Origin of the sequence: Lentzea sp. NPDC051838 (genome assembly GCF_040681245.1) — a bacterium.
Lineage (GTDB): Bacteria > Actinomycetota > Actinomycetes > Mycobacteriales > Pseudonocardiaceae > Lentzea.
The window spans coordinates 1191111-1248781 of record NZ_JBFAYI010000001.1 but is presented as its reverse complement, the minus strand read 5'-3'; the positions used below and the strand labels follow the sequence as shown (position 1 = coordinate 1248781).

Annotated in this window: 41 protein-coding genes (2 of these 41 cut by a window edge); 30 read left to right on the top strand and 11 right to left on the bottom strand. The window is 68.4% G+C overall.

Going from position 1 to position 57671, the window contains the following annotated elements; genetic code table 11:
• The 11 genes from AB0M24_RS05655 to AB0M24_RS05605 all read left to right on the top strand — a co-directional run.
• Positions 1-27 carry the 3' portion of a tetratricopeptide repeat protein gene (locus AB0M24_RS05655; RefSeq protein ID WP_363761413.1) on the top strand. It extends 2523 nt beyond the left edge of the window, so 27 of the gene's 2550 nt are visible here — the last part of the coding sequence; its start codon lies beyond the left edge, outside the window; it ends in the stop codon at positions 25-27.
• Positions 28-69: 42 nt separating this feature from the next.
• Positions 70-498 carry a hypothetical protein gene (locus AB0M24_RS05650; protein WP_363761411.1) on the top strand — a complete coding sequence of 143 codons (429 nt, stop codon included), beginning with the start codon at positions 70-72 and terminating at the stop codon, positions 496-498.
• Positions 499-509: 11 nt separating this feature from the next.
• A complete protein-coding gene (locus AB0M24_RS05645) occupies positions 510-929 on the top strand; it encodes a hypothetical protein (RefSeq protein ID WP_363761409.1) in 420 nt (139 codons plus the stop codon).
• 280 nt (positions 930-1209) lie between these two features.
• Complete coding sequence (locus tag AB0M24_RS05640; protein WP_363761407.1) at positions 1210-1515, top strand: nuclear transport factor 2 family protein; 306 nt, start codon at positions 1210-1212, stop codon at positions 1513-1515.
• Positions 1516-1761: a DUF2630 family protein gene (locus AB0M24_RS05635; RefSeq protein WP_363761405.1), complete on the top strand. Its 246-nt coding sequence runs from the start codon at positions 1516-1518 to the stop codon at positions 1759-1761.
• Between the two features lie 216 nt (positions 1762-1977).
• Positions 1978-16713, top strand: coding sequence for an SDR family NAD(P)-dependent oxidoreductase (locus tag AB0M24_RS05630; RefSeq protein WP_363761403.1), 14736 nt, complete (start codon positions 1978-1980; stop codon positions 16711-16713).
• The gene (locus tag AB0M24_RS05625; protein ID WP_363761401.1) at positions 16706-20683 is read left to right on the top strand and encodes a thioester reductase domain-containing protein; all 3978 of its coding nucleotides are present in this window, start codon (positions 16706-16708) and stop codon (positions 20681-20683) included. The genes AB0M24_RS05630 and AB0M24_RS05625 overlap by 8 nt, the downstream gene beginning before the upstream one ends.
• Positions 20680-21120: a flavin reductase family protein gene (locus tag AB0M24_RS05620; protein WP_363761399.1), complete on the top strand. Its 441-nt coding sequence runs from the start codon at positions 20680-20682 to the stop codon at positions 21118-21120. Before AB0M24_RS05625 ends, AB0M24_RS05620 begins: the two co-directional genes overlap by 4 nt.
• A gap of 2 nt (positions 21121-21122) precedes the next feature.
• Positions 21123-22613 carry a 4-hydroxyphenylacetate 3-hydroxylase N-terminal domain-containing protein gene (locus AB0M24_RS05615; RefSeq protein ID WP_363761589.1) on the top strand — a complete coding sequence of 497 codons (1491 nt, stop codon included), beginning with the start codon at positions 21123-21125 and terminating at the stop codon, positions 22611-22613.
• 10 nt (positions 22614-22623) lie between these two features.
• Positions 22624-23394 (top strand): bifunctional 2-polyprenyl-6-hydroxyphenol methylase/3-demethylubiquinol 3-O-methyltransferase UbiG, encoded by a 771-nt coding sequence (ubiG, locus tag AB0M24_RS05610; RefSeq protein ID WP_363761397.1) that lies wholly within the window; start codon positions 22624-22626, stop codon positions 23392-23394.
• A gap of 11 nt (positions 23395-23405) precedes the next feature.
• A complete protein-coding gene (locus tag AB0M24_RS05605; RefSeq protein WP_363761395.1) occupies positions 23406-23747 on the top strand; it encodes an EthD family reductase in 342 nt (113 codons plus the stop codon).
• Here AB0M24_RS05605 and AB0M24_RS05600 read toward each other — a convergent pair.
• From AB0M24_RS05600 to AB0M24_RS05590, 3 genes are all read right to left on the bottom strand, one after another.
• Complete coding sequence (locus AB0M24_RS05600; RefSeq protein ID WP_363761393.1) at positions 23695-26076, bottom strand: LuxR family transcriptional regulator; 2382 nt, start codon at positions 26074-26076, stop codon at positions 23695-23697. The two genes, AB0M24_RS05605 and AB0M24_RS05600, sit on opposite strands and share 53 nt — an antisense overlap.
• 148 nt (positions 26077-26224) lie before the next feature.
• Positions 26225-26653, bottom strand: a complete 429-nt coding sequence (locus AB0M24_RS05595) for a GtrA family protein (RefSeq protein ID WP_363761587.1) — start codon at positions 26651-26653, stop codon at positions 26225-26227.
• Positions 26654-26854: 201 nt separating this feature from the next.
• Positions 26855-27763, bottom strand: a complete 909-nt coding sequence (locus AB0M24_RS05590) for an AraC family transcriptional regulator (protein ID WP_363761391.1) — start codon at positions 27761-27763, stop codon at positions 26855-26857.
• 70 nt (positions 27764-27833) lie between these two features.
• Between AB0M24_RS05590 and AB0M24_RS05585 the strand changes: the two genes are divergently transcribed.
• The 5 genes from AB0M24_RS05585 (at position 27834) to AB0M24_RS05565 (ending at position 35241) form a co-directional block, all read left to right on the top strand.
• Positions 27834-28490 (top strand): methyltransferase domain-containing protein, encoded by a 657-nt coding sequence (locus AB0M24_RS05585; protein ID WP_363761389.1) that lies wholly within the window; start codon positions 27834-27836, stop codon positions 28488-28490.
• A gap of 123 nt (positions 28491-28613) precedes the next feature.
• Positions 28614-30593: a serine/threonine-protein kinase gene (locus AB0M24_RS05580; RefSeq protein ID WP_363761387.1), complete on the top strand. Its 1980-nt coding sequence runs from the start codon at positions 28614-28616 to the stop codon at positions 30591-30593.
• Positions 30594-30668: 75 nt separating this feature from the next.
• A complete protein-coding gene (locus AB0M24_RS05575) occupies positions 30669-32279 on the top strand; it encodes an allantoin permease (RefSeq protein ID WP_363761385.1) in 1611 nt (536 codons plus the stop codon).
• An 18-nt stretch (positions 32280-32297) separates the two neighbouring features.
• Complete coding sequence (locus AB0M24_RS05570; RefSeq protein ID WP_363761383.1) at positions 32298-33995, top strand: sodium:proton antiporter; 1698 nt, start codon at positions 32298-32300, stop codon at positions 33993-33995.
• A 49-nt stretch (positions 33996-34044) separates the two neighbouring features.
• Positions 34045-35241: an SGNH/GDSL hydrolase family protein gene (locus tag AB0M24_RS05565; protein WP_363761381.1), complete on the top strand. Its 1197-nt coding sequence runs from the start codon at positions 34045-34047 to the stop codon at positions 35239-35241.
• Here AB0M24_RS05565 and AB0M24_RS05560 read toward each other — a convergent pair.
• On the bottom strand, positions 35238-36002 hold the full coding sequence (locus AB0M24_RS05560) for a GntR family transcriptional regulator (protein WP_363761379.1): 765 nt from the start codon (positions 36000-36002) through the stop codon (positions 35238-35240). The two genes, AB0M24_RS05565 and AB0M24_RS05560, sit on opposite strands and share 4 nt — an antisense overlap.
• A gap of 181 nt (positions 36003-36183) precedes the next feature.
• Between AB0M24_RS05560 and AB0M24_RS05555 the strand changes: the two genes are divergently transcribed.
• From AB0M24_RS05555 to AB0M24_RS05535, 5 genes are read left to right on the top strand one after another with little or no spacing between them, the layout of a single operon-like run.
• The gene (locus AB0M24_RS05555) at positions 36184-37416 is read left to right on the top strand and encodes an extracellular solute-binding protein (protein ID WP_363761377.1); all 1233 of its coding nucleotides are present in this window, start codon (positions 36184-36186) and stop codon (positions 37414-37416) included.
• On the top strand, positions 37413-38357 hold the full coding sequence (locus tag AB0M24_RS05550; protein ID WP_363761375.1) for a sugar ABC transporter permease: 945 nt from the start codon (positions 37413-37415) through the stop codon (positions 38355-38357). The genes AB0M24_RS05555 and AB0M24_RS05550 overlap by 4 nt, the downstream gene beginning before the upstream one ends.
• Complete coding sequence (locus tag AB0M24_RS05545; RefSeq protein WP_363761373.1) at positions 38354-39169, top strand: carbohydrate ABC transporter permease; 816 nt, start codon at positions 38354-38356, stop codon at positions 39167-39169. Before AB0M24_RS05550 ends, AB0M24_RS05545 begins: the two co-directional genes overlap by 4 nt.
• On the top strand, positions 39166-40569 hold the full coding sequence (locus tag AB0M24_RS05540) for a beta-N-acetylhexosaminidase (RefSeq protein WP_363761371.1): 1404 nt from the start codon (positions 39166-39168) through the stop codon (positions 40567-40569). Before AB0M24_RS05545 ends, AB0M24_RS05540 begins: the two co-directional genes overlap by 4 nt.
• A complete protein-coding gene (locus AB0M24_RS05535; RefSeq protein WP_363761369.1) occupies positions 40554-41918 on the top strand; it encodes a cellulose binding domain-containing protein in 1365 nt (454 codons plus the stop codon). Before AB0M24_RS05540 ends, AB0M24_RS05535 begins: the two co-directional genes overlap by 16 nt.
• Here the strand turns inward: AB0M24_RS05535 and AB0M24_RS05530 are convergent.
• From AB0M24_RS05530 to AB0M24_RS05520, 3 genes are read right to left on the bottom strand one after another with little or no spacing between them, the layout of a single operon-like run.
• Positions 41915-44047: a xanthine dehydrogenase family protein molybdopterin-binding subunit gene (locus AB0M24_RS05530; protein ID WP_363761367.1), complete on the bottom strand. Its 2133-nt coding sequence runs from the start codon at positions 44045-44047 to the stop codon at positions 41915-41917. The genes AB0M24_RS05535 and AB0M24_RS05530 overlap by 4 nt on opposite strands.
• Positions 44044-45021 (bottom strand): xanthine dehydrogenase family protein subunit M, encoded by a 978-nt coding sequence (locus AB0M24_RS05525; RefSeq protein ID WP_363761365.1) that lies wholly within the window; start codon positions 45019-45021, stop codon positions 44044-44046. Before AB0M24_RS05525 ends, AB0M24_RS05530 begins: the two co-directional genes overlap by 4 nt.
• Positions 45021-45539 (bottom strand): (2Fe-2S)-binding protein, encoded by a 519-nt coding sequence (locus tag AB0M24_RS05520; RefSeq protein WP_363761585.1) that lies wholly within the window; start codon positions 45537-45539, stop codon positions 45021-45023. Before AB0M24_RS05520 ends, AB0M24_RS05525 begins: the two co-directional genes overlap by 1 nt.
• Positions 45540-45779: 240 nt before the next feature.
• Between AB0M24_RS05520 and AB0M24_RS05515 the strand changes: the two genes are divergently transcribed.
• Positions 45780-47369, top strand: coding sequence for a LuxR C-terminal-related transcriptional regulator (locus AB0M24_RS05515; RefSeq protein WP_363761363.1), 1590 nt, complete (start codon positions 45780-45782; stop codon positions 47367-47369).
• A gap of 118 nt (positions 47370-47487) precedes the next feature.
• The gene (locus AB0M24_RS05510; protein ID WP_363761361.1) at positions 47488-47784 is read left to right on the top strand and encodes a hypothetical protein; all 297 of its coding nucleotides are present in this window, start codon (positions 47488-47490) and stop codon (positions 47782-47784) included.
• Positions 47785-47786: 2 nt separating this feature from the next.
• On the opposite strand, the gene AB0M24_RS05505 is transcribed toward AB0M24_RS05510, so the two are convergent.
• Positions 47787-48191 carry a hypothetical protein gene (locus AB0M24_RS05505; RefSeq protein ID WP_363761359.1) on the bottom strand — a complete coding sequence of 135 codons (405 nt, stop codon included), beginning with the start codon at positions 48189-48191 and terminating at the stop codon, positions 47787-47789.
• A gap of 76 nt (positions 48192-48267) precedes the next feature.
• Entirely contained in the window at positions 48268-48843 is a 576-nt protein-coding gene (gene kstR, locus AB0M24_RS05500) for a cholesterol catabolism transcriptional regulator KstR (protein WP_363761584.1), read from the bottom strand.
• Positions 48844-49001: 158 nt separating this feature from the next.
• On the opposite strand from kstR, the gene AB0M24_RS05495 reads away from it, so the two are divergent.
• The 6 genes from AB0M24_RS05495 to AB0M24_RS05470 are packed head-to-tail and all read left to right on the top strand — an operon-like array spanning position 49002 to position 55486.
• Entirely contained in the window at positions 49002-50897 is a 1896-nt protein-coding gene (locus tag AB0M24_RS05495; RefSeq protein WP_363761357.1) for an acyl-CoA dehydrogenase family protein, read from the top strand.
• Complete coding sequence (locus AB0M24_RS05490; protein ID WP_363761354.1) at positions 50897-51928, top strand: acyl-CoA dehydrogenase family protein; 1032 nt, start codon at positions 50897-50899, stop codon at positions 51926-51928. The genes AB0M24_RS05495 and AB0M24_RS05490 overlap by 1 nt, the downstream gene beginning before the upstream one ends.
• Positions 51918-53045 carry an acyl-CoA dehydrogenase family protein gene (locus tag AB0M24_RS05485; RefSeq protein WP_363761352.1) on the top strand — a complete coding sequence of 376 codons (1128 nt, stop codon included), beginning with the start codon at positions 51918-51920 and terminating at the stop codon, positions 53043-53045. Before AB0M24_RS05490 ends, AB0M24_RS05485 begins: the two co-directional genes overlap by 11 nt.
• On the top strand, positions 53045-53968 hold the full coding sequence (locus tag AB0M24_RS05480) for a bifunctional MaoC family dehydratase N-terminal/OB-fold nucleic acid binding domain-containing protein (RefSeq protein WP_363761582.1): 924 nt from the start codon (positions 53045-53047) through the stop codon (positions 53966-53968). Before AB0M24_RS05485 ends, AB0M24_RS05480 begins: the two co-directional genes overlap by 1 nt.
• On the top strand, positions 53955-54338 hold the full coding sequence (locus AB0M24_RS05475; protein WP_363761350.1) for a MaoC family dehydratase: 384 nt from the start codon (positions 53955-53957) through the stop codon (positions 54336-54338). Before AB0M24_RS05480 ends, AB0M24_RS05475 begins: the two co-directional genes overlap by 14 nt.
• Complete coding sequence (locus AB0M24_RS05470) at positions 54335-55486, top strand: lipid-transfer protein (RefSeq protein WP_363761348.1); 1152 nt, start codon at positions 54335-54337, stop codon at positions 55484-55486. The genes AB0M24_RS05475 and AB0M24_RS05470 overlap by 4 nt, the downstream gene beginning before the upstream one ends.
• On the opposite strand, the gene AB0M24_RS05465 is transcribed toward AB0M24_RS05470, so the two are convergent.
• Positions 55470-56261 carry a helix-turn-helix transcriptional regulator gene (locus AB0M24_RS05465; RefSeq protein WP_363761346.1) on the bottom strand — a complete coding sequence of 264 codons (792 nt, stop codon included), beginning with the start codon at positions 56259-56261 and terminating at the stop codon, positions 55470-55472. The genes AB0M24_RS05470 and AB0M24_RS05465 overlap by 17 nt on opposite strands.
• Positions 56262-56326: 65 nt before the next feature.
• On the opposite strand from AB0M24_RS05465, the gene AB0M24_RS05460 reads away from it, so the two are divergent.
• Complete coding sequence (locus AB0M24_RS05460; RefSeq protein ID WP_363761344.1) at positions 56327-57130, top strand: SDR family oxidoreductase; 804 nt, start codon at positions 56327-56329, stop codon at positions 57128-57130.
• Here AB0M24_RS05460 and AB0M24_RS05455 read toward each other — a convergent pair.
• Positions 57117-57671 carry the 3' portion of a MaoC/PaaZ C-terminal domain-containing protein gene (locus AB0M24_RS05455; protein WP_363761342.1) on the bottom strand. Its footprint extends 273 nt past the window's final position, so 555 of the gene's 828 nt are visible here — the last part of the coding sequence; its start codon lies beyond the right edge, outside the window; its stop codon occupies positions 57117-57119. The genes AB0M24_RS05460 and AB0M24_RS05455 overlap by 14 nt on opposite strands.

Genomic DNA, 57671 nt, shown 5'->3' with positions numbered 1-57671 from the left:
GTCCGGGATCGTCCGAACAGCTTGTGAGCGGCCACGGGGATTGATAAATCCGTGGTCGAAGGGGGAATCATGAGAAAACTGATGACGTCGGCCGCTGCCTTCCTGGCCCTGGGCGCGCTCGTGACGCCGGCCGCTCACGCCAGCGAGATACCTGTGTACGACCCTGGCTCGACGACCGGCAGCAAGTTCGTCTTCGTGCCGTCGACGGCCGGTGGCGAAGGGGTGTCTTCCGGCAAGTTCGTCGAGTACACCGTGTCTCTCGACGGCACCCGTACGCGCGTCAAGGACCTCGCGGACGACGGCCTCGACGTGCACTTGTGGGTGCAGTACGGCAAGACGAACGAATACACGCACAAGGAGATGATCGCGACCGCGTCGGGCCTGAACGCGACCACGTTCACCGCTTGGTACTCGCCCGCCGACATGTACGTGAACTTCTTCGCGGCGCGCGTGTGTGTCGGCCCCGGTGAGGACCGCTGCTCCCACTGGATCGGCTGATCATGAGGAAAATGGCCCTGTCGGTGGCCGCGGCCCTGCTTCTCGGGCTGTGCGCCGAGTCGACCGCCCACGCGCGCCGGTGCAGCGGTGACCCTGTGTACGACCCCGGTTCGAACGGTCCGTGCTACTTCGCGGTCACGCCTTTCCTGCCCGGTGGCGAGGCGACGGTGAAGGGCAAGTGGTTCGAGCGGATGCCGTTCATCGATCCGCAGCTGTCCTATCTCAAGGACACCGCGGACGACGGCCTCGACGCCTACCTGTGGGTTCGCTACACCGATGGCACCGAGACGAACGAGAAGTGGCTCGCCCGTGCCTCTGGCCCCGGTGCGACGGTGGAGGTCCGCTGGCCCTTCGCCCCGATGATCGACTCGTTCTCGACGCGGATCTGCCTCGGACCGAACACGGCGACGTGCTCCGACTGGAGGACGTGACCGCGCTGTCCGGATCTGTCCGGGCTCGTCCGAACGTCTTCCCCGGTCGTCGGCTCCGGACGACGCTCTGTGCATGACTTCAGCACTGTCTCGCACCGTGATGCTGCCTCGCAGCAGCTGACCTTCCGATGAGTTTCGACAGTCCGCCCGGTCCATCCTCTTAGTGGTGTTCGAGAGGAGTGGGCCGGGTGGACCTGCGCTCCGTGCAGCCTGTCGCTGGCCGCGCTTCCCTGACCTCGACCATGTGCGGGTGTGTCCTCTTGCGACAACACTGGGGACCATGACGAGCGACCCAACCGTGGAGGCGTTCATCGCCGCCGTGAACGCGGGCGACAAGGCCGCGTTCTTCGACCTGCTCACGCCGGACGCGACCATGTCCGACGACGGCACCGACCGGGACCTCCGCGCGTGGACGGCCAAGGAGATCTTCGACGACAACGGCCACATGGTGGTCGAATCGTCCTCCGACGGCGGAAAGTCCCTGATCATCCGGTACCGCAACGACACCTGGGGGGAGATGCGCACCTTCTGGCGTTTCGTCGTAGAGTCCGGGAAGGTGAGCCGCTTCGAGACGGGACAGGCGTAGATGACCGACGAATCCGTGCTGGGCCGCATCCACGAGCTGGTCGACGAGGAGCACAAGCTGCGCGAACGCGTGGTGGCGGGCGAGATCTCGTCAGCTGAGGAACACGACAGGCTGCGCGCCCTGGAAGAAGCTCTCGACCAGTGCTGGGACCTGCTGCGCCGGCGTCGCGCCGCACGGTCGCAGGGCGAGTCCGCGGACGACGTGTCCGCGCGCTCCGTCGGCGAGGTCGAGGGCTACCTGCAGTAGACCTGCAGCAGACCGCCCCACCCTTCCACGGCCACGACTGGGAAATCGCCCAGTCGTGGCCGTGTTCTTTTGCCCGCCTGCGGAAACGTCGTCGTTGAGCGGGTTTCGTTGTGAGCCGGACCCCTTGCTCCTAGGGGGCGCTTAGGGGGCTCGAGGGCCGGGTTTCCCGGCCAGGCTTGGACGCGCCGATCGAGTTTCTCTGCGAGGTGTGCGTCCATGCTCAGTGCTGAGCTGATCCGGCCGTTGCCCGACCTGCTCAGGGCGCACGCCGCCCATTTCGGTGCCAAGGTCGCCTTCTCCGACCCTTGGCGCTCGGTTTCGTACTTCGACCTGGAGCTCCGGACCCGTCGCCTGGGCGGGCACCTGAGCGGACTCGTTCCTCGCGGTGGGCGGGTGGCGATCCTGCTCTCGAACCGGGTCGAGGTGATCGAGAGCTACCTGTCCGTGACGCGGGCCAGTGCGGTCGGGGTGCCGCTGAACCCCGGTTGTTCGGATGCCGAGCTCGCGCACTTCCTGTCGGACAGCGGCGCTGCCGTCGTGATCACCGACTCGTCGCACGCGGATCGGTTGCGGCGCTTCGACGTGCGGGTGATCGTCGTCGGCCCCGAGTTCGACGCGCTGGCTGCTTCTGCGCCGGCTGTTCCGGCTCGTGACGACCTGGGCTTGGACGAGGACGCGTGGATGCTCTACACGTCCGGGACGACCGGCAGTCCGAAGGGCGTGATCTCTAGCCAACGCAGCTGCCTGTGGTCGGTGGCTGCTTGTTACGCGCCGATCTTCGGACTGTCCTCTTCGGACGTTGTCCTGTGGCCCGCGCCTTTGTTCCACAGCCTGGCGCACGTCCTGTGCGTGCTGGGTGTGACGGCGGTCGGTGCCACCGCGCGCATCCAGAACGGGTTCTCCGCTGCTGACGTGCTTTCGGCGTTGCGTTCGGAGATCACGTTCCTGGTGGGCGTTCCGGCGATGTACCACCAGCTCGTCCGTGCCTCTTCCGATGTTTCGGCGCCTTCGCTGCGGGTCTGCTTGACCGCTGGGTCGGTCTGCTCGGCTTCTCTGCGTGCTTCTTTCGAGGAGGCGTTCGGTGTTCCGCTGCTGGACGGCTACGGGAGCACCGAGACGTGCGGCTTGATCTCGTGCGGTCTGCCGGTGCCGGGTGTGAGCGTGCGGATCGTGGATCCGGCGGGGGCCGACGTTCCTCCTGGTGCCGAGGGTGAGGTGTGGGTGAGCGGCCCGAACGTCGTCGCCTCGGTGCTGCGTGACGGCTGGTACCACACCGGTGACCTGGGACGCCGCGACCTGGTCGGTCGCCTCACGATCACCGGCCGGGCCAAGGAGCTCATCATCCGCGGTGGCGAGAACATCCACCCCGCCGAGATCGAGCGCGTTCTGCTCGAACTGCCAGGTGTGTCGGATGCCGCGGTGACCGGCAGGCCCGACGACGAGCTGGGTGAGGTGCCGGTCGCGTACTTGGTGGGCGATTCGCTCGATCCCGCTTTGATTCTGGACTCCTGCCGGTCTTTGTTGGCCGCTACTTCGGTTCCCGAGGCGCTGTACTCGGTCGACGCCATTCCGCGCACGTCGTCCGGCAAGATCGCGCGGCACCGGCTCGTGGGTTCCGGCGGTCGGCTGCTGGTGTCCGGAAGGCCGCTCTACGGCGTCGAGTGGGTTCCGGTGGATGCCTCCGGTGCGTCGTTTGATTTGACTGTTGTCCACTGTGGACCTTCGGTTCCCGGGCTGGTGGACGAGTGGCTCGCTTCGGATCCCGCGCCGTCCGAGCGGTTCGTGATCGTGACTCGTCGTGCCCTGGCGGTGAACGACACCGAGGGCGTTCCTGACTTGGAGCACGCCTACGTGTGGGGCCTGGCCCGTCCGCACCGCGTCGTTCTGGTCGACGTTGATGACACGGTCGATGTGGCTGCTGTGGTCGCCTCTGGTGAATGCAGGTTGGCGGTGCGGGACGGTGTGGTTCTCGCGCCCCGCCTGACCCGGTTGCCCGCCCTGACCGCTGCGGATTCGGTCGAGGTTTTCGGTTCTGTCGACGTGCCCGGACACGTTCGCACGGAGTCGTTGTCCGGTCCGGCTCCTCTGGTCCTGTGCTGGCCTCCTGACCGTCCTGATCTCGGCGCCTACTACGACGCGGCCGCGCGCCACCGCCGTTCACAGGGGTTGCCCGCTGTGTCCGTGCCCTGGTCCGAGGGGCTGCTCGTGGAGGTGGTCGCGACCAGCTCTCACGCCTGCGTTCGGCTGGAAGCGCCTGTCGCCGAGCCTTCCTCCTTCGGGTCCTCTGCTCTGCGCGACCGGCTGACCGTGCTGTCCTCGGTGGACCGTGATCTCGCACTGCTGGACGTGGTTCGCGCGGCCGCTGCCCGTGTCTGCGGTGTTGCGGTCGCCGCTGACGTTCCGTTCCGCGAGCTCGGCCTGACCTCGATCACCGCCGTCTCGCTGCGCAACGACCTGGTCGCTGTCACGGGCCTGCCGTTGGCCGTGACGTCGGCTTTCGACCATCCGACCTGCCGCGCTCTCGCCGCTCACCTGCGCGACCTGCTGTTCGGGGCTCGTCCGGTCGTCGTTGCCGCACAGTCCACTTCGGACGAACCGATCGCCTTGGTCGGTATGGCGTGCCGGTATCCAGGCGGTGTGCGTTCGCCGGAAGACTTGTGGCGCCTGGTGATCGACGAGATCGACGCGATCGGTGACTTCCCGTCGGACCGCGGCTGGGATCCCGACCTGTACTCACCGGACCCCGACCGCCCTGGCAAGTCTTCGACGCGTCGTGGCGGCTTCCTGCACGACGCGGGGGAGTTCGACGCGGAGTTCTTCGGCATCTCGCCCCGCGAAGCCCTGGCCATGGACCCGCAGCAACGTCTGCTGCTGGAAGTCTCGTGGGAGGCTTTCGAACGGGCGGGCCTGAACCCGCGAACGTGCCGCGACACCGGCGTCTTCGCGGGCGTCATGTACCACGACTACGCCACCGGAGCCCGAGCTCCTCGGGACGTCGAGGGCCACCTCGGCATCGGCACCGCGGGCAGCGTCGTCTCGGGCCGCGTCGCCTACCTCTTCGGCTTCGAGGGCCCGGCGGTCTCCGTCGACACCGCCTGCTCTTCCTCTTTGGTGGCAATGCATCTGGCTGCACAGTCGCTGCGAGCCGGCGAGTGCTCGTTGGCTTTGGCCGGCGGTGTTGCCGTGATGGCGACTCCGGCGACGTTCATCGAGTTCAGCCGCCAGCGCGGTCTCGCCGCGGATGGCCGCTGCAAGGCCTTTTCGTCTTCGGCTGACGGCACGGGCTGGTCCGAGGGTGTGGGCGTGCTCGTGCTTGAACGCCTCTCTGACGCTCGACGCAACGGCCATTCCGTCTTGGCGGTGTTGCGTGGTTCCGCAGTCAACTCCGACGGCGCTTCCAACGGCCTCACCGCGCCTCACGGGCCTTCGCAGCAACGCGTGATCCGTTCCGCTCTGGCCTCGGCGGGACTGTCTGCCGGCGACGTCGACCTGATCGAGGCGCACGGCACCGGAACCGTCCTGGGCGACCCGATTGAGGCCTCAGCGCTGCTCGCGGCCTACGGCCAGGATCGTGTTTCGCCTGCCTGGCTGGGCTCGTTGAAGTCGAACATCGGGCATTCGCAGGCGGCGGCGGGTGTCGGCGGCGTGATCAAAGCTGTCCAGGCGATGCGGTACGGCCTGATGCCGCGCACTCTGCACGTCTCCACCCCGACCCCGCACGTCGACTGGTCTTCGGGTGCCGTCTCGCTGCTGACGTCGTCCCGTCCGTGGCCTTCTCTCGATCGCCCACGCCGCGCCGCCGTGTCGTCTTTCGGCGTGTCCGGCACGAACGCGCACGTGATCTTGGAGGCCGCGGACGAACCAGAACTGTCAGACCTGCCTGAGATGATTGGGATGGGGGGTGGCTCCCCCCAGGGGGCCTGCCAACCGGTATCGATCCAGGCCGCGCCGTGGCTCGTGTCGGCCAAGTCCGAGCCAGCCCTGCGAGCCCAGATCGAGCGGCTGGAAGCGTCCGCCAAGGAGCACGACCCCGCCGACGTCGCCGCCACCCTCGCGACCCGCGCGGCCTTCCCCCACCGCGCGGTCCTCCGCGACGACACCGAGATCGCGACCGGCACCGCCACCGAAGACCCCCGTGTCGTGTTCGTCTTCCCCGGCCAAGGCTCGCAATGGCCGGGCATGGGCGAGCAGCTCCTCCACCAAGAACCAGCCTTCGCCCACCGCATGCGCGAGTGCGCGGAAGCCCTCGGCGAATTCGTCGACTGGGACCTGTTCGACGTCCTCTCCGACAGCAAGGCGCTGGAACGCGTCGACGTCGTCCAACCCGTCCTCTGGGCGGTGATGGTCTCGCTGGCCCACCTCTGGCAACACCACGGGGTCGAGCCGGCAGCCGTCGTCGGCCACTCCCAAGGCGAGATCGCCGCGGCAGTCGTCGCGAACGCACTCGACCTGAACGACGGCGCGCGCGTGGTCGCGTTGCGCGCCAAGCTGATCGCCACGAAGCTCGCCGGCAAGGGCGGCATGCGAGTCGTCACCGCCCTGCCCGAACACCTGGACCCGCGGCTGTCGGTGGCGGCGATCAACGGCCCCGAGTCGTTCGTCCTCTCCGGCCCTGACGACGCTCTCGCCACCCTCGAGGGCAAGCGGATCCCGGTCGACTACGCCTCCCACTCGGCCCAGGTCGAGGAACTGCGCCAAGATCTGCTCACCGCGCTCGCCGACATCACGCCCCGCACGCCGGCCGTCCCGTTCCACTCGACGTGTGGCGGCGGCCCGCTCGACGCCGAGTACTGGTACCGCAACCTCCGCGAAACCGTGCGCTACGACCCGGTGGTCCGCGACCTGACCGGCATCCTGTTGGAGGTCAGCCCGCACCCGGTGCTCCTGACCGGCTACGGCACGCTCCGCCGCGACGACGGCGCCCAAGACCGCTTCCACACGTCGGCCGGTCAGCTGTGGGTCCGCGGCGTCCCGGTCGACTGGCACTTCGAAGGCAGCCACGTCGATCTCCCCACCTATGCCTTCCAACGCCGGCGTTACTGGCTCGAGTCGACGTCCGAACCTGAAGGCCACCCGCTCCTCGGCAGGCCCGTCGACCTGGCCGACGCGGGCACCGTGTTCACGACCCGGCTTTCTCTCCGCACCCACCCGTGGCTTGCCGACCACGCGGTGAACGGCACAGTCCTGCTGCCCGGCACGGCGTTCGTCGAGATGGCCGTCGCCGCCGGCGACCACGTGGACGAGGTCGTCATCGAAGCGCCGCTGGTTCTCCCGGAACGCGGCGACGTCGAAGTCCAGACCGTCGTCGCCCCGGACGGCACGATCACCGTGCACAGCCGCACCGGTGACCAATGGCGCCGCCACGCGACCGGCAAGCTCACCACGACGACCACGGAATCCTTCGACCTCACCGAATGGCCACCGAACGCCACCGCACTCGACCTGACCGGCGCTTACGACACCCTGGCTGAGCGCGGCTACGAATACGGTCCCGCGTTCCAATGCCTCCAAGCACTGTGGCGCCGCGGCGACGAACTCTTCGCCGAGGTGCACTTGCAGGACCAGTCGGACTTCACCCTGCACCCCGCGCTACTCGACGCCGCTCTGCACCCGATCGCGATCGCGGGCTGGGGAGAAACCGAACCGGGCCAAGCACTTCTACCGTTCTCGTGGAACGGCGTAGAGGTGTTCGCAACGGGCGCGACGACCTTGCGCGTCAGGCTGATCCGCACCACGGACGGCGTCGCGATCCGGCTCGCCGACGGCTCCGGACTACCGGTCGCCGCGGTGAAATCCTTGGCACTGCGCGCAATTCCGCTGACCGACCTCGCCCCGGCCGCCGCGGTCTCGCTGTACCGGGTGGGCTGGACGCCGATCGCGTTGCCTGACAGCACCGAACTCCCGGACGACGTCGTCGTGGTGCAGCCGGAGAACGTCCACCAAGCCCTGAAACAACTCCAGCAATGGAGCGACTCCAAGCTGGTCGTCCACACCCGCGGTGCCGTCGACGGAACCGACCTGGACGGTGCTGCGGTGTGGGGCCTGGTGCGCTCGGCGCAGTCCGAGCATCCCGGTCGCATCATCCTCGTGGACGCCGACGACACGGTGCTCCCGGCGGCGATCGCATCCGGCGAGCCACAGCTGACGGTGCGCGACGGCCAGGCCTACGTCCCCAGGCTGCAGCGCGCACCGTCCACTTCGGACGCTCTGCCACTCGGCGACACAGTGCTGATCACCGGTGGCACCGGCACTCTCGGCGGCCTGCTCGCGAAGCACCTCGTCACCACGCACGGCGTCCGGAACCTCGTGCTGACCAGCAGGCGCGGCGACGCCCCGGCACTGGAAGCCGAACTCAAAGCTCTCGGCGCCGACGTCACCATCGCCGCCTGCGACGCCGCCGACCGCTCGTCGCTCGCAACCCTGCTTCACCAGATCAACGGCTTGTCGGCCGTAGTGCACGCCGCCGGTGTCTTGGACGACGGCGTGATCACCTCGCTGACGCCTGAACGCCTCGACACCGTGCTGCGCCCCAAGGCCACCGGCGCCCTGAACCTGCACGAGCTGGTGCCGTCCGTGCCGCTGATCCTGTTCTCCTCGGTCGCCGGCGTGTTCGGCGCTGCGGGCCAGGCCAACTACGCCGCCGCCAACGCCTTCCTCGACGCCCTCGCCCAGCACCGCCACACCCACGGCCTGCCCACGGTCTCCATCGCGTGGGGCCTGTGGTCCCGCACCAGCGCCCTGACCGCTGGGGTGACTTCCCGCGTCCGCGACAACACCATCGCGATGTCCGACGAAACCGGCCTCGCCCTGTTCGACGCGGCGTTGCGTTCCGGGGAGGCCGCCTCCGTCGCCGCTGTATTGGATCTCCGCGCGACCGGCGCTGTGCCACCGTTGCTGCGCGGCCTGATCCGCACGCGCCGAACCGCCGACGACACCACGAAAGGACTTCCCGAACGCCTGCAAGCACTTCCCGCGGACGAGCAGCACCGCCTCCTGCTGGACCTGGTGCGCACCAACACAGCCGCCGTCCTGGGCCACACCCCGCACTCCATCGAGCCCACGCGCGCGTTCTCCGAGCTCGGCTTCGACTCGCTGACCGCCGTGGAACTCCGCAACCGACTGGCGGCCGCCACCGACGTCCGCCTGCCCGCCACCCTCGTCTTCGACCATCCGACCCCAGATGCCCTGGCCTCACAACTGGGTGTCGAACTCGCTGGCACGCGACCCGTTTCCGTTGCCACTACGCGTGTTTCATCCGACGAGCCGATCGCGTTGATCAGCATGGCCTGCCGCTACCCAGGCGGCGTTCGTTCGCCGGAAGACCTGTGGCAGCTGGTGGCGAACGAGGTCGACGCGATCGGAGACTTCCCGTCGGACCGCGGCTGGTCCGGCGACCTGTACTCGCCGGACCCCGACCACCCTGGAAAGTCGTCAACGCGTCGTGGCGGCTTCCTCTACGACGCCGGTGAGTTCGACGCGGAGTTCTTCGGCCTCTCACCACGCGAGGCGCTCGCGATGGACCCGCAGCAACGCCTGTTGCTCGAAGTCTCCTGGGAGGCGCTGGAACGCGCGCGGCTGGACCCGTCTTCGTTGCGCGGCAGCCAAACCGGCGTGTTCACCGGTGTCATGTACCACGACTACGCCTCCCGTCTGGACGAGATTCCGGAGGACGTGGAGGCCTACCTGGGCCTCGGCACCGCGGGCAGCGTCGCGTCGGGCCGTGTCGCCTACGCGCTGGGCTTCGAAGGCCCCGCCGTCACCGTCGACACCGCCTGCTCCTCCTCTTTGGTCGCGCTCCATTGGGCAGCGCAGTCGTTGCGCTCGGGTGAATGCTCCCTGGCTTTGGCCGGCGGCGTTGCCGTGATGGCGACTCCGGCGACGTTCATCGAGTTCAGCCGCCAGCGCGGACTCTCGCCTGACGGCCGCTGCAAGGCGTTTGCTGCTTCCGCGGACGGCACGGGCTGGTCCGAGGGCGTGGGCGTCCTGCTGCTGGAGCGCCTCTCCGACGCTCGACGCAACGGCCACTCCGTCTTGGCGGTGCTGCGTGGATCCGCAGTCAACTCCGACGGCGCCTCCAACGGCCTGACCGCGCCTCACGGGCCTTCGCAGCAACGAGTGATCTGTTCGGCTCTCGCCTCGGCGGGACTGTCGGCTTCCGACGTCGACCTGATCGAAGCGCACGGCACGGGCACCGTCCTGGGCGACCCGATCGAGGCGCAGGCCCTGCTCGCGGTGTACGGCCAGGATCGCGTCTCGCCGGCCTGGCTGGGCTCGTTGAAGTCGAACATCGGGCATTCGCAGGCGGCGGCGGGTGTCGGCGGCGTGATCAAAGCGGTCCAGGCGATGCGCCACGGCCTGCTGCCGCGCACCCTGCACGTCGACGCCCCGACCCCGCACGTCGACTGGTCGGCGGGAGCCGTCTCGCTACTCACGTCGTCCCGTCCGTGGCCGTCGCTCGACCGCCCGCGCCGCGCCGCCGTCTCGTCGTTCGGGGTCAGCGGCACCAACGCGCACGTGATTCTCGAGGCTCCGGAACTGTCAGACCTGCCTGAGATGATTGGGATGGGGGGTGGCTCCCCCCAGGGGGCCCGCGAACCTGGATCGATTCCGGCTTGTGGCGCAGGGTCGATGGTGCCCTCTGCGGCGGCTGGGGTTCCTGTCGCGGTGCCGCTCGTGGTGTCGGCGAAGAGCGCGGAAGCGTTGCGGGCCCAGGCTGAGCGGCTGCAGCGCGTGGACGTCAGCGCGGTCGACCTCGGGTATTCGCTCGCCACCACGCGAGCCGCGCTTGAGCACCGGGCCGTGGTCATCGGCGACGGACTGGAGGCACTCGCCTGCGGCCACGTCAGCCCGCACGTCGTCCAAGGCGTGGCGAGCGCTGGCCGGCGGGTGGCGTTCCTGCTAAGCGGGCAGGGCAGTCAGCGTCCGGGCATGGGACGTGACCTGTACGAAGCGTTCCCGGCGTATGCGCAGGCATTCGACGAGGTCTGCGCGCACCTTCCCGAGATCGTGCTCAGCGGCGACGAGCTGAACCAGACCGCCAACACTCAGGCCGCGTTGTTCGCGGTCGAGGTAGCGCTGTTCCGCCTCGTCGAGGAGTTCGGCGTGCGCGCGGACTTCCTCGCGGGGCACTCGATCGGCGAGCTGACCGCCGCTCACCTGGCCGGCGTGCTGTCGCTCGAAGACGCCGCCAAGCTCGTGACCGCACGTGGCGCGCTAATGCAGGCGTTGCCGGCAGGCGGTGCGATGGTGGCGATTCAGGCGACAGAGCAGGAGATCTTGCCGTTCCTGACCGAAAGCGTCGACATCGCGGCTGTGAACGGACCGAACAGCATCGTGGTCTCCGGCGCCGAGGACGAGGTGCTCGCGATCGCCGCGCGGTTCACGGACCGCAAGACCAAGCGGCTCGACGTCAGCCACGCCTTCCACTCGCCGCTCGTCGAACCGATGCTGGCCGACTTCCGGCAGGTGGCGGAAAGTCTGACCTACCACGAGCCGAAGATCCCGGTGGTGTCGGCGATGACCGGCCGCATCACGGACCTGACACCGGACTACTGGGCCGAACACGCGCGCCGGGCCGTGCGCTTCGGCGACGTCGTACAGGCCCTCGCGGATGAGGGAGTGTCGGCGTTCCTGGAGCTGAGCCCGAGCGGTGTGCTCACTGCGGCGGCGGCCGACAACCTGTCCTCTGTGGACGGATGTGTGTTCGCTTCCTCGGGCCACGAGCCGGTTGCAGTGCTGAAGGCGTTGGCTGAGCTGCATGTGCGAGGCGTGAAGGTGGAGTGGGCACGGTTCTTCGACGGTATGGATGCACGCTGCGTCGATCTGCCGACCTACGCCTTCCAGCGCAAGCGGTACTGGCTGGACAGCTCGACGGCTGAGCCCGTCGTTGCTGCGGACGTACCGGAGCCCGAGGACCTGCTTGAGCTGATACGTGCGCACGCGGCGGCGGTGCTGGGCCACGAGAGTCCGGATGCTGTGGATCCGGCGCGCGCGTTCAGTGAGTGCGGGTTCGACTCGCTGATGGCTGTGCAGTTGCGCAACCGGCTGTCGGCGGCCATCGGCAGGACGTTGCCCGCGACGTTGCTGTTCGATCACCCGACGCCGCTGGCACTGGCGGCACACCTGCAAGGCTCACAGGAACGGTTTGTTGTCGCGGCGAGGTCGGACGAGCCGATCGCGATCGTCGGCATGGCCTGCCGGTATCCGGGTGGCGTGCGGTCGCCGGAGGACCTGTGGCGGCTGGTGTCGGAGGGCGGCGACGCGATCAGCGACCTGCCGGGCGGCCGCGGCTGGGAATTGGGCGAGAGCTCGTACGTCCACAAGGGAGGGTTCCTGCACGACGCGGGCGAGTTCGACGCGGAGTTCTTCGGCATCAATCCGCGTGAGGCGCTCGCGATGGACCCGCAGCAGCGCCTGTTGCTCGAAGTCTCGTGGGAGGCCGTGGAACGCGCGGGATTGGACCCGTCCTCGTTGCGCGGCAGTCAAACCGGCGTGTTCACCGGCGTGGTCTACCACGACTACGCCTCTCGGGTGTACGACCGGGTGTCTGACGAGGTCACCGGCTACCTCGGTACAGGTGGTGCGGCGAGTGTTGCGTCAGGACGCGTCGCTTACGCGTTCGGATTCGAGGGGCCGGCGATCACGGTCGACACGGCGTGCTCCTCGTCCCTGGTGGCGCTGCACCTGGCGGCCTCGGCCCTGCGTGACGGCGAGTGTTCGCTGGCTCTGGTCGGCGGCGCGACCGTGATGCCGACGCCAATTGCGTTCGTCGAGTTCAGCAAGCAGCGCGCGCTCGCACCGGACGGCCGCTGCAAACCGTTCGCCGCGTCTGCCGATGGCACCGCATGGGCAGAAGGCGTGGGCGTGCTGCTCGTGGAGCGCCTCTCCGACGCACGACGCAACGGCCACTCCGTCTTGGCGGTGTTGCGCGGGTCCGCCGTGAACCAGGACGGTGCCTCCAACGGCCTGACCGCGCCTCATGGGCCCTCGCAGCAGCGGGTGATCCGCGCGGCGTTGGCGGCGGCTGGGTTGTCCGCTGCTGATGTGGACGCTGTCGAGGCGCACGGCACCGGTACTTCTTTGGGGGATCCCATCGAGGCGCAGGCGCTCATCGCGACCTATGGCCAGGACCGGGTTGTCCCGCTGTGGCTGGGTTCGCTGAAGTCGAACATCGGGCATTCGCAGGCGGCGGCGGGTGTCGGCGGCGTGATCAAGATGGTGCAGGCGATGCGGCACGGCGTGTTGCCGCGGACTCTGCACGTCGACGCCCCGACTCCGCACGTGGACTGGTCGGCGGGCGCCGTCTCGCTGCTGACCGAGGCTCAGCCGTGGCCTGATTGCGGGCGGCCGCGGCGGGCGGCGGTGTCGTCGTTCGGGATGAGCGGGACGAACGCGCACGTGATTCTCGAGGCTCCGGAACCGTCAGTGGACGCGGTGGCGGCTGGCAGGGCTGTGGTGCCGTGGCCGGTGTCGGCGAAGTCCGCGGCGGCGCTCAGGGCTCAGGTCGAGCGGCTCGCGGCAGCGGCACAGGGGCTGAACGCGGCGGATGTCGGGGGCACGCTGGCCGCGCGGTCGGAGTTCCACCACCGGGCGGTGTTGTCGTCGCGGAACGGGAACGAAATCGCGGCCGGCGTAGCGGGGGGTGCTGGGCGGGTCGCGTTCGTGTTCCCTGGCCAGGGCTCGCAGTGGGCGGGCATGGCGGTGGAGCTGATCGAGAGCGTGCCGGTGTTCGCCGCGCGCATGAGGGAGTGTGCGGGTGCGCTGAGCAGGTGGGTGGACTGGGATCTGTTCGAGGTCATCCGGGACGCCGGAGCGTTGGAGCAGGTTGACGTGGTGCAGCCGGCGTTGTGGGCGGTGATAGTGTCGCTCGCCGCGCTGTGGCGGGAGTTCGGGGTCGAGCCGCACGCGGTGGTCGGGCATTCACAGGGTGAGATCGCGGCCGCGGTGGTGGCAGGCGCACTGTCTGTTGAGGACGGTGCGCGCGTGGTTTGTCTGCGCAGCAAGGCGATCAAAGCGCTGGCTGGGACGGGCGGCATGGTGTCCGTTGCGGTACAAGCGGATCGGGCAGCTGAGTTGGCTGAGTTGACAGGCGTGCACGTTGCGGCGGTCAACGGGCCCGCGGCAACGGTGCTTGCCGGTGGGGCGGGAGAGCTCGACGAGTTGTTGGCCGCTTGCGAGGCCGAGGGCGTGCACGCGCGCAGGATTCAGGTGGACTACGCGTCGCACACACCGCATGTCGAAGCCATTCGAGACGAGATTCTGGAAGCGCTGCAAGGGATTGAGCCGAAGCAGAGTGAGATCGCGTTCTATTCGACGCTGACCGGGGAGCGGTTCGACACCAGCGGGCTCACGGCCGAGTACTGGTACGAGAACCTGCGCAACACGGTGCGGTTCGAGCAGGCCACGCGGAGGCTCGCCGAGGACGGGTTCGGGGTGTTCGTCGAGGCCAGTGCGCATCCGGTGCTGACGATCGGGGTTCAGGAGACCGCGGAGAACGCGGTGGTGGTCGGGTCGTTGCGGCGGGATGAGGGTGGCTGGGAGCGGTTCTTGCGGTCGCTGGCGGAGGCTTGGGTCGGCGGGGCGGGCGTTGAGTGGGACTCGCTCTTCGAGGGCACGAAGAAGGTCGAGCTGCCGACTTATGCGTTCCAGCGCGAGCACTACTGGCTGGACGTGAGCCCGCGTGCAGGAGATTTGAGCGCGGCCGGGTTGAGTGCGCCGGGGCATCCGTTGCTCGGGGCGGCGACGAGCTTGGCTGGGACGGACGGGTTCCTGTTCACCAGCAGGTTGTCGTTGGCGACGCATCCCTGGTTGGCGGATCACGCGGTGCTGGGGTCGGTGTTGTTGCCGGGGACGGCTTTCCTCGAGCTCGCGCTGCGGGCGGCACGAGAAGTCGGCTGCGGCCAAGTCGAGGAGCTGACGATCTCGGTGCCGCTGGTCTTGCCGGAGGACACGGCGGTCACGGTGCAGGTGTCGGTAGGCGGGCCGGATGCGAGCGGGCGCCGGACGGTCGGGGTGTACTCGCGGGCCACCGGTGGGTGGGTGTGTCATGCCAGCGGGGTGTTGGCGCACGGCGTTGTGCGGCAGGTCGAGTTCGGGGAGTGGCCGCCACGGGCAGAGGAGATCCCGGTCGGTGACCTGTACGAGCGATTGAGCGGGATCGGGTTCGACTACGGGCCGAAGTTCCAAGGGCTGCAACGGGTCTGGCGCACGGAGCAGGAAGTGTTCGCCGAGGTTCGGGTGGAGACGGACAAGGGGTTCGGGCTGCATCCGGCGCTGCTCGACTCGGCGCTGCACGCGATCGTGCTCGGCGGGCTCGGTGGCGACGGCGGGAGGTTGCCGTTCGCGTGGAGCGGGGTGTCGCTGGCGAGCACTGGTGCCTCGGAGTTGCGGGTGCGGCTGACCTCGCGAGGGACCGACGTGGTGTCGCTGGCGGCGGTCGACGAGGCTGGGCGTGCTGTGGTCAACGTGGACTCGCTGGTGATCAGGCCGGTGACCGCTGAACAGCTCGGGGTGGCGCCGGAGTCGTTGTACGCGGTGGCGTGGACCCCGATTCCGGTTGTGGCCGCTGAGCTGCACGGTGAGGTCGTCGAGGTCAACGACCTGCACAGGGCGCTGGAGTTGTTGCAGGAATGGGTTGCGGGTGAACAGGAACAGCTCGTCGTCCTCACGCGCAACGCGACTGGCGTCGACCCCGATCTGGCCGGAGCGGCGGTGTGGGGGCTGGTGCGGTCCGCGCAGTCGGAGAACCCCGGCAAGATCGTCCTGGTCGACGTCGAGGGTGAGGTGACGCGAGAAGCGTTGGGCGCGGCGGTGGCGACGGGCGAGCCGCAGCTCGCGTTGCGCGGCAACGAGGTTCTGGCGCCGCGGCTCGTGAGGGCCTCGGTCGGCGAGCAGGAGTTGACGCTGCGCGGCACGGTGTTGATCACTGGCGGGACCGGCACGTTGGGTGGGCTCGTCGCCAAGCATCTGGTGGCTGAGCACGGTGTGGAGAAGGTGGTGCTCGCCAGCAGGCGTACCGGATGCGACGTCGGTGATCGGGCGGCGTTGGAGCGGCTGCTGGCCGAGACGCCGGTGGATGCCGTGGTGCACCTCGCGGGCACGTTGGACGACGGCGTGATCTCGTCGCTGACCCCCGAGCGGCTGGAAGGTGTGTGGCGGCCCAAGGCTGAGGCGGCGCTGCATCTGCACGAGTTGCTGCCGGACGTGCCGATGGTGTTCTTCTCGTCGGCGGCGGGCACGTTCGGTGGGCCGGGGCAGGCGAACTACGCTGCGGCGAACGCGTTCTTGGACGCACTGGCGGCGCATCGGCGGGCGCGTGGGCTGCCGGCGGTGTCGCTGGCGTGGGGGTTGTGGGCCGACGACAGCGGGATGACCGGGCACCTCGGCGATGCTGATCGGGCACGGATGGCGCGCAGTGGTGTGCGGCCGATCGGTGCGGCGGAGGGCTTGCGGCTGTTCGACGCGGCGTTGCGGAGCCGTGAAGCCGTGGTGGTGCCGATGCCGTTGGACATGGCGGCGTTGCGGGCGCAGGGCGGTGGGCTGCATCCGTTGCTGCGCGGGCTGGTCCGGGTGCGGGCGGAGTCGCGGGCGCCGTTGGGGGAGACGTTGCGGACGGCGGCGGATCCGCGGCAGGTGCTGCTCGACCTGGTCCGCGGAGAGGTCGCCGGGGTGCTGGGGCTGCCGGGGCGGGTGGCGTCGGAGCGGACGTTCAAGGACTTCGGGTTCGACTCGCTCACGGCCGTGGAGCTGCGCAACCGGCTGAGCGCGGCGATCGGGTTGAGGTTGCCGCCGACGTTGGTCTTCGACCATCCGAGTCCGGGAGCGCTGGCCGATCACCTGATGTCGGAGCTGCTGCCGGACGTCGTGGACGAGCCTGACGAGATCGACGACATGGACACCGACGACCTGGTGCGGCTCGTGCTCGGCACCAGCGCGGGAGGATCGGATGACTGAGGATCAGGTCGTCAAGGCGTTGCGGGTCGCGGTGAAGGAGAACCAGCGGCTGCAGCGCGAGAACACCGAACTGCTGGCGCGGCTGAGCGAGCCGATCGCGATCGTCGGGATGGCGTGCCGGTATCCGGGTGGGGTTCGGTCGCCGCTCGACCTGTGGCGGCTGGTGGCCGACGGCGTGGACGCGGTCGGGCCGTTTCCCACGGATCGCGGGTGGGATCTGGAGGCGTTGTACTCGGCGGATCCGTCGGTCAGCGGCACCTGCTACACGCGGTCGGCCGGCTTCTTGTACGACGCGGCGGAGTTCGACGCCGGGTTCTTCGGGATCTCGCCACGGGAGGCGTTGGCGATCGACCCGCAGCAGAGGCTGTTGCTGGAGACGTCGTGGGAGGCGTTCGAGGACGCCGGGATCGACCCGTTGCCGTTGCGGCGCAGCAGGACCGGGGTGTTCGCGGGCGTCATGTACAACGACTACGGCTCGCGGCTGCTCGACCGGATGCCCGCGTCGGTGGAGGGGCATCTCGGGACCGGCAGCGCGGGCAGCGTGGCTTCGGGGCGGGTCGCTTACACGTTCGGGTTCGAGGGGCCGGCGGTCACGGTCGACACGGCGTGTTCGTCGTCGTTGGTGGCGTTGCACTTGGCTTTGCAGTCGTTGCGGGCGGGGGAGTGTTCGCTGGCGTTGGCCGGTGGGGTCGCGCTGATGGCGAGTCCGGCGGTGTTCGTCGAGTTCAGCCGGCAGCGCGGGTTGTCGGCCGATGGGCGGTGCAAGGCGTTCGCGGCCGCGGCCGACGGCACCGGGTGGGCCGAGGGTGCCGGGATGGTGGTGCTGGAACGGCTTTCGGACGCTGAACGGTTGGGGCATCCGGTGCTGGCGGTGGTGCGGGGGTCGGCGGTCAACTCGGACGGGGCTTCGAACGGGTTGACCGCGCCTCATGGGCCTTCGCAGCAGCGGGTGATTCGGGCGGCTCTGTCCGCGGCTGGTCTTCGTCCGTCCGATGTGGACGCTGTCGAGGCGCACGGCACCGGGACTGTGCTGGGTGATCCGATCGAGGCTTCCGCGTTGCTGGCGGTGTACGGCCAGGAACGTGCCGAGCCGTTGTGGCTGGGGTCGCTGAAGTCGAACATCGGGCACGCGCAGGCGGCGGCCGGTGTGGGTGGCGTGATCAAGATGGTGCAGGCGATGCGGTACGGGGTGTTGCCGGCGACTTTGCACGTGGACGCGCCGTCGCCGCACGTGGACTGGTCGGCCGGCGCGGTGTCGTTGCTGACTTCGGCGCGGGCGTGGCCTTCGGTGGATCGGGCGCGGCGGGCGGCGGTGTCGTCGTTCGGGGTGAGTGGGACGAATGCGCACGTGATCTTGGAGGCGGGGAGCGGTCTGGGAAGGACCAAGGACGCGAGCGACACGGAGCGCGAGACCTGGCCGGTGCCGTTTGTGGTGTCAGCGCGCAGTCCGAAAGCGGTGCGGGCACGGATCCAGCAGGTTCGCGAGCTGGTGGCGGGCGAGCAGGAGGACCACGAACGCGACATCGCGTATTCGCTGGTCACCACGAGGGCGATGCTGGAGCACCGGGCCGTCCTCGTAGGCGAACGCGAGGCCGAGGGCGTCGCGGACGTCGAGGGCGAGGTCTGTTTCGTTTTTCCCGGCCAGGGCGCGCAATGGCCAGGCATGGGGGAGGACCTGATCAAGGCTGAGCCCGTGTTCGCCGAGCAGATGCACAAGTGCGCGGAAGCCCTCAAACCACACACAGAGTGGGATCTGCTGGACATCCTGGGCAGCGAGACAGCGCTCCAGCGGGTCGATGTGGTGCAGCCGGCGCTGTGGGCGGTCATGGTGTCGTTGGCGCAGCTGTGGCGGGCCAAGGGGGTTGAGCCGAAGGCTGTTGTCGGGCATTCGCAGGGGGAGATCGCGGCCGCGGTCGTGGCGGGAGCGATCACGAGGGAAGACGGCGCGAAGATCGTGGCGCTGCGCAGCAAGTTGATCGCGAAGAAGCTCGCGGGCAAGGGCGGCATGATCGTCGTCAAATACCTGCCCAAAGACACGCGGCTCGAAGTGGCGGCCAGGAACGGGCCGACTTCGATCGTGCTGTCCGGCGTACCCGAGGCCCTCGAAAAAACCGAGGGCAAGCGGATTCCGGTCGACTACGCGTCCCATTCGCGGCAGGTCGAAGAGCTCAGGAACGACCTGCTGACAGCGCTCCAGGACATCGAGCCGAAGAAGGCCGAGATCCCGTTCTTCTCCACTGTGGACGAGAAGTGGTTGGACACGACGGAGCTCACGGCCGAGTACTGGTACCGGAACCTGAGGCAGACCGTGTTGTTCGAGTCGGCGATCACCGAGCTGGCCACCACGGGGCACCGGAAGTTCATCGAGGTCAGCCCGCATCCGGTGCTGACCACTGCGGTGGAGGAGACGCTCGAGGAACGGGAGCCCTGCGCGGTCGTCGGGACGCTCAAGCGCCAGGACGGCACGCGCGAACGCTTCCTGGAGGCGTTGGCTGAGGCGTTCGTCAGAGGGGTCGAGGTCGACTGGGCTGGCATGTTCGACGGGGCGCGGAAGGTCAAGCTGCCTACGTACCCGTTTCAGCGGAAGCGCTACTGGCTCGACGCGACGATCACCCGGCACACCACGACTACCGATGAACAAGAACCGGAAGACGTTGCCGACATCGAAGAGCTGATCTGCCGGATGACTAAGGTCGTGTTGCGGCTGGAAGATGAGGAGTTCGACGCCGACAAGCCGTTCAAGGACATGGGGTTCGACTCGCTGTTGTCGGTGGAGCTGCGCAACCGGCTGGCGAGGGCGACCGGGAAACGGCTGCCGGCGGGGATCGTGTACGAACGGCCGACGCCCGCGAAGCTGGTTGACTTCCTGAAGAACGGAACCACGACCACGATCGACTTCGCGACAGAAGGCGTTCTACCCCAGGACATCCAGCCTTCCAAAGCGAGAATCCGAGAGCACCGGAACATCTTCCTGACCGGGGCGACGGGGTTCCTCGGCGCGTTCCTGCTGAGCGACCTCCTCAAGACCACCGAAGCGAGAATCCACTGCCTCGTCAGAGGAGACGCCACCAGGCTGCAAAGGAACCTGGAGTGGTACGGGCTCGAAGACGCACCAGAACGGATCGAGGTCGTCGAAGGAGACCTGAGCAAACCCCGGTTTGGCTTGACCGAGGAGAAGTTCGACGAGCTGGCCCGCAGCATCGACGTCATCTACCACGCGGGATCGCAGGTCAACTGGCTGCAGCCGTACCAGGAGCTCAAGGCAGCCAACGTCAGCGGCACGGAAGAAGTGCTGAGACTGGCGGCAAAGCATCACACCAAGCACGTGCACCACGTGTCGACGACCGGCGTGTTCGCGATGCCGGGAAAGCACGCGACAGATGCCGAGACCGGGCCACCGCATGAGCTCCCCACTGGCTATCAGCAGAGCAAGTGGGTGGCCGAGAAGCTCGTCGGCCAAGCGAAAGACAGAGGAATTCCGGTAAGCATCCACAGGCCGGACACCGTGTGCGGCAGTCAGAGAAACGGCGCGTGCCAGACCAACGACTTCATCTGGTTGAGCCTCAAGGGATGCCTGCAAGCCAAGGCGGCTCCGGACGATGCGAAGGCGTTGTTCACGATCGCCCCGGTCGACTACGTGACCAAAGCGATCACCCAGAACCGGCAGAACGGCACGTACCACCTCTACAACAGCAACCCGATCAGCCTGAAAACGATCATCGAGCGGCTGCGGGCACACGGGTACGAAATCGAGGAAATCCCCAGAGAGCAGTGGAACGACAGGGTCAGGCAGGACGAGAACAACGCCGCGAACCCGCTGCTGGACGTCTTCACGCAGATCACCAAGGAAGAACGCCTTCACATCACCTATGAGACCGATGGGCACTGCCCGGAGATCACGGAAGACCTGCTGGACACCTACATCGCGTTCTTCCAGCGCACCGGCTACTTCCCGGAGGTGCCGAAATGAGCCGGGAGCTCAGGGACTGCCTCGGCCACTTCGCCACCGGCGTCACGGTGGTCACGTGCGAGGTCGACGGCGAGAAGCACGGTGCCACGGTGAACTCGTTCACGGCGGTGTCGCTCACACCACCGCTCGTGCTGGTGTCGCTCGACCGGAGAAGCAAAGCGTGCCAGCGCCTCGACAACAGACCGTTCGTCGTCAACGTGCTCAAGGAAGACCAGAGCGACATCGCGCTGCACTTCGCGGGCACACCAGCACAACGACCGATTCCGTGGGACGGCACGAGACTGCGAAACGCGTTGGCGCACATCGTCTGCGAGCCGTGGCGCAGCTACGACGGCGGTGATCACGTGCTGTACCTGGGCGAGGTCAAGGAGATCGAGGTCCACCAAGGCGAGCCGCTGGTGTTCTACCGGGGCGCCTTCCGCGAGGTTGGAGCATGAGAATGGCCCAGCACACCAGGCCGCTGACGGGCGACGAGTACCTGGAGAGCCTCAACGACGGCCGCGAGGTCTGGCTGCACGGCGAGAAGGTCAAGGACGTCACGGAACACAGAGCGTTCCGGAACTCGGCGCGCATGGCCGCGAGGCTGTACGACTCGCTGCACGACCCGGACCAGCAGGCGACGCTCACCGCGGCCACCGACACCGGCGGCATCGGGCTCACCCACCCGTTCTTCAGGACACCGCGCAGCACGGAAGACCTGAAAGCGGACCGGGACGCCATCGCCGGGTGGGCGAGGATGACGTACGGGTGGATGGGCCGCAGCCCCGACTACAAGGCGGCGTTCTTCGGCACGCTCGGCGCCAACGCCGACCTGTACGAACCGTTCGGGGACAACGCGAGGCGCTGGTACGCCGAGTCGCAGGAGAAGGTCCTGTACTGGAACCACGCGCTGGTCAACCCGCCCGTCGACCGTGATCGGCAAGAGGTCGAGGACGTGTTCGTGCACGTCGAGCAGGAACGTGACGACGGTCTGATCGTCAGCGGTGCGAAGGTGGTGGCGACCGGCTCGGCCATCACGCACTTCAACCTGGTGGCGCACTACGGGTTGCCGGTGAAGGACAAGAAGTTCGCACTCGTGGCGGCGGTGCCGATGGACGCGCCGGGGCTCAAGCTCATCTGCCGGCAGTCCTACGAGATGGCGGCGACCAGCCCGTTCGACTACCCGCTGTCGAGCAGGTTCGACGAGAACGACACGATCTTCGTGCTGGACCGGGTGAAGATTCCGTGGGAGAACGTCTTCAGCTACGGCGACCCGGAGAAGGTCAACACGCTCATCCCGAACTCCGGGCTGGTGCAGAGGATGACGTTCCACGGCTGCACGCGGCTCGCGGTCAAGCTCGACTTCCTGGCCGGGCTGCTGCTCAAGGGCGTGGAAGCGACCGGCACGAAGGACTTCCGCGGCATCCAGACCCGTGTCGGCGAGGTTCTGGCCTGGCGCAACATGTTCTGGGCGCTCACCGACGCGATGGTGTCCACGCCAGACCCGTGGCACGGCGACGCCTTGCTGCCGAAACGGGACTACGCGATGTCGTACCGGTGGTTCATGACCCTCGGCTACCCGCGGGTCAAGGAGATCATCATGCAGGACCTCGGCAGCTCGCTGATCTACCTGCCGTCGAGCACCAAGGACTTCGCCGAGCCGGAACTGCGGCCGTACCTGGACAGGTACGTGCGCGGCAGCAACGGGATGGACGTCGTCGAGCGGGTCAAGCTGATGAAACTCATCTGGGACTCGATCGGCACCGAGTTCGGAGGCAGGCACGAGCTCTACGAACGCAACTACTCCGGCAACCACGAGGGTGTGCGCGCAGAGCTGCTCTTCGCCTCGCAGCAGTCAGGAACCACGGACGCCCTCAAGGGCTTCGCGGAGCAATGCATGGCCGAGTACGACCTGAACGGCTGGACCGTGCCCGATCTGATCAACCCGTGAGAGGTGTGCAATGGCAGTCGACAACGAGCTGTACAACGAGCCGGGCACGTGGTGGGACGACGACCGGCCGATGGCCACGCTGCTCGCCCTGACCGTGGCACGGTTCGACTACTTCGAGGAAGCACTCAAGAAGCACGGAATCAGCCTCGAAGGCAAGCGCGTGCTGGACATCGGCTGCGGCGGCGGGCTGCTCGCGGAGGAGTTCGCCAAGGCAGGAGCCCAGGTCACCGGCATCGACCCTTCGCTGGAGTCGCTGGAAGCCGCCCACCTCCACGCCAAGCAGAGCGGGCTCGACATCGACTACCGGCACGGCATCGCGGAAGAGGTGCCGTTCGGCGACGAGGAGTTCGACCTCGTCTACTGCTGCGACGTGCTGGAACACGTGTCCGATGTGGACAGGTCGGTCAGCGAGGCCGCCAGGGTGCTGAAACGGGACGGCTACTACCTGTTCGACACCATCAACCGCACGGCGAAGTCGAAGATCGTCATGATCAAGCTGTTCCAGGAGTGGTCCGCGTTCAGCTGGGCGCCGCGCGATCTGCACGACTGGGACAAGTTCGTCACGCCGGAGGAGCTGGAGCGCTCACTCACCAGGCACGGACTCAAGAACGAAGAGTTCGTCGGCTTCGTGCCCGGCCGCGGCCCGCTGAAGGTGCTGTCCCTGTTGCGCGCCAGGGCCAAGGGCCGGCTCAGCTACGGCGAGATGGGCCGGCGGATGCGGATCACGATGTCCCGCACCGACATTTCCGGCGGCTACGGCGGCCACGCCCGAAAGAGCTGAAAGGACCCGACATGTACGTCTTCACCTGCCTGTACCACCACCCGGAAGACCCGAAGGCCTTCGACGACCACTTCTTCACCGTGCACGCTCCACTGGCCCGCAAGGTCGTCGAGCTCGGCCTGCGCAGCGCCACCGCCACGAAGCTCGACCCGAACCCCGACGGCACGCCGCCGCCGTTCTACGTCAAGGTCGACATCGCGGCCGACTCCGCGGAAGCGTTGCAGGCCGCGATGAGCACGCAGGAAGGGCAGGCCGCGCAGGCCGACATGGCGAACTTCGCCGGAGCGGGTTTCGTGATGTTCACCGGCGAGGTCGTGGACGAGATCCTGCCGGGATCTCCTCCCGGTAGCTGATGGCCAGCTTGCGGTAGACGCGCGTGAGGTGCTGCTCGACGGTGCTCGTCGTGACGAACAGCTTGCGCGCGATCTCCCGGTTGGTGTGACCGGCGGCGGCCAGCGCGGCGACCCTGCGCTCCGCCCCGGTCAGCCCGGACAGGCTCTCGGAAGCCGGCAGGTCGTCGGGCACGAGCCTGTCGCACAACGGTTCGGCGCCGCACTCGTCGGCGATGAGCCGAGCGCGCCGGGCGGTCATCCGCGCGCGGCCGCGGTGACTGAGGGCCTCGCTCAGGTCGGTCAACGCCTGCGCCAGCCCGTACCTGTCGCCGCAGTCGTCCAGAAGCCCGGCGGCCTCGGTGAGCATCCGCGTGCGTGCGCCGGGTTCACTCGCAGAAGCCAGCACGCGCAACGCATGGCCGCGTGCGCGCCCGGTGGTCAGACGCTCCGACAGCAACCTGCGCGCACGTCCGGTGCGTCCCTGTCGCAGCAACGCTTCGGCGGCTCCCACCCGCCACGGCACCACCCCGGGGTGGTCCTGGCCCCAGGACGCCATCAGATCCCCGCAGGTCACGAAGTCCGCGAGCGCGGCATCGGGCCGGGAAGCAGCGAGGTGGTACTCACCGCACGCGTACAGGTAATGCGGTCCGAACCGGGTCTGGAACGCCACCTCCGGCACCGGCCGCGCGACGTGCTCGGCGGCTTCGTCAAGCCGGCCGGCCCTGGTGCACCCGAGGATCAAGCAGCTCAACGGGCCCACGACGGCCGTGCCCCAGGCGTGCGGCGACAGCAACCGGAACGCGACACCCGCCAGCCGGATGCACGCGCGGAGATCACCTTGGCGCAGCGCGATCTCGGCCCGCACACTCGTGAACATCGCCTGCCACGTCACGTGATCAGCGGCCTGTTCCAGCAGGCGGTCGCACCACGAAGCCGCAGCCGAAAGACGGTCGCTGTAGACCAAGGTGAGCAACGCGAACACCGCCGCCCACGGCAGGTCGCCGGTGAGCCGGACGCCCCGCAGAAACCCCTCGGCACGGTCCGCCGCCGAGGAGTCGTCGCGGTAGAGGAGGCTCGTGAGTGGCGAGTCCGCGGGCCGCCACCGAGCCAACGAGGGATGCGCCGAGGCCAGCCACGACTGAACCTCGGAGTCGTTGTCCTGCAGCAGATCGCGTGCCTCTGCCACTCGCCCGTGCCACAGCAGCTGGCTGACGAGCAAGAGACGAGCTTCACGGTGACCGGTCAACGCCGTCAGGTGCCGCGCGGCCGCCGGCGGGTTCGACCGGAACTCTAGCTGAGCAAGGTCGAAGGAGATCGCCGCCTGCTCGGAAGCATCTACAGTGGACTTCAGGGCGTGCTCCAGGCACCGCAGCGCGAAAGCGGTTCGCTGAGCACGGGAAGCCGCTGTCCTGAGCGCGGCCACCGCCCACGGCTGCCGAAGCGGTGGACCGTCGAGCAGGCGGCAGGCGATGGCTTCGGCGGACTCGCCCTGGTCGTGCAGCAGACGTGCCGCGCGGGTGTGCAGGACCGGTGGGACGTCGTCCAGCACGGTGTCCCGCGTGCCGGGGAGCCGGAACGCGCACCCGTCCAGGAGTCCGCTCGCCGTCAGCACTCGCAACGCCTGAACGACCGCGTGCCTGCCGATGCCGGTCAGCGCGCTGATCGCGATCGGGGTGGCGAACTCGCCGAGCACCGCGATCGCCTGGGCGGTGTGCCGGGCGGTCGGTCCCGCGCGGTGCAGGCAGCGGACCACGGCACGGGGGAGGTCGGCCGCGGCCAGAGCGTCGACCAGCAGGGGATTCCCGCGGCTGAGTGCGTGCAGCCGACGGGCCCGGCTCGTGCCGTGCAGGGCCGCGACGCCGGGCTCGGTGAGCGGCTCCAGGATCACCGGTGCGCATCGCGGCAGCCGGAGCAACTCCGCCCGGAACGTCGACCGCACCTGGGCGCATTCGGTGAACAGGAACAGCACCCGTGCCGACTGCAACCGCCGGACCAGCGACAGCAGGCCGGTCAACGAAGGCTGGTCGGCGAGGTCCACGTCGTCGACACCGATCACCAGCGGCGTTCGTCCTGCCAGTTGCCGCAGTGCGAAGGAGACGGCGAGGAGATCCGCGCCCGGCACGATCTGGCCCAGCACGCCGAACCGCAGCCCGCGCTCGGCCCACGACCCCGCGGCGCTGACGAAATTCGCGCCGACGTGGGCTGCGCGGTCCGCGAGCTCGTGCAGCAACACGGTCTTGCCGCTCCCGAGCGCACCGCTGACCAGCGCGACCCGGCCACGGCCCAGCAGCACGTCGCCGAGCATCCGGTCAAGCTGAGTCAACTGAAATTCCCGGTCAACCAGCCTCATCAGCCGGTCCTCCTGGCCGCGCACCCCGTCGTCGGGTTTACGCGTTTGACAGCGAATGACTGCATCTCAAACTAAAGATACGGCCTGGCGCTGTCACGCCACGGAGTTCATTTGGTACCAATTGCTCAGTAACTGCCGGGTGACGTAACTACTGACCCTTGGTGTCCCGGAAGATGATCCAGCGCATCACGCTGTACATGAACGCGGCCTCGCAGGCACCGGCGACGATGCGCGACAACACGTACTGCAGGCCGATCTCGGTGAGCGCGCTGCCCACGCCCAGGATGAACGCCAGGTAGTTGATCAGGATCGCCACCGCGTACAGGCCCGCCTGGGGGCCGACGGGAGCGTGCGAGCGGAAGTTCAGCGCGCGGTTGAGCACGAAGCTCAGTCCGAACGCGAGGACGTAGGCGATCGAGAACGCGATGGGCACCGGCAGGCCCAAGCCGCTGCGGAACAGCATGAGCAGCAGCAGGTCGATGCCGAACGTGAACCCGTTGATGATCGCGAAGCCCAGGAAGCTCGGCGCGACGACGCGCGACAGGCCGAACGGCAGCCACCTCACGACAACTTCCATCAGCGCGTGGAACCGCTGTCCGAAGTCTTTTTTGTGGTCGCTCAAGGTGGAGTGCTCCCCGCCGGTCATGGCACGACAGTGCCACGACGGCGAGGGGAGAACCCGACGAATCGCCCACCGCTCGCCAGCCCGTCCACAGGAGTTCAGTCAGCGGGCAGGTGTTGTTCGAGCGATCTTCACCGGAACGGCCGACCGGTAGGATCAGCCGTTCACCCTGCGCCACTGCGTCGGGCTCATCTTGTGCACCTTGCCGAACGTCCGGGCGAAGTACCCGGCATCCGGGAACCCCACCTGCCGTCCGATGTCACTCACCGGCAGCTCCGTGACCGCCAGCAGCCGCCGAGCCTGGACCATCCGGCGTTCGGTGATCCACTCCTGCACCGTCCTGCCCGTGCGCCTGCGCACGGTCGACGTGAGGTGGCCGGGGGAGATGCTGACGGCGGCCGCGACCTCCCGCAACGACAACGGTTCGGGGTAGCGGTGCTCGATCACCTCGAACACCTCGGCGAGCAGCGGTTCGGCGTTCTCGCGCAGATCGCCCACGACGTCCGCGGCCAGTCGTGACACGCCGACCAGCAGCAGGACGAGATGCGCGGACACGGCCTCCCGGTAGCCCTCGCGGCGGTGCGCCAGCTCGTCGCTCAACGCCTCGATGCGGGCGGTCCACTCGTCGCGCTGTTCCGCAGGCACCTTGAGCCGCAACGCACTCGTGGCACCGCCGTGGACGAACGGGAACAGCAGCGGGTGGGTCCGCCAGGCCAGGTGCGCGCCAGGAGTCTCCGGGCCGAGCGCGTCGGCCGTGAAGAACACACCCCAGCCCTGTGCGCCCGCGAGGTCGTCGCAATGGGCTTGGCCCATCACGTCGCCAGGAGCGATCACGAACAGGTCGCCCGCCTCGACGTGCCGGACGTGCTTGCCGGTCCGCACGACGCCTCCGTCGGCCCAGAAGTAGGCGAGGCCGGGAAAGTCGTGCGAGTGCGCCTCGTAGGAGCCGTCGGCGACCGGGTCGTGCCCGAGGCGCATGGCCGCGACGGACAGCTCGCCGGGCACGGGTTGCCACGTGTAGGTGGCGGGCTCGTCGGCGTTCGGCGCCGTTCGTCGGGTCCTCACCGTCAAATCATCCCACTCAAACCACGGATTGGCACAGAAACCTTGCTGGAGGCCGCGCGAGAATGGGCTCATGACCGAAATATCGTCCCAGGAGCGGGACTACCTGCCCGGCATGGGCAAGCACTGGCTGTTGCCGTTCTACGACCTGCTGCACCGGGTGTCGGGTCTCGCCCGCGTGCACGACGAGATGGTCACGCTGGCCGGGTTGCGGGACGGTCAGCGCGTGCTGGACGTCGGTTGTGGTACCGGGAACCTCTTGCGGGCTACGGGAAAGCGACACCGGAACGTCGAGCTGACAGGCATGGATCCGGACCTGAAGATGCTGGCGCGGGCCGAGGGCAAGATCCGGCGAGCGGGGTTGAAGGCACAGCTCGATCGCGGGTTCGCGCAGGAACTGGCGTTCCCGGACGACTCGTTCGACGTGGTGTTCTCGAGCTTGATGCTGCATCACCTGGACTCGGAGTCGAAAGACCAGATGCTCGCGCAGGTGCGGCGGGTGCTGCGGCCGGACGGTGTGCTGGTGCTCGCGGACGCGGTGCTGCACGACCACTCCCACCTGGGCCACCGGAAGGGTGCCAGCGGCAAGATGCAGGAACAGCTCCACGACAACGTGGGCGACGCGGTGGCGAAGCGGATCGCCGCGGCCGGGTTCACAGTTGAACCGACGCGCTTGCGCACACTCCGGATGTTCGGTGAGGTCGGCATCGAGGTCGCGCGAGTCCACTAGGGACAGGTCTATTCCAGACCGATTGAACGCGCACAATGTTGCTTGCCTGCCAACAGTTCCGGTAATTCCCGAACTTGAGGGATATCCGCGAATGGGAGCGCGGCCTCATCTACAGTGCCCGCCGTGACAGATGTTTCGGGAAGTCTGGTGGCGCAGCGCTACCGGCTCGTTCAGGTGATCGGTACCGGCGGCATGGGCCGGGTGTGGCTCGGCCGTGACGAGGTCATCGGCCGTGAGGTGGCCATCAAGGAGCTGCTGCTGCCGGCCGGTCTGGACGAGCAGCAGCGCGCGTTGCTGTGCCAGCGCGCGATGCGTGAGGCGCAGCTCGCCGGTCAGCTGAACCACCCCGGCATCGTCACGGTGCACGACGTCGTCGAGTACAACGGCACGCCGATGATCGTGATGGAGTTCGTGCGCGGCGGCTCGCTCGCCGACGCGATCAAGGCCCGTGGCGCGCTGCCCGCCGACCAGGTCTCCTACATCGCGAACGCGATGCTCGGCGCGTTGCGGGCGGCGCACCAGGCCGGGATCGTGCACCGCGATCTCAAGCCCGCCAACGTGTTGCTGTCCGGCGACCGCGTGGTGATTACGGACTTCGGCATCGCGCGGCTCACCGGCGACGTGCCGCTCACGACCGACGGCTCGATCGTCGGCACGCCCGCCTACATGGCGCCCGAGCAGGGCACCGGCGCGCCGATCACGCCCGCGACGGACATGTGGTCGCTTGGCGCGACCCTGTACGCCGCTGTGGAGGGCCGGCCGCCGTACCAGGGCACGGACTTCATGACGACGCTGTCGATGCTGCTGACCCAGGAGCCGCCGCCGCCGGTACGGGCCGGGCAGCTGTCGTCGTTGCTGGGCGGGTTGCTGCGCAAGAACCCGGCCGAGCGCGCGTCGGTCGACCAGGCGCAGGCCCTGCTCGCGGGCGCGCCTGTGTTGCTGCCCGTCGCGGCGTCGAAAACCGGGCCGAACAGACGCACGGTGCTGCTGGCCGGAGTCGGTGCGGTCGCACTGCTCGGCGGCGGCACCGCGTGGTGGCTGAGCCAGAAGGACGGCAAGGGCGACGGGGCCGCGCTCCCGACCACCGACGACAAGAAGGTGTCCAACAAGGAGGGCGGGTCCGAGCAGACGCAGACCTCCGCGGTCGAGAAGCCGGGAGAGGTGCAGCAGCTCACCGAGCACGTCCAGCTGGCCGGGTCCAAGGACGCCGTCGTGTCGATCGCGTGGAGCCCGGACGGCAAGCTGCTCGCCAGCTGCGACAGCGGTCTCGGCGACGACGGTGCCGTGGCCACGATCTGGGACACCGCGACCGGCAAGGCCGTCGGCACGGTCCAGAACCCGGACGGCCCCGGTGGAGCGTCGGCGGACGCGGTGGCGATCAGCCCCGACGGCAAGATCCTCGCGGTGGGCGGCAACCGCACCGGCGACGCGACCACATACCTGTGGAACCTCGCGGACCGCACGCAGATCGGCCCGCTGGACCAGAGCAGGTCCATCATGAAGTCGCTGGCGTTCCACCCGGACGGCAAGACCATCGCCGGGCTGACCCACACCGGCGCCATCAAGGTGTGGGACGTGGCGACGCGCGGCGTGAAGATCGGCCTGCCCGACGCGGACGGCGGCCACGACCTGACCTTCAGCCCGGACGGCAAGCTCCTCGCCAACGGCGGCACCAAGTACCAGGAGATCCGCCTGTCCGACCCGGCGACCGGCAAGACCGTCAGCACCATCAACGACTCGACCGGCAGCGGAGTGTCGTTCTCGCCGGACGGCAAGACCCTCGCGGTGATCGACGCCGACGGCACGAACTCCATGCAGCTGTGGGACGTAGCTTCCGTGAAGAGCAAGGCCGTCTTCGACCGTGCTGATGACGACGTGCACCTCACCCTGACGCACGCGCTCTTCCACCCGGACGGCAAGACGATCGCCGCGTGGGGCCAGGGCAACTTCATCCAGCTGTGGGACGTGGAGACGAAGCGGATCCGGGCGACCGTGATCGGTGCCGGCGGGAGGATCGAGGCGGTGGCGTTCGACGCCAAGGGCGAGCGGATCGCGGCCGGGTGCGGCGACAAGACGATCCGGATCTGGAAGCTCAAGCCCTAGACCGTGACACTACGTCACACCGCCGTCACCGGAACGATGATCGCCTGAAACGCGGGCTTCTTAGCGTCCCGGTTCATGACAGTTGACGACGAGGTGCGGGCGCTCCCCGAGGTCAAGACAGCCTCCAAGGAGACGCTGGAGGACTACACGCTGCGGTTCGCGCCGCGCACGTACCGGCGCTGGACGCCCGCGGTGGTCGGGGCGTCGGCGCTGGGCGGGATCGCCTACATGGCGGACTTCTCGATCGGCGCCGGCATCGGGCTCACGCACGGGACCGGGAACGCGTTGCTGGCGATCCTGTTCGCGGCCGTCGTCATCTTCGTGACCGGGTTTCCGCTGGCCTACTACGCGGCCCGGTACAACATCGACCTCGACCTGATCACCCGCGGATCCGGGTTCGGGTACTACGGGTCGGTCATCACCAGCGTCATCTTCGCCAGCTTCACGTTCATCTTCTTCGCGCTCGAAGGCTCGATAATGGCGCAGGGCCTGCGGTACGCGCTGGGGCTGCCGTTGTGGCTGGGCTACCTGACGTCGACGCTGGTGATCATTCCGCTGGTGATCTACGGGATGAAGGTGCTGGCGAAGCTGCAGAGCTGGACGAACCCGCTGTGGCTGCTGCTGATGGTCGCGCCGCTGGTCGTCCTGATCGCGCAGCAGCCGGACTCGGTGCGCAAGTTCCTCGCGTACGGCGACAACGGGGTGAGCACGGCTGCCGTGATGCTGGGCGCCGGGGTGTGCCTGTCGTTGATGGGGCAGATCGGCGAGCAGATCGACTACCTGCGGTTCATGCCGCCGCGCACCGCCGAGAACAAGCGCGCCTGGTGGACCGCGACGATCCTGGCCGGACCCGGCTGGGTCGTGTTCGGGGCGTTGAAGCAGGCGATCGGCGTGTTCATGGCCGTGTACGTGCTGGACGCGGTCGGGAAGGTGGCCGCCGTGGAACCGATCGAGCAGTTCACCGGGGTGTTCAAGCAGTTCATGCCGGCGTGGCTGGTGGTGCCGCTGGCGCTGGTGCTCGTGGTGCTGAGCCAGGTGAAGATCAACGTCACCAACGCCTACTCGGGGTCGCTGGCCTGGACGAACTCGTTCACGCGCGTCACCAAGCGGTATCCCGGACGGCTGGTGTTCGTGCTGGTCAACCTCGCGATCGCGCTGGTGCTGATGGAAGCGAACATGTTCAGCTTCCTCAACAACCTGCTGAGCTTCTACTCCAACTGCGCGATGGCGTGGGTCGTCACGGTGGCCGCGGACATCGCGATCAACAAGTACGTGCTGAAGCTGTCGCCGAAGCAGCCCGAGTTCCGGCGCGGCATGCTCTACGCGGTCAACCCCGTCGGTGTCGGGTCGTTCCTGGCGTCGTCGATCCTGTCCATCTCCGTCTACTTCGGACTCTTCGGTGCCGCGATCCAGCCGTACTCGCCGCTGGTCGCCGTGGGCATCCCGATCGTGCTGACGCCGTTGCTGGCCATCGTCACCAAGGGCCGCTTCTACTTGCGGCGCACGGACGACGGCATCGCCGAGCCGTTGCTGGACGAGGACGGCAATCCCAGCGGGACGCTCTACGAGTGCGTGGTGTGCGGGGAGTCGTACGAGCGGCCGGACATGACAGCGAGTGCTGTGGAGGGCACGATCTGTTCACTGTGCCTGAGCACCGACCGGGCGGGTCTGCACGTGCTGCGGTGATCAGGCAAGATCCGCTTCATGCAGGAACTGGCGCTGCTCGCCGTCGCCGGCGTGCTCATCATCGTCGCGGTGTCGTACTTCGCCCCGAAGCTGGGGGTGGCGGCGCCGGTGTTGCTGGTGCTCGTCGGCATGGGGTGCAGCCAGCTGCCCGGCGCGCCGCACGTGTTCGTCGAGCCGACGGTGATCCTCACGGTCGTGCTGCCGCCGATCCTCTACTCGGCGGCGGTGAACGTGCCGGTCGTGGACTTCCGGCGCAACTTCGCGACCATCGGCTCGCTGTCGGTGGTGCTGGTCGTGGTGTCGGCGTTCGGGACGGGGCTGCTGCTCTGGTGGCTGCTGCCGGACATCGGGTTCGCCGCCGCGCTCGCACTGGGCGCGGTGATCAGCCCGCCGGACGCGGTCGCCGCCACGTCCATCGGCAAGAAGCTCGGGCTGCCGCCGCGGCTCGTGACCATCCTCGAGGGTGAAGGGCTGGTCAACGACGCGACGGCGCTCGTGTTGCTGCGGACGGCGACGCTCGCGATCACGGCCAGCGTGACGTTCGGCGACGCGCTCGGCGACTTCGCGTACGCCGTGGCGGTGGGCGTGGTGGTCGGGTTCGCGGTCGGTGTCGTGTCGGTGCTGGCGCGCTCGCGGATCCAGGGGCAACCGGTGCTGACCACCGCGATCTCGTACGTGGTGCCGTTCCTCGCGTTCATCCCGGCCGAGGAGCTGCACGCGTCCGGCGTGATCGCCGTCGTGGTCGCGGGCCTGATCACCGGCCACCTGAGCGCGCGCAAGTTCGCCGCGCACGACCGCATCTCCGAACGCACGAACTGGCGCACGATCCAGTTGCTGCTGGAGAACGGCGTCTTCCTGCTGATGGGCTTCGAGCTCACCTCGGTGGTGAGCGACGTGGCCGACGAGGGGCTGGCGCGAACGCTGGTGATCGGCTTGCTGGTCACTTTGGCGCTGATCGTGCTGCGCGGCGTGTTCGTGATCCCGTTGATCGCGGTGCTGCGTCGTCAGCAACGTCGTGCGGACGCGTTCGCCGACAAGATCGAGTCCTTTCTGGACCGTTTCACCGCTCGCGGGCCGCGCCCTGGTGACGAGAAGCGCTACGACCGGGGAGTTCGCGCGCTGCAACGCAAACAGGCCGACGTGGCGTTCTACGCGAACGAGGGCCTGAGCTGGCGGGGCGGCGCGGTGCTGGCGTGGTCGGGGATGCGCGGTGTTGTGACGCTGGCGGCCGCGCAGACGTTGCCCACCGACCTGCCGCACCGCGAGGAGCTGATCCTGATCGCGTTCACGGTCGCGATCCTCACCCTGGTCGTGCAGGGCGGCTCGCTGCCGTTGGTGATCGGCTGGCTCGGCATCCGGGGCGATGATGACGATCACTCCCGGCGTGAGTACGCGCGGCTGGCCGGTGAGCTGATGACGGCGACGCACAGCTTCCTCGGCAACCCGGATCTGTGTCGGGAGAACGGGCAGCGGTTCGACTCCGAGTTGCTCGAACAGACAAGGGAACGAACGCTGGCGATGAGCGAGGGCGTCGAGAAGATGTTCCTCGAGCAAGATCCGGACAGTTCGATGCATCAACGCCGTGAGCTGCAACGAATGATGTCGGAAGCCCAGCAGAACGCGCTGCTGGACGCCCGTTCGAGCGGCACCTACGCCTCGCACACCCTGGAACGAGCCCAAAGTTTCATCGACAACCAGTCGGCGCGGTTCCTCTGATCCGCTAGCGTGACCTTCGCCGCCGCCACGGCCTTCCGGGGGTGGTGGCATGTCGGCGAAAGTCGCTCTGGCGAGCCTGGTGCTCGCACTCGTCGTTGGTGGCTCGTCGGTTCCTGAGGCTTCTGGGCACGCTCCGGAGTGGATCGGGACGTGGCAGGCGGCGCCCGCGAGCGCGCAGGCCGGGACCGACCTCGGCCATCCGAACAAGACGATCCGCAACGTCGTGCACACGTCGATCGGTGGCAAGGCGGCTCGGGTTCGGCTCTCGAACGCGTTCGGCACCGCGCCGGTGTTGATGGGGCACGTGACGGTCGCGCTGTCGACAGGAACTGCTTCTACGGTTCCTGGCACCGTGCGGGCGGTGACGTTCGGTGGGCTGCCCTCGGTGACGATTCCGGTGGGCGCCGAGGTCGTGAGCGATGCCGTTTCGCTGACCGTGCCCGCGGACGCGGATCTCGCCGTGACCGTGTACACGCCTGCCGAGTCCGGGCCCGCGACTTACCACCCACAGGCGTATCGCGAGACCTACTTCGCTGCGGGTGATCATGCCGCGGACGAGACCGGCACGCCGTTCGCCGTTGGCAGCACGTCGTTCCACTACGTCAGCGGGGTCGAGGTCCAGTCCTCGAAGGCACGTGGGGCCGTGGTGGCGTTCGGCGACTCGATCACCGATGGCGCCTGGTCGACGCGGGGCGCGAACCTTCGTTGGCCGGACCAGCTGTTCGACCGGCTGGTGAAGCGCCCGGCGCCGTTGCGGTTCGGGGTGCTGAACGCGGGTATCAGCGCGAATCGGCTGGCGAGTCAGGGAACCAGCGCGACGGCCGGGCAGAACGCGTTGGCGCGGCTGGATCGCGACGCGTTGACCAGGGCTGGTGTGCGGACGATCGTGCTGATGGAAGGGATCAACGACATCCAGAGCACGGTGCCGGCTGCGCAGCTGATCATGGGGCTGCAGCAGGTGGTCTCGCGCGGTCACGCGGCTGGGGTGCGGGTCGTCGTGGGGACGATCGCGCCGTGGAAGGGGTGGCGGACCTACACGCCGGAGCGCGAGGAGATCCGGTTGGAGGTCAACCGGTACATCAGGTCGGCCGGGATCTTCGACGGCGTGGTGGACTTCGACGCCGCTCTGCGCGACCCGGCCGATGCCGGTCAGTTGCGGCCCGCGTTCGACTCGGGGGATCACTTGCATCCCAACGATGCCGGGTACAAGGCTATGGCGGAGGCGGTCGACCTGCGGAGCCTCTAGAACGGGTCCGAGTTGCCCACCCTGGCCTGCACGTCGACCGTGCTGCGCGGTTCGTCGCCCAAAGTCAGCCGGGAGACGATCCGATACCGGTCACCCCGGTAGATCGAGTGCACGTACTCGACCTGCCGCCCCTCGGAGTCCGTCGTGAGGCGCTCGAACAGCAACGCGGGCGCCAGCACGGGCACCGACAGCAGTGCGGCCTCGGACTCGTTGGTCACGGTGGGCTCGATCGACTGGATCGCGTCCCGGACGTGCACGCCGTGTTCGCGCAGCCGTTCGTAGAAGTCGCCGGACTCCATGTCGTGCAACGTCAACGAAGGCGCGACCAGAGCCGGGACGTGCAGGTACTCCAGCGCCATGGGCTCGCCGTCGACCAGTCTCAGCCGCGCGATGTAGTGGATCTCGGCGGCGGGGGAGAGGCGCAGGCGGCGGCCCACTCGGGCGCCGGCCGGGATGCGGGCGTGTTCGAGGACGCGCGACTCCCAGGTGCCGGACGCCTGGGGCAGCGACATGGAACCGGTGCCGGAGACCATCTCCTGCGTGATCTTGGCGCGGGCCACGAAGGTGCCGCGGCCGTGCTGGCGGATCAGGAGGCCGGTGTTGACCAGTTCCTCCACCGCTGAGCGCACGGTGGGGCGCGAGACCGAGAGTTGCTGGCACAGCACGCGTTCGGCGGGGATCGGGGCGCCCGCCGGGTGGGTCTCGATGAGTTCGAGCAGGTAGTCGCGGACCCGCTCCCGCTTCAGGATCGCTTCGGCCATGCCTCTCCGCTTCGTCGGCGGCCAGTATCGCATACCAGTGGTAAGTAACCAGTCGAACCAAGATCGGGAGCGCTCTCACGCGTTCAAGCTGGGTATTGACGCGAGAAGTGGTCTATGCCACTTTCTACCTCACCTCAGCAGACCTGACCAATTGGTCACATCCCCCGGTGAGAGGTGAGTCGTGTCGCGCTCCGCCGCTCTGCTCGTCCTGGCGCTCACGTTGTCCGCCTGTGGCTCCACTGCTGAAGGGGGTGAGAAGCAGGAGATCACCGTGTGGCTCATGAAGGACACGGCCACGGACGACTTCGTGTCGAAGTTCGAGGCCGAGTTCGAACGCGAGCACGCGGGCCTCGACCTGAAGATCCAGATCCAGGAGTGGAACGGGATCACGCAGAAGGTGACCAGTGCGCTGGCCAGCACCGATCCGCCCGACGTGATCGAGGTCGGCAACACCCAGGTCGCGCAGTACGTGGCCAGCAAGGGCGTCACGGACCTGTCCGCCAAGAAGACCGAGCTTCAGGGTGACGACTGGATCCCAGGACTCGCGGAACCCGGAGCGGTGGACGGCAAGCAGTTCGGCATCCCGTTCTACGCCGCCAACCGGGTCGTGATCTACCGCAAGGACCTGTTCGAGGCCGCGCAGATCACGCCGCCGAAGACCCGCGAGGAATGGCTGGCTGCCACCAAGAAGCTCGACGAGGGCGACCAGCAGGGCATCTACCTGCCCGGCCAGAACTGGTACACGCTCTCGGGCTTCATCTGGGACGAGGGTGGCGACCTGGCCAAGCAGGACGGCACCTGGAAGGGCTCGCTCAACACGCCGGAAGCGTTGGCGGGCATGGACTTCTACAAGCAGCTGCAGGCGTTGGGCGACGGGCCGAAGGACTCCGACGAGGCCAAGCCGCAGCAGACCGACGTCGTGGCGGGCGGCAAGGTCGCGCAGTTCATCGCGGTCCCCGGCGCGGCGAAGCTCGTCACCAAGGCCAACCCGGCGCTCGAAGGCAAGATCGGTTTCTTCCCGACCCCCGGCAAGACCGCGAGCGAACCGGGAGCGGTGTTCACCGGCGGGTCCGACCTGATCGTCCCGCTGAGCTCGCAGCGCCAGGACGGTGCGTACGAGGTCGTGAAGGCGCTCGCCGGGGAGAAGTGGCAGGTCGAGCTGGCGAAGGCGATGAACTACGTGCCGAACCGCAAGGCACTCGCGAAGCAGCTCACCGGCGACCCCGGCACCGCGGCGATGGCGACCGGCGCCGCCAACGGGCACGCGACCCCGAACTCGCCGAACTGGGCGGCGGTCGAGGCGCGCAACCCGATCAAGGAGTTCCAGACCGCCGTCCTGACCGGCGCGGATCCGAGAACCGCCGCCGCGAAGGCCGATGAAGTGATCACCCAAGCGCTCAACTCCGGCAAATGACGCTCCTCGCGGAACGGCCGGTGCAGACACCTGCGCCGGCCCCTCCGAGACGCAGGAAACGACCGGTTCTGCCGTACCTGCTGATCGCGCCGACGCTCATCGCCACCGCGTACCTGCTGCTGTATCCGCTGGTGCGCAACGTGATCATCTCGCTGCAGGAGTTCGGACTGCCGCAGCTCGTCCGCGGCGACGCGAAGTTCATCGGCCTCGCGAACTACGCGCACGTCCTGGCCGATCCTGAGTTCTGGGGCGTGGTCAGGAGAACGCTGTGGTTCACCGCGATCAACGTCGTGCTGATCATGGTGCTGTCCACAGCGGTCGCACTGCTGCTCGTCAGGCTCAACAGGTGGCTCAGGCTGCTCGTGATGGGCGGACTGGTGCTGACGTGGGCGACGCCGATCATCGCCGCAACGACCGTGTTCCAGTGGCTCTTCCAGTCGAGGCTCGGCGTCGTGAACTGGGCACTCGTGTCGCTGGGATACGAGGAGTACCGCGACTACACGTGGTTCGCGGACGGCGAGGCCACGTTCGGGATCCTCGTGACGCTGATCGTCTGGCAGTCCATCCCGTTCGCCGCGTTGTCGCTGTACGCGGCGATGATCACCGTGCCGCAGGAGCTGTACGAGGCCGCGCGCATCGACGGCGCGAGCGCGTGGCGGACCTTCAGCACGATCACGTTTCCGATGCTGCGAGCCATGTTCGGCCTGATCACGTGCCTCGAAGTGATCTGGGTGGTCAAGGCGTTCGTGCAGATCTGGGTGATCAGCCAGGGCGGACCGGGCAGAGCGACGACGACGTTGCCGGTCTACGCGTTCCAGACAGCGCAGTCGTTGCAGCGCTACGACCTGGGCGCGGCCGTCTCGATGCTCATGGTCGTGCTGCTCGTGCTCGCACTGCTGGCGTACTTCCGCCAGCTCTACCGGCAGGAGCGGGAGGCATGAGAATCACCAAGAACACGTCGGCGCTCCTGGTCTTCGTGATCTCCGTGTTCCCGGTCTACTGGATGGTCCTCACGGCGTTCAAGCCCACGCGGGACATCCAGAGCGCCACACCGACGTTCCTCCCGGCGAGCATCACGTTCGAGCACTTCGGCACGGCGGTCGCGGCCAAGGGCTTCTTCTCGTTCTGGCGCAACAGCCTGCTCGTCGCGGGAGGGGCGGTCCTGCTCGCTTTGCTGGTCGCCCTGCTCGCGGCCTACGCGGTGGCACGGCTGCAGTGGAAAGGCCGCAGAGCGTTCGTGCTGATGGTGTTCATCGCGCAGATGACGCCGTGGGAAGCACTGCTGATCCCGATCTACGTGATCGCCAGGGACACCGGCATGCTCGACACCCTCTGGATGCTCACGCTGGTCTACTTCATGATCACGCTGCCGTTCACGATCGTGACGCTGCGCGGGTTCCTCGCCGCCATCCCCGTGGACCTCGAGGAAGCCGCGCAGGTCGACGGCTGCTCGCGCGGCCAGGCGTTCCGGAAGGTCGTGTTCCCGTTGCTGGCGCCGGGTCTGCTGGCGACCTCGCTGTTCGGGTTCATCACCGCGTGGAACGAGTTCGCCTTCGCCAACGTGCTGATCATCAAGGATCAGGACGACCGCACGCTGCCGGTCTGGCTCTCGTCGTTCAACAACACCTTCGGCACCGACTGGGGCGCCACGATGGCCGCCTCGACGCTGTTCATGGTGCCGGTGCTGCTGATCTTCGTCGTGCTCCAGGGCCGGGTGACCACCGGGATCGTCGGAGGGGCGGTGAAGGGATGATCGTCCCGCACCCGACCAGGATCGTCCGCCGCGGCAGGGGCTTCACGTTCGACTGCGGCACGAGCATCCGCGTCACGCCGGGCGCCGAGCAGGCAGCCAGATTGCTCCGCGCTGTCCTCCGGCCGGCCACCGGAATGCCGTTGCCCATCGCCGACTACGGCCAGATCGTGATCGCTCTCGACACCAAGCTCGTCGGACTCGGCCCGGAGGGTTATGCGCTGTCGGTCAACGAACACGGCGTCCTGCTCCGAGCCGGAACGTCGGCAGGCCTCGCGCACGGCGTGCAGACGATCCGCCAACTCCTGCCGGTCGAAGCACTCCGGGCCAGGAAAGTGTCCGATGTGGACTGGGTCTTGCCCGGTGTCGACATCCGGGACGTGCCCAGGCTGCCGTGGCGCGGGTTCATGCTCGACGTCGCCAGGCACTTCCAACCGGTCCACGTCGTACGCCGGTTCATCGACCTGATGGCGTTGCACAAGCTCAACGTCCTGCACCTGCACCTCACGGACGACCAGGGCTGGCGCATCCCGATCCCGAGCCACCCACTGCTGACCTCGGTCGGCAGCTGGCGAACCGAGACCAACGGCGACGGCGTCCCGCACGGTGGCTCCTACACCCGCGGCGAGTTGGAAGGCATGGTGGCGTACGCGGCCGACCGAGGGATCCGGATCATGCCGGAGATCGAGATGCCCGGCCACGCCCGTGCCGCGCTCGCCGCCTACCCGGACCTCGGCGTCGCACCGGAACCGCTGCCGGTCTGGACCCGCTGGGGCATCAGCGACGCGGCGTTCGGACTGCACGCGCTCGGGTTCGTCCGCGAGGTGCTGGCCGAGGTGCTGGAGATCTTCCCCGGCGAGCACGTCCACCTCGGTGGCGACGAGTGCCTGCTGCCCGAGGACGTCCACGGCCGGTTCCTCACGCAGGCAGCCAAGTACCTGCTCGACCGCGGCCGCATCCCCGCCGCCTGGGAACCGACCGGCGACCCGCGTTCGGTCGTCATGCCGTGGAAGGACGAAACCCAAGCCACGAAAGCGTTGGAGCTCGGCCAACCCGTGGTGATGACCCCACACACCAGCACTTATCTCGACTACCCGCAGTCGGACGCCGCGCACGAACCGCCCGGCCAGCCGGGATACGTCGTGACGAGCAAAGACGTCTACCACGTGCCACTGCCGGGCGGTGTGCTCGGAGCCCAGTGCCAGCTGTGGACCGAGCACATCCGCACCAGGGAACACCTGGAGTACATGGCGTTTCCACGTCTCGCCGCGCTGGCCGACACCCTCTGGTCCCCGCGCCCGGAGTGGGAGGGCTTCACCACCAGGATGCGCCTCCACTCCTCAAGGCTCGCCGAACTGTCCATCCCTGCCGAAGTGAGGAGAGAACCTTGCGAGCACTCATAGCTGTTTCCTGCGCGGCGCTCACCGTCGCCGCGCTGGCCGTGGCGCCCGCCGCCTTCGCGGCCGACGCGCTCACCGCCCAGTACCGGACCAGCGCGTCCGGTGCGACCACCGACCAGGTCGAACCGTGGTTCAAGCTGGTCAACTCGGGCACGACAACCGTGCCGCTGGCGGACGTGAAGATCCGCTACTACTTCCGCAGCGAGACCCCGGACGTCGGCTACCGCTTCGCCTGCTCGTGGGCGGTCCGCGGCTGCGCGAACGTCACGGGTCAGTTCGGAACGCTGACCGGCAACCCCGACCGGTACCTGGAGGTCGGCTTCACCTCAGGCGCCGGGAATCTCGCGCCGGGCCAGGACACCGGCGACCTGCAACTCCGGTTCTACCGGACGAACTGGGGCCCGATCACCCAGTCCGACGATTACTCGTTCCGCGCGGACAGCAGCTACTCGGCGTGGAACAAGATCGCCGTCTACCGCGGCAGCACGCTGCTGTGGGGCACGCCGCCCGGTGGCAGTCCGCCCACCACGACGACAACGACGTCGACCCCGCCGAACCCCAACGGCCCCAAGATGTTCGACGACTTCAGCTACACCAGCTCCAGCGACTCGCGGATCAGCCAGCGCGGCTGGACCGTGCGCGGCGGCGGTGGCGGCCCTGGTGTCCCCGGTGCCGAGTGGGATCCGTCGCGCGTGACGTTCCCGACCGTCGACGGCCAGAAGGTCCTGCGCCTCGACTCGTGGAACAACGGATCCGCCGCGAAGCAGACGGAGTTGTTCCACCAGAGGAAGTTCTTCGAGGGCACCTACGCGGCGCGCGTGAAGTTCAGCGACGCACCCGTTTTCGGCCCGGACGGCGACCACGTCGTGCAGACGTTCTTCACCATCACGCCGTTGAACGCGCCGATGGACCCGAACTACGGCGAGATCGACTTCGAGTACCTGCCCAACGGTGGCTGGGGTGAGCCGGCCAACATCATGTACGAGACCACCTGGGAGACCTACCAGAACGAGCCCTGGGTCGCCGACAACATCCACAACGAGCAGCGGCAGAGCTACTCGGGCTGGCACGACCTGGTCTTCCAGGTCGGCGGTGGCCGGGTGAAGTACTACATCGACGGGGCGCTCGTCGCCGACCACGGCGACAAGTACTACCCGGAGACGCCGATGTCGATCAACTTCAACCTGTGGTTCATCTCGGGCGGACTGCAGGGCAGCAGCGCCGAGCGGGCCTACCAGCAGGAGGTCGACTACGTGTACTTCGCCAAGGACCAGGTGCTGAGCCCGGCCCAGGTGAAGACGGCGGTGCAGGACTACCGCACCGCCGGGGTGGAGCACGTCGACAACGTTTAGAGCAGTTTCTCCAGTGTGATCGGCAGATCGCGAACCCGGACACCAGTCGCGTGGTGGACGGCGTTCGCGATCGCGCCGGCCACGCCCACGATGCCGAGCTCACCGATGCCCTTCGCACCGAGCCCGCTGATCACCGTGTCCGGGCGGTCGAGGAAGCGGACGTCGATCTTCGGGATGTCGGCGTGCACCGGCACGAGGTAGCTCGCCAGGTTGGCGTTGGTGAAGCGGGCGCTGGCGTCGACCTCGGTGGCCTCCAGCAACGCCTGGCCGATGCCCATCACGACGGCGCCCTGGATCTGGCTGCGGGCGGCCTTGGCGTTGACGATCGTGCCCGCGTCGCACACGGACAACCACCGCGTCACGCGTGGTTCTCCAGTCAGCCGGTGGACCTTCACCTCGCAGAAGTGCGCGCCGAAACAGCGGAAGCCGTGCTCCGGGTCGACGAGCCGCGGTGACGTGCCGACCGCTTCGACGCCACCGACGTCGCACGTGGTGAGCAGCGTGCCGAAGCTCATCGTCAGGCCGCCGGACGACACGCTGCCGTCGCGGTAGGTGACTTCCTTGCCGTAGAAGGGAGAACGCGGGTTGGTGGTCGCGAGCGTGATCAGTTCGGTCTGCACTGCCTTGGCCGCGACCTGCACGGCCGGGCCGTTGGTGGACGTCGAGCCTGATCCGCCGGCGTTGGCGGCAGCGGGGGAGGTGGAGTCGCCGAGTTCCGCGCGGATCTTCGACACCGGGATGCCGAGCGCGTCCGCCGCCAGGATCGCGAACACCGTGTACTGGCCGGTGCCCAGGTCGGCGGCGGTGCCGGAGACGGACGCGGTGCCGTCCGGGTAGAGCCGGACCTTGATGGACGCCTGACCGCGGGAGGCCTGGTAGGTCGCGGTGGCCATGCCGGTGCCGACGAGCCAGTCGCCGTCGACGGTCGCGCGGGTCTTCGCAGGCCGCTTCGACCAGCCGAACGCTTCGGCGCCGATCCGGTAGCACTCGTCGAGGTGCTTGGCGGACCACGGTTTGCCGGTGTTGGGCACGAAGGTCGCGTAGTTGCGCAGCCGCATCTCGACCGGGTCGATGCCGAGCTGCTCGGCGATCTCGTCCATCGCGCTCTCCAACGCGAACGAGCCGTTGGCCTCGCCGGGCGCGCGCATCACCGTCGCCGCGCCGAGGTTGAGCGGCACGATCGTCTTGGTGACGCGGATGTTCGGGCTCGCGTACGTCGTGAGCGTCCAGTTCGCGACGGACTCGGACCAGTTGCCGCCCAGGCCGCGACTGGTCACGCCGTCGTTGACGATCGACGTCAGCTTGCCGTCGGGCGTGCACGTCATCTGCAGGGTCTGCTTGGTCTTCGGGCGGTGTCCGGCCATCAGGAACACCTGTTCACGGGTCAGCACCGCCTTGACGGGCCTGCCCAACGCTCGCGACGCGGCGCACGCGAGTGGGACCTGCGCCCAGTTGCCCCACTTGCCGCCGAACCCGCCGCCGACGTGCGGGCTGAGCACGTGGATCTTGGCCGCGTCGATGCCCAGCGTCTCGGACAGCCTGCGCTGCACCAGAAGCGCGCCCTGCGACACCGAGTAGACCGTCAGGTGGTCGCCGTTCCACGTAGCGACGGTCGCGTGCGGTTCCATCGCGCAGTGATGCTGGAAAGGGGTCGTGTAGGTCTGGGTGAACGTGATGTCGCCCAAGGTCTGGATGCCCTTGACCTCTTCGACTTCCTCGAACTTCTGCAGCGTCAGGCCGGGGAACTCGGTGACCGGGGGTTGCTGCTGGTAGGTCGCGGTGATCAGGCCGGCCGCGTCCCGGGCCTGTTCGAACGTCTCGGCGACGACGAACCCGACCGCCTGGCCGAAGAACCGCACCTCCTTGTCCTGCAACGGAGGGAAGCGCTCGTCGTTCTGCTCCTGCACGTACGCGAAGAGCTTGAGCGGGTTGAACGGCGTGTACACGGCCAGCACGCCGGGGGAGGCCAGCGCCGCGCTCGTGTCCATCGAGGTGACCTGCCCGCGGCCGATCGTGCTGGTCACGAGGTAGCCGTAGGTGACGCCGGGGATCTTGGTGTCGGCCGCGTACGGTGTCGCGCCGGTGACCTTGATGCGACCGTCGACCCGGTCCACGTCCCGCCCGATCATCGCACACCCGCCGCGTCGAGCAGGGCGCGGACGATCGTGCGCTTGAGCAGGCTGGGCTTGAACGCGTTGTGCGGCAGCGGCCTGGCACCGTCCACAGCAGACTCGGCGGCGTCGGCGAACGTGCGTTCCATCGCCACGCTGCCCTTCAGCGCCTCTTCGACGTTGCGCAGTCGCCACGGTTTCGTGCCCACGCCGCCCGCGGCGAGCCGGACGTCCTGGACAACACCGCGTTTGAGGCTGACCGCCGCCGCGACGGACGTGAGCGCGAACTCGTACGACTGCCGGTCGCGGATCTTCAGGTACGTGCTGTTCCGCGCCCACGGCAGCGTTGGCACGACCACTTCGGCGATCAACTCGCCCGGCCCGAGCACGTTCTCGCGTTCCGGTGTGTTGCCGGGAAGGCGGTAGAAGTCCTCCAGCGGCACCGTCCGGTCGCCGTCCTTGCTCCGCAGCACGACCTGGGCCTCCAGCGCGACGAACGCGACCGCGACGTCGCTGGCGTGGGTCGCGACGCACGAGTCGCTGGTGCCGAGAATCGCGTGGCCGCGGTTGATCCCGGTCAACGCGGAACAGCCGCTGCCCGGCAGGCGCTTGTTGCACGCCGACGTGACGTCGCGGAAGTAGTCGCATCGGGTGCGCTGCATCAGGTTTCCGCCGATGCTCGCCATGTTCCGCAGTTGGCCGGAGGCGCTGAGCAGCAACGTGCGGGAGATCATGGGGTGGGTGGCGGTCACGACCGGGTGCGCGGCCACGTCGCTCATCCGTTCCAGCGCGCCGATCCTCAAGGCACCTGCGTGAAGCCGGATTCCCTTGAGCGGCAGGCCGTTGACGTCGATCACCCGGTCCGGCGTCATGACGTCGAGCTTCATCAGGTCGACCAGCGTGGTGCCACCGGCCAGGAACGCGGAGCCGGGTTTCGCGAGCTTCAACGCGTCGGTGACGGTCGACGGTGAGGCGTAGTCGAAGGCGTGCATCAGCGGTCACCAGCCTTGGCCTGCTTGATCGCGTCCAGGATGTTCGGGTAGGCGCCGCAGCGGCAGATGTTGCCGGACATGGCTTCCCGGATCTGGTCGTCCGTCCTGAGGTCTCTTTCTTCGACCACTTTGACCGCCGACATGATCTGGCCGGACGTGCAGAACCCGCACTGGAAGCCGTCGTGGTCGATGAACGCCCGCTGCACCGGATGCAGGTCGTCGCCGTCCGCGATGCCCTCGATCGTGGTGACTTCCTTGCCCTGCACGGTCGCCGCCAGCGTCAGGCACGACAGCACGCGCCGGTCGTCGACGTGGACCGTGCACGCACCGCACTGGCCGCGGTCGCAGCCCTTCTTGGTGCCGGTGAGCTGCAGCCGTTCCCGCAGCGCGTCGAGCAACGTGACGCGGGGGTCGATGCTGACCTTCTTCAGCTCACCGTTGACCTTGAAAGCGACCTGGACGAGGCCTGGTTCCGTCGCTTCGGCCGCCGCGATCGCCTCCACGGCGGGTGACGCCATCGCCACTCCGGCCGAGACCGCCGCCGCCTGACCGAAGAACTGCCGTCTGCTGGTTGTCATGTGACCCCCTGTGCTCGGGGCCACACAAGCAGTATCGATCCGATGGGTCAATGCGCCAACGTGCCGAACCTGATCGGTAACCGCTTTCCCGGTACAGATAGATCCGATGTATCACGGCGTTTTGTCCGGTTCGCGGTGCCATGTCTTTTCACCCGGCTGAAAGGGGTGACCTGTGCCAGGATGACGCGGCGGTCGGAGGTGGTCGTGACACCGGCGAACTGGCAGGACGCCTACACCGCGTTCAGCGGCCGGGACCTGGACGCGGCGGACCTGGAGCTGTTCGCGCGCACCGCCTACATGCTCGGTCGCGACGACGAGTACGTGAGAGCCCTGGAACAGGCCCATCAGGCCCACCTGCGTGCTGGCGCGCCGATGCGGGCGCTGCGGTGCGCGTTCTGGGTCGGGCACAGCTTGTTGTTCCACGGGCAGATGGCACCCGCCTTGGGCTGGTTCGCCCGTGCGCGGCGGTTGCTCGAACGCGAACGGGGCGACGTGGCCGAACGCGGCTACGTGCTGATCGCGGACATGCTGGACCACCTGATCGGCGGCGAGGCCGAAGCGGCCGGCCTGGTCGCCGCCGAGATCGTCGAGGTGGGGGAGCGCTTCGGCGACGACGACCTCGTCGCCATGGGGATGATGGAACAGGGGCACTCGCTCGTCCGGCTGGGGCGCGCGCGGGACGGCCTGCGGTTGATCGACGAGACCATGGTCGCCGTGACCACGGGCGAGCTCTCGCCGATCGTCGCCGGGATCGTGTACTGCAACACGATCTCCTTCTGCCGCGAGGTCTACCAGCTGCGCAGGGTGAGGGAGTGGACGGCCGCGCTGACGCGGTGGTGCGCGCAGCAGCAGGAGATGGTGGCGCACAAGGGCGTCTGCCTGGTGCACCGCGCGGAGATCATGACGCTGGGCGGGGCGTGGGACGACGCGCTCGCCGAGCTCGGCCGGGTGACCGAGGAACTGACCCGCGGTGCCCTGAACGAGCGGGCGTGCGGAGACGCCGCCTACCGCGCGGGTGAGGTGCACCGCCTGCGCGGGGAGTTCGCGCTCGCCGAGGAGGCGTATCGCCGGGCCAGCGCGCTGGGTCGCGAACCGCAACCCGGCCACGCACTTCTCCGGTTGGCGCAAGGGAAACCGGATGCCGCGGCCGCCATGATCCGCCGGGTCGTGGCGGAGACGTCCCGAGGGCTGCCGCGGGTCGCGCTGTTGCCGGCCTACGTCGAGATCATGCTGGCGACCGACCTGGACGCGGCCGCCGGTGCGTGCCGGGAGCTCGACGAGATCGCCCGGCAGCAGGAGAACGAGGCCATCGACGCGATGTCCTCGCACGCTTTCGCGGCGCTGGCGTTGGCGTCGGGAGACCCGCAGCTGGCGCTGACCGAGGCACGCCGGGCCTGGCACGGCTGGCAGCGGATCGAGGCGCCGTACGAAGCCGCCCGCAGCCGTGCTCTGATCGCGCGGGCGTGCGGCCTGCTGGGCGACGACGACTCGTCCGCGCTGGAGCTGCGGGCGGCGCTGGAGACGTTCACGTCGCTGGGGGCACGACCGGACGTCGCGGCTCTCACGCCACCCGACCGGCACGGTCTCAGCGGACGGGAGATCGAGGTGCTCCGCCTGGTCGCGACGGGACAGAGCAACCGCGACATCGCGGGGACGCTGTTCCTCAGCGAGCACACGGTGGCCCGGCACCTGCAGAACATCTTCGTGAAGCTCGGTGTCTCCTCGCGGACGGCCGCGAGCGCGTTCGCCCACGAACACCACCTCGCCTGAGGCTCGTGGTCAATTCTGGTGATCCGGTCGTCGTCCGGGTTGGTCAGTCCTCGTGAAGCGACGCCGTGACCTGTCTCCCTAGCGTCGTGTTCATCGGTTCGACACGAGGAGGCACGCCATGTACGTCATCGTCCACCACCACATCAAGAACCCCGAGAACGCCTTCGCGCGCGGCCAGCAGCTGATCTCGGGTGACGGCGCTCCCACCGGCGTCAAGGTGCTCCAGTTCTACCCGGCTCAGGACCTGAGCACGGTGACCTGCCTGTGGGAGTCGGACTCCCTCGCCGCGGTCCAGGGCTGGGTCGACTCGGTGCTCGGCGACGCGAGCGAGAACCGCAGCTACGCCGTGGACGCGGACCGGGCGTTCGCGGAGCGGCCACTCGGTCTCGCGTCCGCCCCGGCGCTCACCGCGTGATCTCAGGTACCGGTGACGGTCGTGCAGCTGACCTTCTGGCCGGGCGCGGCCGTCGCGGTCGCCAGCTCCTTCACCCCGTCGAGCAGGATGCGGCACTTCAGCGCCTGACCGGCGTTCGGGGTCGCGGTGATCTCGGCCTTCTCGCCGGCGTTGATGACCACCTCGGAGGTGAACGGGGCGGGCGCCGACTTGGTGACGACGACCGGGGAGGCCTTCTTGTAGCGGTCGGGGTTCTCGGTGTACTCGATCTGCACGGGGGTGGCGGCGGCGGGTTCCGTCGTCACCTCGTAGGTGATCGCCCAGGCCTTGCCGACCAGCGTGTTCCAGCCGCCGTAGTGGTTCACCAGCGCGACGGTTCCTCCGCCGAGCACCACCAGCACGCCGAGCACGACCGCGAGAGTCTTCATAGGACAGACGGTATTGGGCCCGGCGTGCCCCTGCATCGTTCGGGGGAGTGACCGCGAGGTCATCCCGCAGGCTGACCTACTTCAGCAGCAGGCGGACCGTCAGTTCGAGCCGGTTCGCGACGTCCGTGGCCGTGGCGCGGCGGGTGACCCAGGCGACCAGGTTGGACAGCCACACGTCGCCGATCACGCGGGCGATGGCCTTCTGCTCGTCGGTCGGCTCGTCGGCGCTCATCGCGCGGGTGAACATGCTCTCCATCAGCCACGAGACTCTGTCGATCTCGGCGCCCGCGGAGGCGTCGGCGAAGGTGAACGCGCGCGTCATCGCCTCGGTGAGGTGCGGGTTGCGCTGCAGGCCCCTGGTGATGCGGCCGAGGACGAAGAGCACGCGCTCGTACGGGCTGTCGCCGGGGACCGTGGTGCGGTCCATCTTCTCCTGCGCGCGTTCGAGCTCGACCGCGAGGCTCGACACGAGCAGGTGGACCTTCGAGGGGAAGTAGCGGTACAACGTGCCCAGCGCGACGTCCGCCCTGTCCGCCACCGCGCGCATCTGGACGGCGTCGAACCCGCCCTTGGACGCCAGCGCGATGGTCGCGTCGACGATCCGCTTGCGCCGCTCGCGCTGGGCCGCGGAGCTGAGCTCCTCGCCCGCCATGAGTGCGTCGGTGCGCGCCTTCGAAGGTGACACGGAGATGATCCTCCTGAAACGTGTTGCAGCAGCCCCTTCATCGTACTCGATCGTATTCCGGCCCATGATCTGTTGCCCGAATTAGAACACGTTCTATAAACTCCTTCACGTATGGAGGAGGCCGCATGCCGATCGCCACGACCGGGGAACAACGAGCGTTGCGCGACAGCGTGGACGCGGCCAAGGGCGAGTGGGCTGACCTCGTCCGGGTCGGGTTCTTCGAGGTGACGCGGGAGGGCGGCACCGTCGCCGATCTCGCGGTGATGCTGGAACGGGCTGCGGAGAACCTGGTGCCGGGGCCGCTGCTGCCCACGGCGCTGGTGTCCGTGCTGGTGCCCGAGTTCGACGGGATTGCCGGGTTCGGATTTTCGTCTCAGCACGTGGTCGGTGCTGCCGAGGCGACGCATCTGCTGGTGCGAACGGACTCCTGGCGGCTCGTGCCCGCCTCGCGGGTGACCGCGCTGGACTCGGTGGACCTGTCGCGGTCGCTGGGGTCGGTGCAGGTTGACGAGCCTGGCGTCGAAGTGGCCGATCCGACTGATCTGGCCGTGACGCTGATGGCCGCCGAGGCGAGCGGGGTGGCGGCGTGGTGCCTGAACACGGCGGTCTCGTATGCGCGGCAACGGCAGCAGTTCGGGCGCGCGATCGGGTCGTTCCAGGCCGTGAAGCACCTGTGCGTGGAGATGCTGTGCCGGTCTGAGCAGGCTTCTTCGGTGGCGTGGGACGCCGCTGTCTCGTTCGGAGAGGACGAACATCCGCTGGCGGCCGCGGTGGCGGGCGCTGTCGCTTTGGACGCTGCCGTGCGGAACGCCAAGGACTGCATCCAGGTGCTCGGCGGGATCGGGTTCACCTGGGAGCACGACGCTCACCGCTATCTGCGCAGGGCTTTGGCGTTGCAGCAGCTCGCGGGCGGGGTCGGTCGGTGGCGTCGGCGGGTTGCCGAACTGGCGTCGCAGGGCATGCGCCGGTCGCATTCCGTGGAGATCTCCAGTGATCCCGAGGTTCGGGCGTTCGCTGCGGAGCTCGCCTCATTGGATGCCGTTGGCCAGCGGGAACGCCTGGCGGACAGCGGATATCTCGTGCCGCACTGGCCTCGACCGTACGGGTTGGACGCGTCGCCTGTTCAGCAGCTCGTGATCGACGACGAGTTCGCGCGGGCCGGCGTGCGCAGGCCGGATCTGATCATCGGCGGCTGGGCCGGGCCGACGATCCTCCGCCACGGAACGCCTGAGCAGCAGGAACGGTTCGTGTGGCCGACTCTGCGGGGTTCGCTGACGTGGTGCCAGCTCTTCAGTGAGCCCGAGGCCGGGTCGGACCTGGCGTCGTTGCGCACCAAGGCAGTCCGGGCCGACGGCGGGTGGCGGCTGACCGGGCAGAAGGTGTGGACGTCGCTCGCGCACGAGGCCGACTGGGCGATCTGCCTGGCCCGCACGGACACCTCGGTGCCGAAGCACAAGGGCATCACGTACTTCCTGGTCGACATGCGGTCGCCCGGTGTCGACGTGCGGGCGTTGCGGGAGATCACCGGCGACGCGCGGTTCAACGAGGTGTTCCTCGACGACGTGTTCGTACCTGATGACTGCGTGGTCGGCGAGGTCAACGACGGCTGGCGCCTTGCCCGCACCACGCTCGCCAACGAGCGGGTCGCGATGGGGTCGTCGCTCGGCGAGACGCTAGAACGTGTTCTGCAGCAACCATCAGCGGCTGACCATGCTGAGCGACTCGGCGAGCTGGTGGCGCAGGGAATCGCGGTGTCGGTGCTGGACCACCGCGCGAGTCTGCGGGTGTTGAGCGGGCAGGAACCGGGCGCGGAGTCCAGTGTGCGCAAGCTGGTCGGGGTGCGGCAGCGGCAGGACGTCGCGGAGTTCGCGGTCGATCTGCTCGGTCCTGACGGCGCGGTGCACGGGCCGGAGATCTACGAGTTCCTGCTCACGCGGTGTCTGAGCATCGCGGGCGGGACGACGCAGGTGCTGATGAACCTGGCAGGCGAACGGATTCTCGGTCTACCGAGGGAGCCTTGATGGACTTCAGTCTCGACGAGACCCAGCAGGAGATCGCCCGGCTGGCGGCCGACGTGCTGGGCAAGGAGAGCGACACGCCCTGGAAAGCCTTGGGAGAGGCGGGGTTGCTGTCCCTCGCCGTTCCGGAACGGCTCGGTGGCGATGGTCTCGGCGTCCTGGAGACGGCCGCGGTGCTGACCGAGGTCGGGCGGCGGGCGGTGGACGTACCGGCGCTGGCGACTCTTGCGTTGGGAGTGCTGCCGATCGCGCGGTACGGGACTCCTCAGCAGCAGGAAGAGCTCTTGCCGCTGGTGACGGAACAGCACGCGGTGTTCACGGCGGCGCTGAGCGAGCCGTCGTCGCCGCTGCCCGCGGAACCGGGAACCACCGCGCGCCGGGAGGGTGCCGGGGTGGTGGTGTCGGGGGTGAAGATCAACGTGCCGCATGCCGCAGCGGCGCAACGGATCCTGGTGTCGGCGACGCTGGAGGGCGTGCCGGTCGTGGTGGTGGTCGACCCGGCGGGAGAGGGTGTGTCCACATCGGACCACCGGGTGGAGTTCGACTGCGCCGCGGGGGAGGTGCTGGGCGAGCCGCACGCCGGTGACACGGCCTCGGGAGAACTGCCCGCCCGCGACGCGGCACTGGGCATCCGCCGATTCGCCCTGGCCGGTGCCTGCGCCGTCGCCGATGGAGTCCTGGCCGGAGCTTTGGACCTCACCGTGAAGCACGTGGGCACCCGCCACCAGTTCGGCAAGCCGCTCTCCACGTTCCAAGCCGCCGCGTGCCAGGTCGCGGACGTCTACATCGCGTCCCGCACGCTCCATCTGGCGACCCTCACCGCCTGCTGGAACCTCGACGACACCGACCTCGACACGGCGGCGTACTGGCTGGCGGCTGAGGCGTTGCCGGCCGTCCACACCTGCCACCACCTGCACGGCGGGCTCGGGCTCGACATCACGTATCCGATGCACCGCTACTACGGCATGGCCAAGGAGCTGACGCGGTTCGTCGGCGGAGTGGAGCACCGCTTGGGGGCCATCGATGTTCATTGATCTCACCGCCGACCAGCTCAGGCTGCGGGACGAGCTGCGCGAGTACTTCGCGAACCTCATGTCCGACCAGGAGCGGGAGGCGATGCTCACCGAACGGCACGGCGCGACCTACCGCGAGCTCGTGCGCAGGCTCGGGCGGGACGGCAGGCTGGGCGTCGGCTGGCCCGTCGAGTTCGGTGGTCTCGGCTTCGGGCCGGTCGAGCAGCAGATCTTCGTCAACGAGGCGGCGCGGGCGGACGTGCCGCTGCCGTACGTGACGCTGCAGACCGTCGGGCCGACGCTCCAGGCGTTCGGGACGCAGGAGCAGAAGGACTTCTTCCTGCCGCGGATCCTGAGCGGCGACCTGCACTTCGCCATCGGCTACACCGAGCCGGACGCGGGCACGGACCTGGCCGCGTTGCGCACCAAGGCTGTTCGCGATGGTGATGAGTACGTCGTCAACGGGCAGAAGACGTTCACGACCGGCGGCCACGACGCGGACTACGTGTGGCTGGCGTGTCGCACCGGGGCGACGGACTCGCGGCACAAGGGCATCACGATCCTCATCGTCGACACTCGCGACCCCGGCTACTCGTGGACGCCGATCATCACGTGCGACGGTGCGCACCACGTCAACGCCACCTACTACAACGACGTGCGCGTGCCGGTCAGCATGCGGGTCGGCGAGGAGAACAAGGGCTGGCGCCTGATCACCACCCAGCTCAACCACGAACGCGTGATGCTCGGCCCGTCCGGCAGGCTCGGCGCGTTGATCTCACGGGTGCACGACTGGGCCGCTGAACGCGAGCTGTTGGGGGAGCCGGACGTGCGGCGGGCGTTCGCCGAGGCGCGTGCGGTGCACCGGGTCAACGAGCTGCTGAACTGGCAGGTCGCTTCCGGCGAGGTCGAGGTCGCGGATGCCAGCGCCACCAAGGTGTTCGCCGCGGACCGCACGCAGCGCGTCGGCCGGCTGATGGAGGAGCTCGTCGGACGGCACGGCGCTCCCGCGGAACTCGTCCGGTGGCTGGACGTGCAGGCACGGCGCAACCTCGTGCTGACCTTCGGAGGCGGAGTGCAGGAGATCCAACGCGAGCTGATCACGAGCATCGGCCTCGGACTACCACGGGTGGTGCGATGATCGACATCGAGAAGGAAGCCGCCCGCATCGCGGAGAAGGGCGAGTGCGCACCACGGCTCGCGCGTGACCCGGTCAACCTGCCGATGATCAACAACTGGCTGGAGGCCATCGGCGACGAGCACCCCGGCTACACCGAGGTCGCGCCGCCCGCGATGGTCCAGGTGTGGACGATGGCCGGGCTGCACGGCCAGCGCACGCTCGACGACCCGCTCGGCGCGATGATGAAGATCCTCGACGAGGCCGGGTACACGTCGGTCGTCGCGACCAACAGCGACCAGACCTATCACCGGTATTTGCGCGTGGGTGAGCACCTGTCGGTGACGACGTCGCTGGAGGACGTGACCGGGCCCAAGAAGACCGGGCTGGGGGAGGGCTGGTTCGTCACCACCAGGAGTACGTGGTGGGTGGGCGACGAGGCGGTCGCGGAGATGCGCTTCCGGGTGTTGAAGTTCAGGCCCGCCGCAAAACCCGACACCACACCAGAAGCCTCTGCCCCTGCGACCCAACCCGCCACCCAGCCGCAACTTCCTCAACCACAAGCGATTCGTCCCGCCGTCAACCGCGACACTCAATACTTCTGGGACGGCTGCCGTGAGGGCGAGCTGCGCATCCAGCGGTGCGGTCAGTGCGGCCTGCTCCGGCACCCGCCCGGCCCGATGTGCCCGGAATGCGGTGCCACCAAACCGAAGTACCTCCTTTCGGACGGCCGCGGCGTGGTCTACAGCTACGTCGTGCACCACCACCCGCAGGTGCCGGGCAAGCAGACACCGTTCGTCATCGCCCTGATCGAGCTGGACGAGGGCGTGCGCATGCTGGGTGAGCTGCACGGCGAGCCGAGCATCGGGCTGCCGGTCGAGGTCGTGTTCACGAAGGTCGACGACGAACTGACGATGCCGAGCTGGAGGCCCCGTGCGGACCGGTGATTCGCTGCCAGAGTGGCACGTCGAGGCCACGCCGACGTTCGTGATCAGCACCGCGCTGGCCACCCGTGACTTCCAGGACGTGCACCACGACCGCGACCTGGCGATCCAGCGCGGCTCGAAGGACATCTTCATCAACATCCTCACGACGACCGGGCTGGTGCAGCGGTACGTGACGGACTGGGCGGGCCCGGAAGCGTTGGTGCGTCAGGTGAACATCCGGCTCGGCGCGCCCTGCTACGCCTACGACACGTTGAAGTTCTTCGGCCAGGTCATCGAGAAAGAAGACCAGGGCCTGACCATCGAGGTCGTCGGCAGGACGGATCACGGCGACCACGTCACCGGCATCGTGAAGATCGAGGTACCGGCATGAGCGCCGCGATCGTGGGCATCGGCGCGACCGACTTCTCCAAGGACTCGGGCCGCAGCGAACTGCAGCTGGCCGCGGAGGCGGTGAAAGCGGCGATCGAGGACGCCGGCCTGCAACCATCCGATGTGGACGGACTGGTCAGTTTCACCATGGACACCAACGCCGAGATCGCGGTCGCGCGCGAACTCGGGATCCCGGAGCTGACGTTCTTCAGCCGCGTCCACTACGGCGGCGGGGCGGCGTGTGCGACGGTCCAGCAGGCCGCGATGGCCGTCGAGACCGGCGCGGCGAAGGTCGTCGTCTGCTACCGGGCGTTCAACGAACGTTCCGGCCACCGGTTCGGTCAGGTGCAGACCGCGGCCGCCGTGAACATCGACAACAGCTGGTCGTACCCGATGGGGCTGGGTACACCGGCGGCGATGGTCGCGATGTTCGCCCGCCGCTACATGCACGAGTACGGCGCGACGTCCGAGGACTTCGGCCGGATCGCTGTGATCGACCGCAAGCACGCCGCCACGAACCCGCACGCGTGGTTCCACAACCGGCCGATCACCCTCGAAGACCACCAGAACTCCCGCTGGATCGCCGAACCCCTGCACCTCCTCGACTGCTGCCAGGAAACCGACGGCGGAGTCGCGCTGGTCGTCACGTCAGCGGAGCGGGCGCGCGACCTGCCGAACAAGCCCGCGCATATCAAGGCGGCGACGCAGGGCAGCAGCGTCGACCAGTTCACGATGACCAGCTACTACCGCGACGACCTGACCCGGTTGCCCGAGATGGGTGTGGTGGCGCGAGGTCTGTGGGAGAAGTCGGGCATCGGTCCGTCCGATGTGGACGTCGCGGTGCTCTACGACCACTTCACGCCGTTCGTGCTGGTCCAGCTGGAAGAGCTCGGCTTCTGCAAGAGAGGCGAGGCCAAGGACTTCATCAAGACGGGCGCACTCGAAATGGACGGCGCGCTGCCGCTCAACCCGCACGGCGGCCAGCTCGGCGAGGCCTACCTGCACGGCATGAACGGCATCGCCGAAGGGGTGCGGCAGGTGAGGGGTACGGCGGCGAACCAGGTTGACGGTGTGGAGCACGTGCTGGTCACCGCGGGAACAGGGGTGCCGACGAGTGGCTTGGTGCTGGGCGCTACAGCAGCTTCATGAGGGCGTCGGCCGAGGAGCTGCCGGGTTCAGCCTGGTAGACGATGATCACCTGGTCCTCGGCTCCGGCGATGGTGAGGGACTGGCGACGCAGGGTCAGCAGGCCCGCGTCGGGATGGTTGAACCGCTTGGTCTCGTCCCGGGTCGGGCGGACGTCGTGCCTGGCCCACAACGACCGGAACTCGTCGTGCGGCAGCAGTTCGGTCACGAGCGGGTCGCGCGGATCGGCGGTCGCCCGCAGGGCCGCGACGGTCTGCGCGGCGATGTCCGGCCAGTCCGGGAACAGCGTGCGGGCGGCGGGGTCGAGGAACACGTCCCGCACCAGGTTGCGACCGGGGTGGTACAGCGGGGCGAGCACCATGGCCGCTTTGTTGGCCATCAGCACGTCGAAACGGCCGTCGCGGACGTAGGCAGGAGTGCTGCCCCACGAGTCGAGCAGGTGCTGCACCGCCGTGGTCGCCTCGCGGGGTGGCGGCGGCGCGGCATCAGTGGCAGGCGAGGACGGCGATGCGGCGAGGGCGTGCAAGTGAGCCGTCGCGTCAGCGTCGAGGCGCAAAGCCGTCGCCAGCGCGTCCACGACCTGAGCCGACGGGTTCCGGTCGACCCCCTGCTCCAGCCGCGTCAGGTACTGGACCGAGACGCCAGCCAACAGAGCGAGCTCATCCCGGCGCAGTCCGGGCACCCGGCGCCGCCCGAACGCCGGAAGCCCCACCTCATCAGGCCGCACGCGGGCCCGCCGCGCCTGGAGGAACTCGCCGAGAACGTTGTCACGTGTCATCGACCGCGAGGGTATCCCTGACGGGGTGCTGGCTGCCGCATCAGCGCGACGGCAGGGTCAGTCCCATGAAGACATGGTTCATCACCGGAGCATCACGCGGCTTCGGACGCACCTGGACGACAGCGGCACTCGCACGCGGTGACCGGGTCGCCGCCACCGCACGCAAGCCCGAAGCCCTCGAAGACCTGGCCGACACCTATGGCGACCGGATCCTCCCGATCGCACTCGACGTGACCAACCGTGCTCAGGTCTTCACCGCGGTCGAGAAAGCAGCAGAAGCGTTCGGCGGCCTGGACGTCGTCGTCAACAACGCCGGTTACGGCCTCTTCGGCATGATCGAGGAGACGACCGAGGAACAGGCCAGGGCGCAGATCGAGACCAACCTGTTCGGCGCGCTCTGGGTAACGCAGGCAGCGCTGCCGATCATGCGTGACCAGGGCAGCGGGCACCTCCTCCAGGTTTCCAGCATCGGCGGCATCGCGGCCTTCCCGACGCTCGGCCTCTACAACGCCTCCAAGTGGGCGCTCGAAGGGATGAGCGAAGCCCTGGCGCAGGAGGTCGGCCCGCTCGGCATCAAGGTCACGATCGTCGAGCCGGGCCCGTACGGCACCGACTGGGCAGGGGAGTCGGCGGCGCGCACCACCCCGATCACGGCCTACGAACCGATCCGGGAAGCCCGCCGCGCCGGCGCCACTGCCCGTGCAGCGCAAGATCCTCGAGCCACCGCGGACATCGTCCTGAGCCTGGTCGACCTGCCGGAACCGCCGTTGCGGCTGTTCCTCGGCGGCTACCCGTACCCGGTCGCCGAGCGGGTCTACCAGGAGCGGCTCGCGACCTGGCAACAGTGGCGCGAGCTCAGCACGTCGTGAGCTCGGCGTCGGCGAGGACAGGACGGTCCCCGGCGAACGTCGTCAGCACCAGCCGCGACCCGTCCCGCCAGACCCGCGTCGTCAACGTCTCGCCGGGGAACACCACCCCGGCGAACTTGGCGCCGAACGACCGCACCTGCGACGGCCCGTCCAGCACCGCGTCGATCACCGCCTTGCACACCACGCCGTACGTGCACAGCCCGTGCAGGATCGGCTGGTCGAACCCGGCCAGCCGCGCGAACTCCGGGTCGGCGTGCAACGGGTTCCGGTCGCCACAAAGCCGGTACAGGTAGGCCTGCTGCGGCAGAGTCGGGGTCTCGATCACGAAGTCCGGTTCGCGTTCAGGCACCTCGACCTTGCCCGACGGCCCGCGCTCCCCGCCGAACCCGCCCTCGCCACGAGCGAAGATGCTGGACCTGGTCGTGTACAAAGCCGTTCCGTCCGGAGCCACCGCCGTCGACTCCTGCACGATCACCGCGGCCTTGCCCTTGTCCCACACGTCGGCGATCCGGGTGCGCAGCACGGCCTCACCGGACGCCGG

Coding starts and splice junctions, on each gene's coding strand:
- AB0M24_RS05540 (WP_363761371.1), top strand. CDS start 39,166: ATGATCGTCCCGCACCCGACCAGGATCGTCCGCCGCGGCAGGGGCTTC.
- kstR (WP_363761584.1), bottom strand. CDS start 48,843: ATGGCGGGCGAGGAGCTCAGCTCCGCGGCCCAGCGCGAGCGGCGCAAG.
- AB0M24_RS05585 (WP_363761389.1), top strand. CDS start 27,834: ATGACCGAAATATCGTCCCAGGAGCGGGACTACCTGCCCGGCATGGGC.
- AB0M24_RS05515 (WP_363761363.1), top strand. CDS start 45,780: ATGACGCGGCGGTCGGAGGTGGTCGTGACACCGGCGAACTGGCAGGAC.
- AB0M24_RS05545 (WP_363761373.1), top strand. CDS start 38,354: ATGAGAATCACCAAGAACACGTCGGCGCTCCTGGTCTTCGTGATCTCC.
- AB0M24_RS05460 (WP_363761344.1), top strand. CDS start 56,327: ATGAAGACATGGTTCATCACCGGAGCATCACGCGGCTTCGGACGCACC.
- AB0M24_RS05605 (WP_363761395.1), top strand. CDS start 23,406: ATGTACGTCTTCACCTGCCTGTACCACCACCCGGAAGACCCGAAGGCC.
- AB0M24_RS05485 (WP_363761352.1), top strand. CDS start 51,918: ATGTTCATTGATCTCACCGCCGACCAGCTCAGGCTGCGGGACGAGCTG.
- AB0M24_RS05635 (WP_363761405.1), top strand. CDS start 1,516: ATGACCGACGAATCCGTGCTGGGCCGCATCCACGAGCTGGTCGACGAG.
- AB0M24_RS05565 (WP_363761381.1), top strand. CDS start 34,045: ATGTCGGCGAAAGTCGCTCTGGCGAGCCTGGTGCTCGCACTCGTCGTT.
- AB0M24_RS05505 (WP_363761359.1), bottom strand. CDS start 48,191: ATGAAGACTCTCGCGGTCGTGCTCGGCGTGCTGGTGGTGCTCGGCGGA.
- AB0M24_RS05495 (WP_363761357.1), top strand. CDS start 49,002: ATGCCGATCGCCACGACCGGGGAACAACGAGCGTTGCGCGACAGCGTG.
- AB0M24_RS05650 (WP_363761411.1), top strand. CDS start 70: ATGAGAAAACTGATGACGTCGGCCGCTGCCTTCCTGGCCCTGGGCGCG.
- AB0M24_RS05575 (WP_363761385.1), top strand. CDS start 30,669: ATGACAGTTGACGACGAGGTGCGGGCGCTCCCCGAGGTCAAGACAGCC.
- AB0M24_RS05465 (WP_363761346.1), bottom strand. CDS start 56,261: ATGACACGTGACAACGTTCTCGGCGAGTTCCTCCAGGCGCGGCGGGCC.
- AB0M24_RS05530 (WP_363761367.1), bottom strand. CDS start 44,047: ATGATCGGGCGGGACGTGGACCGGGTCGACGGTCGCATCAAGGTCACC.
- AB0M24_RS05550 (WP_363761375.1), top strand. CDS start 37,413: ATGACGCTCCTCGCGGAACGGCCGGTGCAGACACCTGCGCCGGCCCCT.
- ubiG (WP_363761397.1), top strand. CDS start 22,624: ATGGCAGTCGACAACGAGCTGTACAACGAGCCGGGCACGTGGTGGGAC.
- AB0M24_RS05595 (WP_363761587.1), bottom strand. CDS start 26,653: ATGGAAGTTGTCGTGAGGTGGCTGCCGTTCGGCCTGTCGCGCGTCGTC.
- AB0M24_RS05510 (WP_363761361.1), top strand. CDS start 47,488: ATGTACGTCATCGTCCACCACCACATCAAGAACCCCGAGAACGCCTTC.
- AB0M24_RS05525 (WP_363761365.1), bottom strand. CDS start 45,021: ATGCACGCCTTCGACTACGCCTCACCGTCGACCGTCACCGACGCGTTG.
- AB0M24_RS05630 (WP_363761403.1), top strand. CDS start 1,978: ATGCTCAGTGCTGAGCTGATCCGGCCGTTGCCCGACCTGCTCAGGGCG.
- AB0M24_RS05600 (WP_363761393.1), bottom strand. CDS start 26,076: ATGAGGCTGGTTGACCGGGAATTTCAGTTGACTCAGCTTGACCGGATG.
- AB0M24_RS05570 (WP_363761383.1), top strand. CDS start 32,298: ATGCAGGAACTGGCGCTGCTCGCCGTCGCCGGCGTGCTCATCATCGTC.
- AB0M24_RS05625 (WP_363761401.1), top strand. CDS start 16,706: ATGACTGAGGATCAGGTCGTCAAGGCGTTGCGGGTCGCGGTGAAGGAG.
- AB0M24_RS05490 (WP_363761354.1), top strand. CDS start 50,897: ATGGACTTCAGTCTCGACGAGACCCAGCAGGAGATCGCCCGGCTGGCG.
- AB0M24_RS05470 (WP_363761348.1), top strand. CDS start 54,335: ATGAGCGCCGCGATCGTGGGCATCGGCGCGACCGACTTCTCCAAGGAC.
- AB0M24_RS05640 (WP_363761407.1), top strand. CDS start 1,210: ATGACGAGCGACCCAACCGTGGAGGCGTTCATCGCCGCCGTGAACGCG.
- AB0M24_RS05615 (WP_363761589.1), top strand. CDS start 21,123: ATGGCCCAGCACACCAGGCCGCTGACGGGCGACGAGTACCTGGAGAGC.
- AB0M24_RS05620 (WP_363761399.1), top strand. CDS start 20,680: ATGAGCCGGGAGCTCAGGGACTGCCTCGGCCACTTCGCCACCGGCGTC.
- AB0M24_RS05560 (WP_363761379.1), bottom strand. CDS start 36,002: ATGGCCGAAGCGATCCTGAAGCGGGAGCGGGTCCGCGACTACCTGCTC.
- AB0M24_RS05520 (WP_363761585.1), bottom strand. CDS start 45,539: ATGGCGTCACCCGCCGTGGAGGCGATCGCGGCGGCCGAAGCGACGGAA.
- AB0M24_RS05645 (WP_363761409.1), top strand. CDS start 510: ATGGCCCTGTCGGTGGCCGCGGCCCTGCTTCTCGGGCTGTGCGCCGAG.